This is a genomic window from Chelativorans multitrophicus (genome assembly GCF_011317445.1).
GTDB classification, from domain to species: Bacteria; Pseudomonadota; Alphaproteobacteria; order Rhizobiales; family Rhizobiaceae; genus Chelativorans; species Chelativorans multitrophicus.
The window spans coordinates 281,214-333,658 of sequence record NZ_JAAAPL010000001.1 but is presented as its reverse complement, the minus strand read 5'-3'; the positions used below and the strand labels follow the sequence as shown (position 1 = coordinate 333,658).

The following is a 52,445-nucleotide window of genomic DNA, read 5'->3' as shown; positions in this document are numbered from 1 at the left end:
GCTAAGGTCTGAATACATTGAGATGGCAGCGGTCATGAAGCCTGCTCTGGATGGAATGAGGGAGCGATTCGGCAATGGCGATTGGCGTGCTTACGCCGAAGTGAACCACGATACGTCTTGGCCAAGGTCCAACTTTTCGAAATTCAGGGGCGAGTTGTTGTCGCAATTGCCTCGCTAGTGGTCCTGCATGATATCACCAGCCAGGCCAGGTGGAATCCACCATTGCTAGGTGGCTGCACTGATAATCAGGAACGAACTGACCATTAGCCCGATCGCGGCAACGCCATGTCGTTTGGTAATATTCGTTTTGAAACTGATCCCAGGCGACGCCATAGGCGCGATATCGCGGCGTGTAGTACCCGCCATTATTCGCGGCAGCTCCAACCGCTACTGCGGCTCCGGCAACTGCGATCCCAGTTATCATGGCGTTGTCGGCTTGGATTAATCGTACACACCTTTCAGGAGTAGCGCCGCGTTTCGCGAGAAGTTTGACCGCTTCGGCCTTGTATTCCTGGTTAGGATGTTCAGCGACGATTCGGCAAAGGGCGCGAGTGTCCTTTGTTGGTAGTTCGTCAACATTGTAGCTTGTGGTTGCGCAGCCGGCGAGCCCAAGCGCCAGAACCGCAGTAATGGTCAATTTTTGCATCATTTCATTGCCCCCAATGCAAGTTATGGGGGAAAAGCAAGCGCCCTGTCTAGTAGAGCGGGCGCGAGTATCACCAGTATTGGTGTAGAAATGCGCCTGCAACCAAATCGGTACAGCGACGGATGGAGCTAAGGCGCGGGTGAGGCGCAAACTGCAGCCCAAGCTTGCACAACTGTCGCAGCAACGCCAATTGAGGCGATCAGCAGGCCGGCAATAGCAATTCGACGTTCAGTGGTGCTCCACCGCTTTTCGGTGACAAGCGGCTGGCCCTGCCAGTAAAGCCCGCCGTTTGTCGGATCTAAGCCAAGCCCATCATCGTCCAAGGAAACACGACGGATACTGCGGGGCCAGTGATCGGGTGTTTCCCATGCCCATTCGGTGGCAGTCCCTTTGGCTGCTTCCCGCGTCTTCGGAAAATCTGGCATGCCTATGCTCCCCAACCCACGTCACGAGAGCTTCACGCAGGAGCGCGCAAAGGGCAAGTTTTTGGTGAGAGGCGACCAAGGCGGCAGGCTTGGTCAGGTGGTGCTTTGGGGCGCCTTGAACTCGAAGATCGGCGTCGCATCATCCCGTTGCATGTCATCCGCAGAAGCCCAAATGCGCCATATTGGAAACGCAGCGTCGCGATGATCGACATCGTCCCAATCGAACGTATTAAGATTGACCGTCAGAGGTTCGTCCTCGGCTGTTGAGGCGCTTAGGTTGAGTAGTGGGCCGTTCTTTCCGATGTGTATAACGCCAGCTGTTGACGCGAGTTTGTCTGCGGAAAACTCGGCACCATCCTGCGGCAATTCGAGAACCCAACCGGCAGTGTAGCGGAAGCACGGGAAGTCTCTTTTGTAAGCGATGTGGTACGGCGGACGGGTTTCGGCATCTTGCAGCACTGCCACGACGCGTTGTCCCTGGTAGCTATGGACAATTAGCCCGAACGGCGATGGCGAATGGATAATACGGATCAAGTCCCCCACCTTGGTTTCATTGAGATTTGTGGCCTCGAACGGCGCCAGAATTTTCACGATGCACCCCCTGTGGTTGAATTAAATCAAAGGTAATCAAACGTGGCGCGCGGTGGCAAGAGAATAGGCGCGGGGAGACCGAAGGGAGCAACCACACGGCGAACTCGGGCGATTGCGGACAAGGCAACTGCCGAAGGACTGACGCCGCTGGAGGTCATGCTTACCGCAATGCGTGAGCACGCTAAGCACATGCGGTGGGATGAGGCGGCTTCGATTGCGAAGGATGCGGCTCCGTACATGCATCCGCGCCTTGCCTCCATGCAGCACACTGGCCGTAACGGCGGTCCCATCCAAACCATGGACGTCACCAAGCTCAAGGGCATGACCGACGAGGAGCTCGAACTTCTTGAACGTGCACTTGTCCAGATCGGAATTGTTGACGGCGATCAGGGCCGAGAGGGAGGCGAGGAGGTCTGAGGCCGATCGTCAAGCTGAGCGGAATGAACTGCTCGGCTCGCATCTGGCCTTCACGATGAAATTCTTCCGGGAGAAGGAAGGGCAGCCATTCTCGGTTGCGCCGTTTCATCCCGTCATGTGCGGGACCCTTGATCAGGTATTCACGGGCGAGATCAAGCGCCTGATCATCTGCATTCCGCCTGGCTATGGTAAGACCGAGCTGGCGGTGGTGAACTTCATTGCCCGTGGATTTGCAATCAATCCGCGGTCGCGCTTCATCCATGCCAGCTATGCCGAGCCGCTGGCACTCGATAACTCGACCAAGGTCAAGGACGTCATCAGCCTGCCGGGCTATCAGGCCCACTGGCCGGTGACGATGAGGCCGGACCAAAACGCCAAGGGTTTGTGGCGGACAACCGCCGGTGGGCACCTGCGTGCCGCTGCTGCCGGTCAGCCCATTACCGGGTTTCGTGCGGGTATACTAGCTGAGCCAGGTTTTACCGGTGCGCTGGTCATTGACGACCCTCTGAAGCCGGACGATGCCTCGTCCGACACGACCCGGAAGTTCATCAACGAGCGGTGGGAGAACACCTTTCGATCCCGCCTGGCGCATGAGGACGTGCCGGTCATCGTGATCATGCAGCGCCTGCACATCGATGACTTCGTGGCACACCTCTTGGAGAACTCCGGCGAGCACTGGCATCTGCTCAAGCTTCCGGTGCTTATCGAGGGCGAGGGTAAGGCTCCGCCCGGCAATGTCACTCTCATCCCGCACGGGCTGCATGACGGGCCGCTGTGGGAGGAGAAGCACACCCGCGAGCAGATCAAGGTTCTGCAAGGCGCTCCGCACGTCTACGCGGGCCAGTACGCACAGGAACCTACGGTTGCGGGTGGCAACCTGTTCAAGCCGGGTTTGCTGCCCCGATACGATGATGTGCCCCGGCTCTCATGGCGCGCGATCTACGTCGATACGGCGCAGAAGACAAAAGAGCGCAACGATTACACCGTATTCGAGCACTGGGGCGCCGGGGTGGATGGCAAGGCCTATCTACTCGAGGTGGTGCGCGGGCGGTTTGAGGCGCCCGAGCTAGAGAAGACCGCCTTTGCATTGTGGACGCGCCTTCGCGGTGATGATTGGCCTGCCGACCGATACGGCCACCTTCGCAAGATGGCAATCGAGGATAAGGTATCCGGTACCGGCCTAATCCAGTCGCTCACCCGCAAGGCGATACCGGTGATCGCGATGCAGCGCGAGAAGGATAAATACACTCGCGCCCTCGACGTGGTGCCGGCGGCTGCGGCGGGATTGATCGTGCTGCCCAAGTCGGCCCTGTGGCTGAAAGACTTTGAGAATGAACTGGCGGCGTTCCCCGATGGCGGGTTCGATGACCAGGTGGACCCCTTCATTGATGCCGCGCTCGATATCTGTGGCTTCCTCGGCATGAACCTGGACAACCTGTGAGGCTCGGATGGGCAACATTCTGACCTTCGTCCGCGATGGCCTCGCCAGCGCCATTGCCGGACTGGGAACCGAGCGGGACAAGGCGGCGACGGTCTATTACACCGAGCCGACAGTGGACCTGCAGCAGTTGGTTGCGGCCTATCGTACGTCCTGGCTGCCGAGAAAGATTATCGACATCCCGGCGCTGGACTCCTGCCGCGCATGGCGCGCATGGCAGGCCAAGAACCCTCAGATCGAGAAGCTGGAGGCGGAGGAAACCCGCCTTGGCGTTCAGGGCAAGGTTCTGGAGGTGCGGAAGAAGGCGAGGCTGTTTGGCGGGGCTGCGATCTATTTCGATCTGGGCGATGATGCCTCGCAGCCGTTGAATGTGGAGAAGGTGAAAGCCGGTGGTATCCGCTTCTTGACCGTACTCACGCCGCGCCAGCTTCAGCCGTGCGAGATCGAGAGTGATCCGCTTTCGCCTCTCTATGGTCGGCCGAAGGATTACACCGTTGTCAGCGGCACGACCGCCCGGGTCAAAATCCACCCCTCTCGGCTCGCCATCTTTATCGGCAATGAGCTTCCCGATCGGGATATCACTTCTAGCGCCAGCTATGCCTGGGGCGATAGCGTCCTCACCTCAGTCTTGGAGGCGGTGAAGCAGGCGGACAGCACGTCAGCAAACATCGCCAGCCTGATCTTCGAGGCCAATGTCGATGTGGTGACGATGGAAGGCCTCATGGCCTATGTCGGCACGCCCGACGGCGAGCGGAAGGTCACGGATCGCTATCGCATCGCCGCCACCGGCAAGAGCATCAACCGCATGCTCATCCTCGACGGTAAGGAGAAGTACGAGCGCAAGTCGGCGAGCTTCACCAACTTGCATGAGTTGATGGATCGGTTCTTCCAGAATGTCAGCGGCGCGGCCGATATTCCGATGACGCGCCTGTTTGGAATGTCGCCGGGCGGACTGAATTCGACGGGCGAGGCTGATCTCAGGAATTATTACGACCGCATTGCCTCGGGCCAGACGCTGGAAATGCAGCCGGCGCTGGCAAACCTGGACGAATGCCTGATCCGCTCAGCTCTCGGCAGTCGCGATCCGGATATTCACTACGTCTGGAACCCGCTCTGGCAGATGAGCGAGAAGGAAAAGGCGGAAATATTCAAGGCCAAATCCGATGCTGCTCGCACCATCGCCGGCAAGGGGCAGGAAAGTCCACTGATGCCGGTAGAGGCGCTGTCGGATGCGTTCGTTTCCGAGCTAGTGGAAGACGGAACGCTGGCTGGCCTCGAGGCCGCGATCAAGAAGTACGGCACGCTCGCCGACCAGGAGGAGGATGAAGAGGATCTTGCGGCAGCGATGCCGGCAGAGGGCAAGAATCAGCGAGCCGGAGATCTTCCAAGAGATCCTTGAAGATCGAAGCGCCAATTTTAAGGAAGCTAGTCAATCGTTCTGAGTATCTGTAGACCGCTGATTAATCGCGCCTAGAGCTTGCACGGGAACAATTGTTACATCAGCGCTGTCGAGTGCTCTTTCAAAGTCAGCCAATTGAGAGGCCGTTGGGTCGGTGTTCGAAAGCTGTCTATAATTGGCGAGTAGAGCATCTAGGGACTGTTTCTTGCCCTCTGGTGAAGTAGCCACCTTAATTGCGGTAAGAGCAGATTGGGCCATGCGGGCTTCGTTCTCCGCCTCGGCCAATTTTACCTCAAGCCCACTTATTTTGAGCGCGACTTCGGTCCACTTGAAGGTGGTCATTAGAACCACGCCGCAAATGAGAAAGAGCCCGCCGGCAGCGCCTATATTGGCCGGCATCAGATAACGTCTGGCCGGTAAGAAGCATAGCAGCAGTCCTACGGCCAAGCACACGCAGCTGGCTGCGAAAACAAACCATTCGTTCATTGTTGTCCCCCTCTCGCCCAGTCTCGTGAGAGTAGGCCTACCGTCAACTGAAAGTCGAGTCTCATGCAATTCACAGACGCTGTAACCGTCGCGGGAACGCGGCGGACCGGTGACGGCTATCTTGTCGCCACCGCCAAATGCGTGCGCGCTGGCATTCAGCTCTACACGGGCGACGAGCTCGGCAAGCCAGAGATGAAGATCGTTCGGGTCTATCGGCCGGCCGAGGAGGTATTCGCCAAGGACAGCCTGCAGAGCTTCAGCCACGCCCCGATCACGATCGATCATCCGACAGAACAGGTCACGGCTGACAACTGGAAGGCGCTGTCCGTCGGCGAGGTCAGCACGGCCGCCAAGCAGGTTGGCGATTGGGTAGAACTGCCCCTGATCTTCAAGGATGCCGCAGCGATCGGCCAAATCGAGGGCGGCAAGCGGGAACTTTCGGCAGGCTACATTGCCGACTTTGATTTCACCGCCGGCGTGACGCCAGACGGCCAACCATACGACGCAGTTCAGCGGTCCATCCGCATCAATCACCTCGCACTGGTCGATAAGGCCCGAGCGGGTTCACAGGCTCGCGTTGGCGACAGCGCGGGAAAGTGGGGCGCCGCCCCGATCACTCCCACCCCAGAAAAGGAGACGCGCGCGATGAGCGACGCACTCAGGACTGTGGTCGTGGACGGACTGTCGGTGCAGACCACCGATCAGGGCGCCCAGGCCATCGAGAAGCTGCAGAAGGCGCTGGCCGACTCCGCAGCGAACATCGCCAAGCTGACGGCCGACCATGCCGATGCCGTCGCCAAGAAGGACGAGGAGATTGGCACCCTCAAGGCGGACAAGAAGAAGCTCGAGGACGCTGCTCCGAAGCCGGCCGATATCGACCGCATGGTTGCGGATCGTGTAGCGCTGGTGACCGCTGCTAAGGCTGTGGACGAGAAGATCGTCACCGATGGCAAGTCGGATGCGGAAATCCGCAAGGCGGTTGTCACGGCCCGTCTTGGCGACGAGGCGGTCAAGGACGTCTCCGAAGCCGAGATCACCGGCATGTTCAAGGCCCTGACCAAGGATGCCAAGCCGAACGACAGCGTTCGCGATGCGCTCCGCACCCAGGACCATTCCATCGTAGCCAACGACGCGTGGGCCGAGGGTGTTTTTGCCGCCGCCGGCGTCAGCGTGAAGAAGGGAGCCTGATTCAATGGCACAGCTCAATGAACACCGCGGCACTGCCAATTTCCTCGTCTCCGAGGCGAACGGCATGTATCGCAGCCGCGATGACGGCACGGTTGCCGCTGGGGCTACACCTGGCCTTCAGGCCGGCACGATCCTCGGCAAACATACGTCGACGGGCCACTTCGTGCGCTATGACCCGGCCGCTGCAACGGGAGCCGAGACTATTGCCGGCATCCTGTTCGAGGCTGCGGTCGGTACGGTCAAGCGCACCGTCGTCGTTCGCGACTGCGAGGTGAACGGTGCGCATCTCATCTACCAGGCTGGCGCTGATGATGCTGCGAAGGCTACGGCCAACGCGGCTCTGGCGGCGCTCGGCATTATCGTTCGCTAAAGGAGGCCGAAACCATGGCATCTATGGACGTCTTCAACAACTCGGCCTTCTCGATGACCTCGCTCACCGGCGCGGTTCAGAAGGTCGGGTACAAACCCCAGCTTCTTGGCCAGCTCGGAATTTTCGAGCCGATGCCTGTGCGTACGCGCTCGATCTTCGTTGATCGTCGCGAGAACAAGCTGACGCTCATTCCCGCGAGCCCGGTTGGCTCTCCGCCCAAGGAATTGGAGGTTGATCCTCGTAACGCGGTTCCGCTCAAGACCGTGCGGCTTGCCAAGGGCTTCACGCTCTATGCGGAAGAGATCCAGGGCATTCGCGCATTCGGGTCTGAAACCGAGTTCGCCCAGGTGCAAGCGGAGTACCTGCGCCGAATGGCGATGGTCCGCGACGACCTGGAGCTTACGCACGAGTACCATCGACTGGGCGCCCTTCAGGGTCTCCTGCTCGATGCCGATGGCACGACGGTGATCTACAACTACTTCACCGAGTTCGGCGTGCCTGAGCCTGCCGCGATCGACTTCGATCTCGACAACCCGAGCCCGGCGCCTGGTGCGGTCCGTCTGAAGTGCGCCGAGGTGATCCGGTCCATGCAGCGTTCTGCTGGCGGTGCCTTCACACCGTCGACTACGGTCCACTCCCTGGTCGGGGATGCCTTCTTCGACGCTCTGATCACGCATCCGGAGGTGGAGAAGACCTACATCAACTGGCAGGCCGCCGCCGACCTGCGACAGGACCGGTCGTTCCAGTCCTTCACCTACGGGAGCATCACCTGGCACAACTACCGGGGCACCGACGACAACTCGACCGTGGCGATCGACACGGACGAGGCGAAGTTCTTCCCCGTGGGCGCGCGTGACGTGTTCAAGAAGGCGATGGCACCGGCCGAGTTCGGCCCGTACATTAATACGCTTGGGCAGGACACCTACGCCATCAACATCCCGGATCGCGATCGGCAGGCATGGACCCGCGGCGAGCTCTACAGCTATCCGCTGTATTTCGTGCAGCGTCCCGACGTCCTGAGGAAGGGAGTGAGGACCTGATCATGGCGCAGTATCACGTCAAGAACGGCAGCCATGTTGCCAAGGCCTTCAAGGTGAGGGGCGGCCATCGGGTCGTCCCTGCCGGCAAGGAGGCGGATATCGTTGATGCAAAGGAACTCACCGAGGCGCAGATCGAGGCTTTCGAGCGCGAAGGCGTCAAGGTGAAGGCCAAGGGCGGCAAGGCGAAAACGGGGCAACCCGAACTGGATCCGACTGCCCTCAGGGCGGTTCACCATGGCGGCGGCAGGTTTGATATCGTTCAGGGCGACGAAGTCCTGGCGTCTGGCTTGTCGAAAGCCGATGCAGATGCGTTCAGCGCCATGTCCGAAGAGGAAAAGGCAGAATACGTCAAGGCTACAAAGACGTAGGCGAATGGGCCGCGGTTGTGCGGCCCATTACCTCAATGCTTGAGGGCGTCGCGAACGGTGTCTTTAGCCTTGCCGACGCCTTTCTGAATGCTGCCCTCTGCTTTGTCGGCCTTCCCCTCGGCGCGCATCTTATCGTCGCCGGTGGCTTTACCGACCTCGTCCTTGACTGTTCCGCGCATTTTCTTTGCGGAACCCTTCAATTCATCTTTGTGCATGATTGTTCTCCGTGACGGGGAACCTTCAAACCGCACGAATGATCGGAAGTTCCCGAGCGGGAGAAAACACCATGGCCGGCTACGGAGACGACAGCGGGTTCAATGCCTGGCTGGCAGAGAATGGCTATACACTGCCCGATGGCGCTCCGTCGCCGGCCGTGCTTCGCCAGCGAGGGTCCGTCTATGTCGACGGGATCTACGGCATGAATTTCGTCGGCGAGAAGACAGGTGGTTGGGAGCAGGAGCGGGCATGGCCACGCACTGGCGCATATGCCGGCGGCTCTGCCATCCCTGATGACGTCGTGCCTCTCCCTGTCATCCATGCCAGCTATGAGGCTGCGCTTCAGGAGGCGAGGGAGCCGGAAAGCTTGTCGGTCATCGGATCGGCGGCCGAGCGCGTTAAGCGCGAGAAGGTCGACGGCGCGGTCGAGGTCGAATACCAGCAGGCCAGCTCGGCGGATTTCGCCGGAACTTTGATACCAGTCATGACCGTCATCGAGGGGCTGCTGGCGCCGTTCCTGCGGCCTCTCGGCGGGTTCCCGTCGATCATGGTGGTCTGATGGCCCGGCGCTTCGACTACGGCCGCATGCAGGGCACGGCGACGCGCTTGCTCGATCGTTTCCAGCAAGGCACCGTCCTGCTTAAGCGCGTTACACTGTCGCCGGGCCAGAACGAATGGGACCCGCCTGTTGAGACGCCGGCGACCTATCCGCTCAAGGCCAGTGTCCGCAGGCTCCACCAGCGCTACGAAAATGGCGTATTGATTGTCGAGACCGGCGACTTGGTGACGTTCGCTGTCCCTGCTGTCGTGCCCGAGCTCACTGACACGCTCATCATCGACGGCGTGGAGAGGGCGATCACGAATCTGACGCCGATACCGGCTGCTGGGACGACGGTAGCGTGGAAGGCGTGGTGTGAGGCTTAGTCAACGGAGGTTATTTCTTGTGATAAGCTTACTCGGCTTGGATCGGAAGGAATTTTTCGAGTGACCGCATCCGAAGGCCGGCCATGTCGTGGAACTTGTCTGCGCGAAAGCCGAGTCCGGCTTCATTGGCCCAAGTTTCGCATTAGAGTTAGCGAAGGTACTGCAGAGGGTCAGTTGAAGCGGACTGAAGAGCATTCAGTTGAAAGTGCGTAAAGCAAATCATCGCCCAGAGTGCCGCGACTCCACCGGCACGCCAATTTCCGGTTCCTGTTGAAGATGCGAACAGACCGCTTTCCACTACAAGTGCGGCCTCAACACCTGGCGTATCATCGACGTGCCGCGCGAGCGTTTCGATACTAGACCATCCCTTGAACCCGACAGCGATCAGCGGAACATGATTTGAAGGCGGATTTCCCATGATCATTGCCGCGCCAAATCTTCGGGTTATCGGGGCAAGTTGGGAAGCTGTCCTACGCACCTCCGACCATTGATTGGCTAAGTCCGACTTTACCTCGACGACGGCCGCGACCGATTCCGCTAGGTATAGCCTCACTTGATCGGACCCTACCGATGGCAATGAGGGGCCGAAGGGAAACTCGATTACTACGTCGAGCTGGCCGCTCTTGTGCCCTGCAGCGTCCGTTACGTCTCCAGACCCGAAACGGTAGATCGGAGGGTAAACGCTCTTCAAGAATAGATCGACGAAAGCCTCTCGTTCCCGTCCCTTAGAACTAGTGGAAAGCCCAGCTCCAGCCAAATGCGCCGATTTCAATTGGGCCCAGATGCCTTCAAGGCGACGAAGCACGTGATCGTTTGGCATTTCCCCCTCCCGTTCCCTGAGATGAGATTACCGCGCCGCACAGGAGAGTCCATTGCTCAAACGCATATCACCTCGCGAACGGTTCACCTAGCCCATGGCACGCCCAACCCGTGACCTCATCGAGCAACTACTCGCGACCTATGACGGGCGGCTGCGCTTGGCATTCCTCTCGGCTGTGGACGATATCCGCAATGCGGTCGTCCTGCGCGTCGTCGTCGAGAGGCTGGAGCGCGGTGATGTGGCCGGCGCAATCGAGGCGATGCACCTCGACGCCGATGCCTTTGCCAAGCTCGAACTCGCTATAGCAGAGGCATACAACGCCGGTGGTGCGGCCTCGGTCGAGAACATGCCCAGGATGAGCGATCCCGAGGGCAACCGGGTGGTGTTCCGGTTCGGCATCCGCAATCCAGAGGCCGAGGCGTGGTTGCGCGAGCATTCCTCGACGCTAGTGACGCGGATTGTAGAGGATCAGCGAGAGGCGATCCGTAACGCGCTGACCGAAGGGCTGGCGGTCGGCCAGAACCCGCGCCAGACGGCCTTAAATGTCGTCGGAAGAGTGTCGAGGGCAACGAACCGCAGGGAAGGCGGGGTGATCGGGCTCACCACAGCCCAGAGCGAGTATGTTGCCCGAGCGCGCCATGAGCTGCTTTCTGGTGAGCCCGACCAGCTACACCACTACCTGAGCCGCGGCAGGCGGGATAAGCGCTTCGATCGGGTAGTCACAGCAGCCATCAAAGAGGGTAAACCGATCCCTGCCGAGACCGTTAATAGGATAGTCGGCAGGTACTCGGACCGCCTCCTCGAACTTCGCGGCGAGATGCTGGCCCGCACCGAGACCATGACTGCGCTTGGCAAGAGCCGGGATGACGCGATCCGGCAGCAGATCGCGGCGGGCAAGATCATGGTCGAGGATGTAACAAAGTTGTGGCGCTCGGCCGGTGATAGCCGTGTGAGGCACACGCACAGGATCCTGAGCGGGAAGTCTGCACCGATGGACGGCTTCTTCCAGAGCCCGAGCGGCGCAATGCTGCGTTATCCCGGTGACCCGCAGGCACCTGCTTCTGAAATCGTCGGTTGCCGCTGCTGGGTGGAATACAAGATCGACCACTTTGCCAATGTCGCGCGCCGGCAGAGGGCGGCGTAGTGGCCCAATCCTTCTCGGCCCAGATCGATGCCTGGGTTCACAAGGTCGAGGGTGCGATCGAGGCCGTTTTTCGCGAGAGCGTGCAGGAGCTCGTTTCGCAGATGCAGGCGCTCGTTCCAGTCGACACCGGCTTTCTTCGCGCCTCGCTTCGGGCCTCGACTACTGCCATGCCGGTGCTTTCGCTCGACAATCCGGGCGGCACGTTCACGCCCGACTATGGACAGATCGAACTCGTCATCATGGCTGCAGATGTCGGGGAGACGATCTATCTCGGCTACACAGCCAAGTACGGCGCCTACGTTCATTACGGGGCAGGGGGAAGGCCGCCGCGGCCATGGGTCGATATGGTCGCCCAGCGGTGGCAAGCAATCGTTGCAGAGAAGGTTGCGGAGCTTAAGGCGCGTCTTGGTCTTTGACGCCGGCCAGCCGATCGCTTTCCTGCTCACCTGCAAGGAGCAGGGCGAGGGAGAGGCCGGAAAGCACACGCCGGGCTGCCTCAAGAGCCGTATCGCCGCGAACGGTTTCCGCCGTCTCGTCGCCAATAAGCTGGCGGGCAGCGGTCAGTCTTTCGTGGATCTCGTTGTCGCTGAGCGGCTTCATCCAAGTTGGCTAGCATGAAACGTCCGAGATCGGAACCGGATCAGCTAACAGGCGGCGCCGAAACGGACAACCCAAGCGTCGACAATTCGCTTAGCCCAATGAGAATTGCCACCCCAGCAATCACGAACATAAGGCGACGGCAGAAAGCTCTTGGGGGTGCCAATATCACGACGGAAAGGCCGGAAACGACGGCAAAGCCCAATGCAAGCGCCGCGGATAAACCTTCAGATATGTTGGGTTCTATTGCGTCTCGCATAGGTCCGTAGGTGAAGACATGACTTAGAGCAGCAAATGAAAGGGCTACAAAGATAGAGAGCTTCGTCGGCCAGCCTTGGAGGCCTATGACAATCGCAGTGATGTAAATCGTTTTAGCGACAGCGGAGATAAATATTGGGTCATGGATGTAGGCGTCGGCGAGCCAAGGTATGAAATAGAGATAGTAGGTCGTGAGGCTGAGAAGTAGATAAATTGCCGTCGCCGCTGCAACTCGCCAATTTGCTGCTCGGCGAAATGATATTGGCCATTCTTCCCGGTCGGAGGTCAAAACATCATTTTCGACCCGTGCTCCCAAGGCGATCATCGTGACAAACGCCGCCATGCAAATCATCATCGTAGCGTCGGCATCAGTGCGAATTCCAAATACACCGAAGATTGCTCGCCAAAACCCTACCGCATAGGTGGTCCAAACACCCGCGAGCCAATGGGCCCATCTTGCAAGATCAAGAATTCCTTGCAGATTAGAAAAAATAGTGAGCACCCCACCTAAAATGCCAAACCAGGACATGAGCGACGATCTGGCGACCGTAATGATCTGGGACGGGGTCTCGGTGGCGCAGTTCGTCTGAACCGATGCCACAACGCTGGCGGCGTCCTTCACCTCGCGCTGTTCCTGCTGGTTCATGTGTCTCCCCCGGAGCATTAGCAGCTCATTCCTAGCACAGCGAGCGCGCATAGGAGTAGGCACGGGCGGCTCTTCTGAGGCGCCCATTTTTATGAGCGAAGTATGGCCTATCCATCAATAGAAACGTCGATCTGGCTCGCACTAAAGGCGAGGGTGCAGTCGCTCGTCTTGTCGCCGGCCCTGCCGGTCGCATGGCCGAATGAGAGCTTCAATGCTTCGCTGTCGAGCTATTTGCGCGTGACCTGGATACCCAACATCAATAGACGGCTCTTTTTGAGCGGTTCCGATCCTCACCAGCGCCTTTCGCGGCTTCAGATCGATGTGTTTGAGCGGAAGAACCAGAATGCTGCCGTTGCGATCGAGATTGCGGGGCAGGTGGCGGCGCACTTCCCGGCAGACCTTCGCATGACCGCCTATGGTGTTACGGCGCGCGTCACCAAGGCGCCGGAGATCGCCCAACCCATTCCCGACGATACGCACCTCCTGGTGCCGGTCACCGTCTCAATCGAAGCCATCATCTAGGAGAAGCAAAGATGAAGCTTGTCTACTCCGGCACGCGAGTGCCCGGACTGAAGAAGGCTGACGACATCACAATCGTCAACCCGGTCCACTTCACCGGCGTCAAGAAGGAGGCCAAGACGGTCTACCTGAACGGCGACTATCCCAACATCAAGGCGGCATATGAAGATGTCGGGGTGAAGGTGCATTCCGTATCCGATCTGCTGCCGAAGGCCAAGCAGGAGGGCTGACCCATGGCCAACACAAACAAGGGACGCAAGTTCTACATCGCTTGCACGGTCGCAGGCGGCCCGATCCCGCTCGCTCAGCCGACCGACCTGACGCAGACGCAATACGAGGCCCTGACCTGGACCGAGGTCAAGAATGTCGCCTCGATTGGTGAGAGCGGCACGAACACGAATATCGTCAGCTACGACGAGCTCTCGACCGAAGTGACCCAGAAGCAAAAGGGCATTTCCAATGCCGGCGATCCTGCGGTGGAATGCGCACGCAATCCCTCTGATCCCGGCCAGCAGGCGATGCGGGCGGCGGCAAAGACCAAATACTATTATGCTTACAAAACAGAGGACGCCGACGCGCCGGACGAGGATACGACCAACTCGGTCTATTACAACCGCGGCCTTGTCACCGGTCCAACGCGTCCGAACGGCCGGAATGAGGACTTCATCCTCGAGATTTTCACGCTCGGTCTCGTTCAGACCGAGATCGTCGTTGATCCGCAGCCGATTACACCCTGAGGTGACACATGGATATCGCCGGCATCTACAACTATGAGACGCTGTTTCCCCTCGATCTCGTCAGGCCGGACACGGAGGAGAAGATCGGCATCATCTTTCAGATCCGTTCGGCATCGTCTGCGGAGGCCAAGAAAGTGCTTCGCAAGCATGTCGATGAGGTGACCGAGCGGCAGCAGCGCGGCAAGCTGGTCAAGGGCGAAATGCGTTTGCGCCAGGAGCTCGAAAAAGCCGCGTCTTGGATCGCCTCATGGGATTGGGGCGAGCACACATACGCCGGTGAGAAGCCTGAGTTTTCCTTTAAGAAGGCCGTTGAAATCCTTGATAAGGAAGACTGGATCTATGCCCAGGTCAGCGAGGCGGCAAACAACCTCGCAAATTTTACGAAGGAATCGCCGAGGCCTGCTGCGAAGCCGTAAGGCTGGCGGTCAGGTACGATACTCCGGACGAAACTGGCGAGACGAGGCGGGATAGGAATGCCCGCTTCGGAATGGAGCATCTTAATCCCGAGTTCACCGTTGCCGAGCATTGGGCGCATCTATGGGAATGGTTCTGGGAACTCAGCGCGGCGCGTAGCCAGGGCTTCTCAGGACCCAATCCCATTTCTTACTCGGAAATCGCCGATTGGGCCGAACTCACCGGCAACCTGATCCGCCGCGTCGAGATCGCGATCATTCGCAAAATGGATGCTGCTTTCCTCTCTGCCAATGCGGTGGAACAGGCGGAAGCAGCTGAGCGGGCCAAGCAGAAGAAGGACTGAGTTATGGACATCGCCACGCTTGGCATTGCCGTCGATAGCTCTCAAGCCGACAAGGGCGCCGTTTCCCTTACGAAACTGTCGGCTGCGGCAAAGCGGGCCGAGGCGGCGACGAAGGGCACGGCCGCCGGCGCTCGCTCTGCCAGTGCGGCATCCGCTGCCGTATCTGGGTCAGCCAATAGCGCCGCTGCTGCGCTGAACTCAGAGGCCGCTGCAGCCACAAAAGCCGCGTCAGCGATGCGCATGCATGCCGCCGCCGTCAATGACAACGCTCGCCGCATGAGTGGCAGCTTCTCCGGCCTTGCCGCCCAGGTCCAGGACATCGGCGTCACTGCGGCGATGGGCATGAATCCCATGATCATCGCGCTTCAGCAGGGCACGCAGATCGCCGGCCAGATGGAATACGCAATGCAGAACGGAGGATCGGCCGCGAGCGTCTTCAGGGATGCGCTTGGCTCGCTGATCTCTCCCGTCTCGCTGATCTCAATTCTTCTCACCGCCCTGCTCGCTGCTGGTTTGCAATTTGTCGATTGGGCTGCTGTCGCTGCCGGCGCGCTAAACGGCCTCGCCTCCATCCTGCAGGCGATTGCACCCTATGCCGCTATGGCTGCGGCTGGACTGGCCCTCTTATACGCGCCAGCCATTATCGGCGGCATCGTTCAGGTGATTGCTCTGTTGGGTCGCCTGACTGTTTCTGCGGTCACCGCTGCCGCAGCAATGGCCGCTGCCAATCCCGGTGCCGCATTCGTTCTCGGCATCACGGCCGCCGTAGCCGCTGCGAACATCTTCCGCGATGAACTCACCCGGATTCTTGGAGTTGATCTCGTTGCGGTAGCAAAGACCGGTGCCAACTTTATCATTGGATCCTTTGTAGCCGCATTCGAAGACCTGAAATTCGTCTGGAACCAGTTCCCCAACATCATTGGCGCGGCAGCCGTGGGGGCGGCCAACGCGGCTATTCGGGCCATGGAGAGCATGATCAATTCGGCATCGGGAATGCTGAACGAACTAATCGGCAGCGTGAATAGCGCACTTGCCGTGTTGCCTGGCGGGTTTCAGATCGGAGAGATCGGCACCGTTGATTTCGGGCAGATTGCCAATCCGTTTGCTGGCGAGCTGTCGGGTGCGCTCGGCGAAAGGAATGCAGCCGTTCAATCGGCCCTGAGCCAGGACTATATCGGCAATTTTGGTTCGGCAGTTGTCTCTGCCGCATCAGGCGCCGCCGAAAAGCTTCGGGAGTTCGCTGGGAGTTTTAACGCAGTTGAGGAGGCTGCCGGAAAAGCAGGTGGCGGCGCGGAGAGCGCGGCTAAGAGGGCAACGGATGCATGGGAAGGCCTCCGGGAGACCACCAATGATGCGGCAAGCGCATTTCTGGAAGCCGGCAAGTCTACTGGCGGAATCCTGAAGGGTCTCATTGACGGTACACTCACGTGGCGCGAAGCGCTGTCTCAGGCGCTTTCTGTGGCGCTGCGGCTGATGCAATCGCTGAACCCAAACTTCCTCGGAGGTGGCTTCTTGCAGGGGCTGCTCGGTGGATTGCTCGGTTTCGCTTCTGGCGGTTACACCGGCGATGGTTCTGCAAACGCTGCAGCGGGCATCGTCCATGGCAAGGAGTATGTCTTCAACGCCAAAGCCACTGCGCGTATCGGCAAAGCCAATCTCGACGCCCTCCACAAGGCTGCCAATGGCTACAAGTCGGGCGGGTATGTGGCTCCAGTAATCCCGCGCGTACAGTCTCCAGCTAATGAACAACCTCTGACGATCGAACTGGTCTCCCGGTTCGATGCAGATGGCGGTTTCGACACGGCCGTTGAGCGTACGTCGCGCCCCATCGCGCAGCAGGTGAGCGCGGAAACCACTGCCCGCCTCGCGCGTTCTGTGCCGGCAATGGTAGATGCGCGAAACGATGAGCGAGACTTCCGCCGCATTCGCCCGATGAGTGCAGCCTAAATGGGTCGCCTCCTAACTTGGAATGATGGCCTTGGGCTGAATGCGCTCGAGGTTGTTCAGGGCCCCAATGTTCGCAATTCGGGCAGCAATACTGCGGCCGACGGCTCAGAGCAGACATTTGAGGGCATTGGTTCTGTCTGGGCCTTTCGCCTTGGTCTAACAATCAAGCAGGGCAGGGCGGCCCGCGCGCAGCGAGGTATCCTCGACGCTCTTATGGGCGGCGCCAACGCCATGCGCTTCACCGTAATCGACCCCGACATGATGACGCCCGCAGAAGCTGGGATGAGTGTCCCGGACTGGCTCGGCTGGAATGATGTGCCGGCGCAGCCGTGGTCGAACGGAATGCCATGGGAGAACGGTCAGTTCTGGAAAGTGTCTCCGCCTGTCGTGCGGGTAGCGGCAAGCGCTGGCGTTGATAGCAGTGTTATCAGACTTCGGGACGAATTTTGGGGTCATGCCCTCGGAATAGGGGATCGGATCGGCTTCTTTCCTTTCCATTTTGGAGTGTACCAGATCACCGAAGTTCTGGAGCCGGGTACCTATCGCGTGAAGTACCGGCTCAGGAAAGCAATCGCCGCGGGCGATTTTTGCACACTCCGCCCTGTTATCGTGCTGCGCCCTACCAGCAAAACCTCAGCAATGCCTCCGGCGCGAGTTCCAGCACACACTGAGACCACGAGCGTGACCTTGGTTGAAGTCATTGACCCTTATGTCAGGCAGTATTTCACGGGCTGATCATGGCAACAGCGGAAGCGATCCTCGACAAACTGTCGCGGCCGCATGTACAGCGCGCGATTTTCGCGTACGTCGATCTTCCTAGCGGCGAGCGCCGTCTGCACACGGGCATGGGGCAGCAGGAAATCGGCGGCCATGTCTGGGAGGGCGTGTCTGATCCCTTCGGAGGGCAGATCGTCAGCATCGGCTCAATCGAGGAACCTTGGTTCGGTCATGCACCGGTGGTCGACGTGGTCGTTTCCGGCGCCAACCGGCAATGGCTCAAGCAAATGTGGGATGAACGCGAACCACTTGATGGCGCGAGGTGCGACATCTTTTTCGCGACCTTCGATGCTGAGACCGGCGAGGTGCTGCTTGACCTGGAAGAACTGGTGCCTGGCAGGATTACCGCACCGCGCTTTTCGTTCATGGGGGCGGCCATCCGCTTCATCCAGCTCAAGATCGCATCCGTGTTCGAGGGACTGAACTTTCCTGCTGTCGATTCGGCGTGGTCGCCGTCTGGCCAGAGGGCACGCTATCCTGGCGACAAGGGCATGGATTACATCAACGCGAAGATCATCGAATTCTACAAGGGCGGCGAAGACTGATGATCGATCGTGTTCTTCGCGAAAGGGGCGAGCGCCTGCGCGCCTATGTCGATGCCGTGAAAGGCAAGCCGATGACCTGGGGCGTTGACGACTGCTCTCTTTGGCCTGCGCAATGGTTCGCCAACGAGACGGGCCGGGAGTTCGATTGGCCGCTGTATTCCTCAGAGGCGGAGGCGCACAGGATCATCGACGCCGAGGGCGGTCTTGTGAGTGTATGGAACCGGATTGCCCGCCAGGCTGGCGTCATGCCGCGGTACGGAGAAATGCCGGTTGTCGGCGATGTCGGCATCATCGAGACGACGCGCGGGCGCGTAGGCGGCATATTCACCTTCGGGGGAGGAATGTGCGTTCGCACCTTGGATGGGGCCGCAGCCATTGGTGTGGTTGGGCGCGCATTCCCGGTACGAAACGCAGACGGAACGTGGGAGCGCCGCCCTGTTGTCGTGAAGGTGTGGGCGCTAGGCTGAAATGCACTACAAGAAGATATTTCTGTCGGGGGCATCGCTCCTGGCGATGACGGCGCATGCGTCCGCCGATCCGATCTTCACGCCGCTGACGTTCCTGCTGTTTTCCGCAGCCCCTGTCTGGATAGCGCCAGGAGCTATCTATGCTGGGCTTCAGCTTGCCGCGGTAGGCGCGCTTGCCGCTGTCCAGAGCGCCCTCGCACCTTCACGGCCGCGCGTCGACCCGCAGGACATCAAGAACACCAGAACGGGCACGGAAGGACCCGGCCGTTATGCGACCGGGCGCGTCCGGCTGGCAGGCAGAATTGGGTTCGGCAATACAACCGGGTACGACATCTATCGCCTGATCTTTCACTGTTTCGGGCCCATCGATGCGATCGAAGAGTACTACTATGACGGCCGCTCTATCACGGTAGAATCCGACGGGACGGTTAGCTCGCCACCTTGGGCCAAACCCAATGGCTCCAACATGTTCGTGCAGAGCAAAATGGGAACCGGGGGCGAGACGGTTTGGCCGCAGCTAAAGGCAGGCTTCCCGGCGCTCGTCGATGACGATTTTCGCAATCGAGGCATTGGTCAAACACTTTTGCACGTCAGGAACCCTGGCACTGCGAGCGAGCGGTTTCAGACACTCCTTCAGGGAGGGATCAAAGAACTCGAGGTGCAGGCCCGCGTGGGTAAGTTCTTCGACCCGCGCGACGGGCAGACCAGGTGGACACTGAACGGTGTGCTGCAGTGCCTCCACTGGTATCGCCTTCTGCCCGACATGCGGGACGACCTGATCGACTTCAACTCCATCGCCGCCCTCGCGGATGATGCCGACCAGATGGTTCCGACACTTACGGGTACTGCGCCGCGCTGCACGATCTCTGGCGGGTGGGAAGGCAATCTCACCACAGATGTCGTTCTGGACATGCTCGAAAGTGCTGGGCTGGAATGGCGACGGCCGCCGGCGAAGCTGCACACATTCAAGTTCACCGAGGACGACCCGGTATCTGAGCTCACGCTGCTTGACCGCCACATCATCGATCGCGAATTCGCGCCGGAGGAGGCTGCCAAGCGCCCGAACGTCTGCCGCGTCAGCTATTACAGCCATGAGCGGCAAGGCGATCTGGCGGAAATCGATCTTACGAATGCCTCCTGGGCTCGCGTGCAATCCGACATCAGCAAATACGGCGAGAAGGAAAAGCATTACAAGCTTCCGTTCTGCGACAATGCAAGCCAGGCTCAGCGCATTGCGAGGCGCCTCTTCTGGATGGATCGAGCCCAGAAGGGCCTGGTGCGAACCACCTTTGCCGGCCGAGCAGCGTGGGGATTACGCACCATCACCGTGGAAGTGCCTGACGTGGGCGAGGGCGGAGAAAGCGCTTTTGTGAAATGCCGTGTCGTCGCGCCAATGAGGATGCTCGACAGCGAGGGCGTCTGCGAAATTCCGGTCGCAATAATACCCGACGAACTGAAGGTGCCGTGGAACCCGGCGGTGGATGAAATGCCGGCGCCACCGGTGCTGCCAGAACTCCAATACGAGACCGACATTCCCACGCCTGCGCCGCCAAACCAGGCAACCGTGGTGCAGTATCCCAACGGAACCTGGGAAACGCGCATCCGCTTCACAGGTGGGGACGCCGGCACGGCCGAAGCGAACTATCGCTACTATCCGGACGAAAACCCCACCCAATGGGCAGCGATGACGGAGTACCAGGCCGGCTCGACCTATTACGCCTATGTCGGGACCAACACCAACGGCCTGAAAGCTGAATTCCGCGTCCGCCTCGTGGACGGCGATGATGTCGGCTATTTCTCGGACCCGCTTATTGTCGATCCGATGAGCGTCAGCAACACCGCGACAGGCGCTCCGAGCGTGACGACGAGTGAGGAAATCGGCGATCCCATTGTCGTGGCGACCTGGGACATAACCGTACCGGAATTGCGAGCGGTCAAAGTTGTGGTCGAGGAAGAGACCGGCTTTGGCGGCAGCGAGTGGACCGTGATCGCCACGCTGGACGACATCCGTCCCGGCATAACGCGGCAGGTCCATAAAGATTACAACCGCTCCGGCGGCGGCTCGACCGTCAACTGGCGCGTGGCCTCCTACACCAGCAATGGCACCAGGGGCGCATACGCAACCGGCAGCTTCAACATTCCGGGCAATTAAGCCCCCGCTCATTCTTGAAATCTGGAGATCTTGATGACCGGCTTTACCGAGACGGCTGTGGATGTCTTTGCGCCTACTGATGCGGCGGGATATCCGCGAAGTGTCCAGAACGACGCCGTTCAGCGGTGGGGAACAGAGGTTGAGCGCTTAATCATCGCGCTTATCGCAGACCAGGGCGGGGATATTGATCTACCTAATCTCCTCGTGCGTGCGACGGTCACGGGCGGAACCGGCAACAACATTGTCGCGGTGCCGAATTTGCCCCTAACCGGGCCCGGTATGCAGCTGATCTCGTTACAGACGGTCGCCGAAAACTCGGGCCCAATCACGCTCGACCTTGGCGATGGAGCGAAGCCACTCCTCACCAATGGTGGACAGCAGATCGCAGCCGGGGAGGTTAAGGCGAATGACATGTTCCTGCTGGCGGATGCAGGTGTTCACTATCGCCTGTACGCTGATCCGTCCTCGCTCCGAAACAAGGAAGCGGCCGAGCTCGCGCAGCATCTCGCGGAAGCGGCGCAATTCGCAGCACAGGCGGCTCAGGCTGCTGCTGAAGCGGCGCGTGACATCGCCGCCGGATATGCTTCGGATGCGGTTTCCCAAGGCAATGTGCCGATATACTCGACTGTCGCGGGCATGCCTTCGCTTGAGGTGCCAGTAGGAATCCAGACGATACGCGTTAACGGATACGCTTCATCCGGAGATGGCGGAGGCGGCCTGTTCGTTGACCAAAATAATGGTTCAACGGATACCTTCCAGTCTGGGGGTACCACTGCAAGGACTTGGTACCGCGCTTATGAATATGAGAATTCCGTAGCGGTTCCTGATGACATCGGGAAACTAAATCCTGGGGTAAGCGCGCCATCCATAAATGTCCTAGGGTATCCCAATTCTCCTGGCGCTCGTAACGATTGGGTTCGGTCGGACAGCAATCCATCCCATGGAATCTACCGGACCGATGAGAATGGCCAGGTTTGGGTTCCTAGCGCATTCACCGTAAAGGCACAGGATTTCGGGCCTTGGCAGCAAAACCAGATTGCGAATCAGGCTCTACAGAACGCCGTCGATTTCAGTGTTGCCCGTGGATATGGGCAGATCATTCTGCCCCCCGGTAACGTCTATCTCGAAAATCTAGTCTCCGGCGATAGCTCCAGCAAAATCATTTCCATCATTGGGGCTGGGATGCAGAGCACGACCCTTACGCTGGATGCTATCTCATCGGCCAACGGTATCGCTCTTACATCCGCTGATCGTTTAGCCGCAACGCACTTCCGGGATTTCAGTATTGTTATTGACGGTCAAGCTTCCGGCGGAACGGCTCTAAAATCCACAATGCCGCCCGGGGGCGTTCAAGATCGACCATCCGCGATCCTACAAAATGTCAGGGTCAATGGTCTGGCTATCGCAACTGACTATGTAACATTCGGGATCGATGTGACGGGGCACTGGCGTCCTCGCCTTATAGACTGCTTTGCGACGGGCTGCTGGGGACCTGAGGTGGTGGCTCCGGATGGTCTATATTCGGATACCGATCCACGTTTTTTGATGAACAAGGGATTTATCCTCGACGGTTGCTATTCACCCTATGTTGTTCGATGCCGTGCATCTTCCGCCCATTGGGGGTTTTTCTCTCAAGGAACGGCAGAGGAAGCATGGTATTTCCATGAGTGTATCGCCAATGAGGTGCGCAAAGGCTATTACATCGAGCGAACTGATCCAGAGCCCCTTGGTTACATGTACAATTGCCACGCCTCCTATCGGGACAATGGCATCTGGATCAAAGGCGGTAAGTTTTTGGAAATTTACCGGAACCTTATCTATCAGATAGACCCCAACAACCACTCTTTGTCGGCACCGGTTGATATTTTGCTCAGCAATGTCACTGACACAACGCTTGCGGCAAACACCCACCACTATGACGGAGATACCCGGCGCATCGCCAACCAAATTGATACGAGCGCCCTTGCTCGGGACATAGACATATTCGACTACAACGTCACTGGCACAGTGGCAGAGGTCGTTAGGATTGGCCTTGGAGCGTCCGGAGTGCAGCTTAGACCGGGGAGGCTGACCGGTACAATCGGGCAGCATTTGGCGGGGACGTTCGGGCAGGCCAACATCACCGTCTTGCGGCGCGTCACGCCTACCACGGAGGTTGTTCGCACGGGATCACCTCAAGGCATCCCGAATAATGTGTTCACAGCCGTCCAGTGGAACACCAAAACACGGGACGACCTCGGCATGTTTGATGCGGGCGCAAGCTCAACGAACTTTGTCGTGCCTGCCCATGAGGGGATCCGGTTTGTCCGGGTCAGTGTCAACGTAGAGTTTGCAGCGAACGATACTGGAGTGCGAGCGATCCGGCTGCGCCGCAACGGAGCTGCGGCGCAAGGTGGTTTCAATGAGCTTCAGCCCGCAGGTTCAGGGGCGTATGGCATGGCGGTGACATCCGGGAAAGTAGCTGTGGCGGCCGGCGACGTCCTAACCGTTGAGGTTTTCCAGACCAGCGGGGCTGATTTGGATCTAAACGCGGGGCTTTACTCGTGGTGCAGTCTGGAGGTGGTCAATTGACCACCTCCTCCACATCTCCCTTCGCAGACCGCCATTCGTACGGCGTGAACTCTGAAAAGTAAGGCTCCGGGTCATTGAGGTGGGCCGCAATCCTGGCATTCACCTCTTTTTCAATCTCAAGATTGAGCAGTTCACGGCGCGCGTCCTTGAATATCCCGGGATTTGCTTTTGCGCCAAAGAACTGCAGCAGACGGCGCTCCTCAAGGCTTGCCCAGTCCGGAGAGGCATTCTCGCGCCGGTCCGTTATGGGAATGCCTTTTATGCCGGCGGCGTTGCAGAACGCCTCTATCGAGGATCCGCCCATCCGGGCGGCATCGTCATAGTCAACGATCGTGACGTTACCGAAGACCTCCCGCCAGATTCGAATCTGCGTCTCGTAATTTTCGAGGTGTCCCTCGCTGTTGAGGAATGCATCGAGAGCGGCTGCTAAGGTCGGGCTCGGCCGCTGCACCACCCGAAGGTACTGACGAAAGAGAGAAACGAGGAACCTCTGTTTGTCGCGGAGGAAAAAGATGATCTCGAAGTCGCGCGTTTGAAAAGCGCTTCTGATCTCTTCAAGCATCATCTTCTTACGGATCCAATAGCCCGTGTTGTCTTCAAAAATATGCTTGGCGGGAAAGCTGAACAGGCTTTCAGCCGAGATGATGACAGTGCCCGAAGAGCTATTCACCTTCTCAACGAACTTGGCGGTATGATCCATTTCCTCAGGGCTTTTTGAAAAGAAACCCCGGATGCTATTGTAATGACTGGTGATGTTCGGGTCGCCGAAACATGTTTCGGCATATGTAAAGCCAATTCCTTGCAGTGCAGTCCTGCTTTCATGCAGGAACGACTGAATCGACGTGGTGCCCGTCTTTTGCGAGCCAGCGTGGATGATTAGCTTTTCCACCTTTGATACCCCTTCCAGTTGCCCAATTGCTCTTAATAAGAGCAGGCCGTATCCGTGGCAAGGCCGACAGAGCGCGTCAGCCCGCAATTCGCGACAAGCTTATCGACAACTACTCTCCCCAAGTCATCCCCTTAGAAAAATTATGCGTATCCATTTAGCGAAGCTCAAATCGCCACCCGTAACGGCCCTGATCTCTCGAGTGAGAACGTAGAAAAAGACGAGCGTTGCCGCGTACGCCAGCAAGATCCATAGAAGGATGATCAACTCGCTTCGTCTAAGCATGTATCCACTAAAGATTTTGACCGCCAACACCTGAACTGCCGTCTACCCAGACCACAACCTTTAGTAAATACCCTCATCTATGCGGTTGCATCATCCCGGAAGCCGTCGGCACGAGTATTACTGCCGCGGCCCCAACGGAGTATGCTCCAAAGCACTCCTCGCTTCCTTCTCATCTCGGTATTTTGTCTGCAATTCACGCGCGAGAGTTGGTACGTGAATGTCGTCCGGAACCGATTTCGCGTATTCGCGGGCGAGCTTGAAGGCCCATTCATTAATCATGGTGAGTCCTGAAAAGAGGGCGAGGCAGCGTTGATACGGCGGCGACGCTGCCCCGCCAGAGACTGGAGATTAGTTACCGCCTTTTATGGGTCAGAAGCGCACGTTCAACAGCGCCTTGACGCTATGAAACGCCACATCCTCGTCGACGAAAACGCCGGCGTCTTCAAAGACGCGCTCCTCGCCCAGGTCCACGTAGGAATATTCCGTGCCAACTGAAATGCGGTTGGTTACAGCAAATTCAACGCCGGCGCCTGCTGTCCAGCCTGTGCGCCCCTGGCTTTCATTGAAGAGTTCGGTGCCTCCAAGATCGATCTTTTGCTCGGTCTCGCCATAGGCGAAGCCACCGTGGCCATAAACCAGTGTGCGATCAAAGGAGTAACCGGCTCGGGCGCGGACAGTGCCGAGATACTTCAGTTTCGACTCCGCTTCCGCAGATCCAAACCCGTCGATATCAGCGGAAATGTCGGCGTCGTGATTGGTCGCAGCGATGTCAGCAACGCCGCCGATGACCCAATTGCCAATTTGCCAGTCATAACCGACTTGTGCGCCGCCGATGAAGCCCCCGCCTGAAATGTCGATACCGCCCAGCGGATCACCACCGGTTGGACCGGCTTCATATTTGAAGTCGCCGGTCGAAACGCCACCGAACGCGCCGAGGTATAGTCCGGTCCAATCAAAGCTCTCGGCTGCGACTTCTGCCACCGGCGCTGCTGGAACATCGCCATAAACGGCATCGGCTGCGAATGCGGATCCGCTAATGAGGAGCGCAGTTGTAGTTAAAACGAGTAACTTCATTATTTCCTCTTTGTGTGCCTGAATTGGGGTAGGCGCACGAGAGGCGTCGAAATCCTCGCATTACGAATGTCTCTGAACATCATCCCCACCCCTGACTGCAGTCGGGGAGTTGAGAAGCCACCGGTGAGCGACCGCCGCTGTCTTTAGGCTTTCGCCCTGGACATGCACAACGGCCTCCCCGACCTGATATCAGGATGGGTCCACGCCCTCTGACACGAGGGTCAGAGGACGCTTACGGCTCTCCTGCCGCCACCGGTGGGGTTCTCACGCCCCAGCTCGCCCATTCCTGACGAGCCGGCTCCCTTAATACGCACACTCCGAACCGCATGCAACTCTGCATCGGCTCCAGTGCATCTCCAACCAAAATTCGACATTGAAAGGAAAGAACGATGCCGTTCGATGAGAACGCGCGCCGAGAGATCGAGCGCGTCGCAAAGGACCGCGGCTGGCCTGCCGCCGCCCTGCTCGCCATTGCCGAGGTGGAGAGCGGCGGCCGGACACATGCCATCGTGAGTGGCCGCCCCGAACCGCTCATCCGGTTCGAGGGGCATTATTTCGACCGCCGCCTGCCGTCGGAAAAACGGGCGATCGCACGCCGCGAAGGATTGGCTGCTCCATCAGCCGGCGCGGTCAAAAATCCTCCCGCTCAAGCCGCGCGTTGGCGGATGCTGGAGCGTGCCGCGGCAATCGATAAGCAGGCGGCATATGAGAGCGTCTCTTGGGGCATCGGCCAAGTGATGGGCGCCCACTGGGAATGGCTCGGCTACAACTCGGTCGAGGACCTGGTGAAAGATGCCCGCAACGGCGTCTATGGCCAGGTCCGCCTCATGGCAAATTACATCGAGAAAGCAGGGCTCGCAGATGCGCTGAAACGGCAGGACTGGCACACCCTTGCCCGCGGCTATAACGGCCCCGGCTACGCCAGGAATGGCTATCACACGAAGATGGCGGCGGCCTATGAGCGCTGGTCGAAGGCAAAGCCGCTTCCGAGCGGTGCCACACCCACGCCGCGGCCCAATCCCTCTCCAGCGCCCAAACCCGCGCCAGCGGCCCCGCAACCGGGCAATGCGGGCATTCTGGCCGCGATCCTCGCCGCGCTGGCGGCGGCCGGAGCGTGGATCGTGAACCTTCCCTGCAGTCTTTTCGGCATTTTCTGTGGAGGCTGACCATGTGGCAGCGCATTCGTGACTTCTTCCGCGATTCGGAAACACTTGCTTGGGCGCGGCTCCAAATGATCCTCGGCGTTCTGCTCGAGGTGATCACCACCGTCGACCCGTACCTCTTCGCGCCGGTATTCGGCGATTACTTTCCTTGGTTCCTGGTCGCGAATGGCCTGATCACCGAATACCTGCGCCGGCGGCGGGCTGACGATCTGAAGCCGCGCCATCGGGAGCCCGACTATAGCGGGGCGTCCTGATGTTCGGGCTCGCCACATGGATCAAGCTCGGCGCTGCGCTGGCGGTTCTGGCGGCGCTCGCAATCTCTCATGGCGCGGCTTTCCGCGCCGGCAAGTCCGCGGTCCTCAGCAAGCTCGCATCTGACCGCATCACCGTGCTCCAAGACGGGAGAAAGATCGATGAGGATGTGCTTGGCGCTGACGATGGCGCTCTCTGTGCCCTTCTTGGCGGCTGCCTGCCAGACGAAGGCGATCACTGAGCCCTGCGACGTGCTGGTGCCGATCAACCCGGCCCCGGCCACCAACTCATACCTGATCGCGAATGACCGGCCGACGGCAGTTGCCATCGCCCAGCATCGCGGTCGGTTCCAACTCTACCACTGTGGCGGCTCATAGAGGAGCGGGGGAATTGAACTGGACAGACGTTAAGCTCATCGCGGCGATCGCGGGTGGCCTCCTGATCGCATTCCTTCTCTCAACCGCAAACACGGTAAAGGCGCGCCTCACCAGCGTTGCTACGGGCCTGTTCTTCGCTGTCTTCCTCACCGAGCCGCTTATCAGTTGGGCGGGCTTGGAATTCTCGGTCTGGCAATATGCGGTGGCAGGCCTTCTCGCCATGTCGGGCGACCGTTTGGCTCGCCGCATCATGCAGATCATCGACACGAGCAAAATCCAGATCACTGGAGGCCGGTCATGAGGCAGATGAAATCGCCGAAGGCTCAAAAGCGGCTGGACGTGGCGCTCCTGATCGCGTGGGGGGTGTTCTTCCTTGCCGTCCTTGTCTCGAAAGGTCTCGCCCACGCTGGGAGCGGAACTGCGGGAGCGGCCTGGGTTCAAGCTCCTTCAAGCAACCCCAACTGGAGGATTGTTGCCATCGGAGGCTCCTGATCGGCCGTCACCGAAGCAACCGATGTCACACCAGGCATCAACCTGGCTCGCGTGGCCTTTCCAGGCCATGGAGCCTATCGATAACTCGATCGGCCATCCGCTCGCACCGCGCCCCGTCGAACGGGAACAGTTCGGAAAACGTCCCCGCGAGTTGCTTCTCGACGGCAAGGCGCATCAGCCGCCGCGCTCGGTGGAGGCGCGTCTTCACGGTTTCCGGCTTCAGCGACAATTGGTGCGCCGTCTCCTCGATGCTCATCTCCTCCACGTCGCGGAGGATGAAGACGAGCCGGAACGGATCGGGCAACTCGTCGACGGCAGTCTCGAGAAGGTCGCGCACCTGCTTGCGGGCGAGCTCGGCATCCGCGCCCGGCGGCTTCAGCGAAGTCGGAAACATGATCACCGACCCTCCATTGCAGCCCTCCGCCATATCCAGTTCAGCAAGTTCGGCCGCCGGCCACCGCTTTCGCGCCCTCCCGAGTGCCTCGTTGAGGGCGATCCGGGTGAGCCAGGTCGAGAACCGGGAATGGCCGCGAAACGAGTCGAGCTTCGTGAAGGCGCTGACATAAGTTTCCTGCACGATGTCCTCGGCCTCTGCGTCGTCACGCACGACCGCACGTGCGACCCGGAAGAGAGACCGGTTGTTGCGTTTGATGAGCAGGCGAATGGCGCTTTCGCCACCCTGTCTGGCGAGATGAACAAGCTCTTCATCGCTCAACCGTTCAAGATCAAGCTTGGGATGAGCCATCGTCATTTCTATGTCGAGACCTCTCATTCCCTATCACTCCCGCCGCACAATGCCGTTGTCGATGATCTCCTCGACCTGCGGAAAGCCATTTAGCGCCGCTTCCGGCAAAGGCGTCAAACCCGCGGTTTCCGCAGCTGCTTCCACGGCAGGCGGCTTTCCGACCACGATCCGGCCCACCATGCCTGCATGCTCGTGCGGAACGCAATAATAGTCGTAGACGCCTTCTTCGTCGAAACGGACGGAAAAAGTCTCCTCCGGCAGAAGATAACCCGAATCCCATGCCTTGGCTTTGGCTGGGATGCGCCGGGGGCGATCGAATATTTCCGGGTGGTAGGACGTGACCGTATGTGAATTGCCCCGGTCGCGATTGATCCAGCGTACCGTCTGGCCGGGCTCGATGTGCAGGCCGATGGGATCGAACCAGACATGCGAGCCGTCGGGCCTCCCCTGCATGGCGATCTCGACCGAAGCGCTCCAGGCCGCCGCTGGCCTGGCCAGGAGGGCGGCGAGGATACCCCCGCCAACCTCCAGCACGCGCCTGCGCGTCAGGATCATTGCGCCACCTTCGCTTCGTCTGCCACGGGGACGTGCCACAGCACAACGTGGACATGAGGTTTTTCGACGCCCGGATGGCCGGCATTATAGTAGACGTCGACATGGTCGACATTCCCGCCGGGCGCGGTCAGATCCTCGAAGCGCTTGTCCGGGTTGAGATCCTTGGTCGGCAGCATGTAGATGGTGCTGACAAGCGCGCCGTCATGGTCATAGGCCAGGAACGGACCGGCAGGCAGGCTCGCCGGATCGACGAACAGCTGGCCCATTCCAGGCAGGAAGTCCGGCAGCTTGACCAGGTTGCTCACTGCCTTGAACGCGCCGGCGGGCGGCGGCTTGGCGAATTCGGCGGGAACCTCATGCGCGAGGGCAGTGAGCGAACCGGTGAGCAGCAGGGCGAGCGCGGCGGGAATGAATCTCATTTGACCTTCTCCTTAGGCATGCGCCGCCGCTTCATGCGGCGACCTCGAACCATTGGATGGAGGTTTTCTGAAAAGGTTCCCGGAAAACCGTAGGCCGCCTTAGCGAACCTCAAATCTGGCCTAGAAAATCACGCCCCGTTGGCTTCAGCCGGCGGGGCTTTTTTTGCGGCGGCAGTTTGTTGCGACTTGGCGGCTGGAATTTACCCAAGAACGCCGGCTGCGATTGCCCTATGAATGCCCCGCACGTCAGTACCTTTTTTTAGCGATTTCTCAATGGGCTTGGGATCGCCGGAAACCCAGATCTTGAGTTCGGAGTCTAAGTCGAACGTCCCTGACGTCTCTACTGAGAACCGTGTTACCGCCCGATATGGGATGCTGAGATAGTCGACTTTGCTTCCCCTGATCCCTTGGATGTCTACGATTATCATTCGCTTGCTTGTGAACACGAAGAAATCGCGGATGACACGGAACGCCAAATCGACCGTCTCACCATCGATCAATACGCCATCCAATCGCTGCGCCAGCTTGGAGGCGTCAACCTCGCTACCGTGCCCGAGAAGACCATTTAGGATGCCCATGCGTGCCCCTAGCCATGTGGTGTTCTGGATGCTTTAGGATCACTTCCCACAGTTCTTTGTGATCATCGCCTTGCGTACGGCTTCTTGCTCACCTTTCAGTCGAGCTATCTCTGGAGCGATGTTATCGCCTGACAATGACGAGACAGGTAGACCGATCAAGATTACACCCGCGATGTCGTTGGAGCGCGCCTGCTGCTGCTGCTTGGCTGCGGTAGCGTAGGCAGAGGATAGCCTAAGCTGCTCCTCGCCCAGTTGCGTGCAACTCCAAGAGTGGTAACCAACTTCACTGACATACGCCGCCGAAATGCTCTCCGGTGTCTTTGCGCATGCAGAAAGTACCGCGGCAAATGCCACGGCTACAAAAGCCGATCGTTTCACGAAATCCCCCAAATGCCCAAACCGCTATCCGCAATAGTGGCGCAACCGGAAGACGATGGCAAGAGGACCGAAGCACCCCACGCTCAACTCCAGAGAGAATCACGGTGGGATCAAGCAGCTCTTGAGGAAGTGCCTGGCTTCCATGGCCGTGCTGCGTGATGTGAAGTCGCGAGTTTCCGGTGAGTCAGGATAGGGCTTCAGTCGAAGGGTGCCCTAAGCCGTAGTTTTCCAGAGGCTGAAGACCTGCTCCGCATTTCCTCCAGCGCTGCCAATTGAGGGCGCTGCGAAACAGTCGTTAGTGCCTAATCTTTCCAGGCAGGTGAGTAGGCCAGGGCGCGACTAGGATAGCCCTTAGCTCAGCAAGAGTATCCCGCTGCTTCTGCCTTTCCTCCTCGGTTGCGTCTTCCCAATTCTTGCCGGTTCTGTCCTCGAACATCACCCGCAGGATTGTATCGTCTGCTTCATTCATTAAAACCTCCCCAGTTGTTTCATCACTTGCCCTACAGTGATTGGAAGGGGGAGAATCATTCTCCCATGTCATCTGGGGAGTCATTCCCCAGGCAGTTTGCTCAGCATTCGCGGCTGTTTTCAGCCCGCATCTTCTTAAGCTCTAAAACAATTTCATCGTATTGGGTTTGCATTTTTCGATTGTTCTTGTGGAGAGCTTCCGCCAACGCCTCCAGGCCGGTTGATACTGCACAGATCAACTCATCTGTTTCTCCGTGAGCGATATGTTTTCGCCGAATATCGGCGACTTTCCGTTTTGCACTTAAGTACATGACCCCCTCACAATTGAGTGAACATAAGAAATCTTGCGTGTAAACGTTAACTAACGACTAAAAACTCATGAGGTGCCAGTTAAAATCAAAATCATCCCAGATACTTATAATCATCTCACCTTAGATTCAGCCGCGTCGCCACACTAGAGCGGGTTAACCGGAGCAATGCACTGCTCGCCTTGGAACTTCGTCGCATTCACTTCGCGTCCAACGCGGTAGAACTGAAGCTGACCATCCAGATTGTGTTCGCGGACGAGAGGTTTCAGACGTTCTGATGGCGTAACGGGATCAAGCCACTGGTCATAGACCGCTGGGTGCAGTATGGCCGGTTGGCGGTCGTGGATCTGCGTCACGGGTTCTTCCGCGGGCATCGTGATAATGGTGCAGCTCGTCACGCCCAGCTTTTCATTGTACGCCCACAATCCAGCAAAGCTGAAAGGCTGATGGTCCGGCAAATGGATGTGCCACGGGTCCTTGCCGCCATCGGCCGGGCTCTTTGTCCACTCGTAAAAGCCGTCGGCTGGGATCAGGCAGCGTTTTGACTTCCAAGCATCCTTGAACGCGCCGGAGGTGTCGGCGGTCTCAATGCGTGCATTGAACATCGCTGCCTTGGGCATTTCCTTGGCCCACCACGGGACCAGCCACCATCGGCCGGTCTTTAGACGATGCGAACCGTTTTCGCCGGCGGTCACGAAATCAACGTCCTCAGTCGGGCAGATGTTGTAGCGCGGCTCGTCGTTCTTCTGCTTTTCCCAATCGAGCGTCAGCCGGTAGAGCCGATGGATCTCCGACCAAGTTAGATATCGGGTGAAGCGCCCGCACATACGATTGCCTCCGTAGCAGGATGGTCACAGTGAACGGAATGAGAACAAAAGAGTCAAGAGGAGCCTTGACGGAAGAGGAAATCATTCCTCTTTCATAGGGCATGCCTGAACCATATTGGCCGAAAAAGAAGGGATCGTACACGCTCGCGGACGCGGCCAAGGTTAGTCGCTATGCGAAGCTCCGTTGTCGCTTCTGCAAGACGGAACGGTACTATCTTGTCGAGGAATTGAAGGTCGCCTTCGGCAATGTCGAATGCGACGACGTTCCTTACCGCAACAATTGGCGATGCACGTCCTGCGGCAATAGGAACATGATCGACCTTACGATTGTGAACCCTTCCGCGGCCGATCTGCAGAAGATCAAGCTGCGGCGCATTGACCGGATCCTATATATTCGGCGGGTGATCTGGCGGGACGAATGACCGTCCGGCCTGAGCCGGTCAGTCGCACCAACTTATGGCGTGCCCAGGCCGCCAGGGCAGGGCGTATCCTTCTTCGAGAAGGACCTCGCCGACATCCTTGCCGTTTGGCATCCGAACCCAGACGAGCGGCCGACCGTAGCGATCCTTGACCCCAGACAACTCGATTCGGACATCCTCGCGCAACAGCTCTTCCAGCCGGCGCTTGGCCTGCTGCCCCAGGAACTTCTCGGCCGTGCATTTGGCATGTCCGATCTCTGGCGCGTCAACGCCAGATTTGTTCGGCTGGCCTGGTCCGAGCAACCGCATGTTTTGCCCGTCGCATTTGATCGTGTCGCCGTCGACAGCGGAGAGGTGAAGGCAGGTGGAGATAGCGGCGGCAACGAGTGTCAGCATGAAGATATCCACAACACGCGATAAACGTGGAAAGGAACTTGGGGAGAGGGGAACGAAAAGGGTTGAAAGTTGGAATTGCCGGTCTGGAGTTCCAACTTTTTTCGGAAGATCGTTCGTCTAAGTCATTGAAAAATGGCGCGAGTGACGGGGCTCGAACCCGCGACCTCCGGCGTGACAGGCCGGCACTCTAACCAACTGAGCTACACCCGCGCATTTCGACACGGCGTTAGCGCGTGTCGTGGCGGTCAATTAGGCGGTTCCCAGTGGACTGTCAAGCGGTGTGAACCATTTGTCGATTGATTTCACAATGGAACTGGGGATGAGGTCTGAACCGGCGATTTTCCCTTGCGATCACGCGCCGAACCGCCTAAACGGACGGGCCGGGCCGGTTAGCGGCGGGCGATTAGCTCAGTTGGTAGAGCGCTTCGTTTACACCGAAGATGTCGGGAGTTCGAGTCTCTCATCGCCCACCATTCACAGCGCGCCGCAAAGGCAGGTAAGCGCGATTTGACCGTTGGGCGCTATCCGCTCGCGGCCTACCAAGTCGCGCTTCGCGAATACCAATCCCGGCTTGCCTCAATGAAGAGCTTGGGGACACCGAGCCGCGCTGTGTCAGGCATCGACGATGCCCCTCATGACCAAGATCAGCGATGGTATCGCTGCCGTGATGAAGCCGTTAGCTGCGCACGTTCGAAATGGGACGGCCTTTGGCAACGTCACTGCGATGGTGAAAGCGCCGGCCGCAACACCATCATTCGCTATGGGGAGCGCGAGGGGCTGCCGCAGGCCATTGACTCGGACGTGGTGAACGAGACTGTCGACCGTGACATCGTGCGCGGATGCATTGCGGAGACCATGAGGGACGAATAGCGGACCCACCTGGCAAGAGTTCCGGCGCTGCCGCTCGCCCGGTGGGCTTTATGTTATCGTACGATTCCGTTCAAAGAATGCGGGATGAATCGATGGATTCGAATGAGCTAAGAACGCTTCTGATATACAAAGACATGATGAAGGAAGTTCGGCAAAGGCTCGATACGATTGAGGCGCTAGTTAATAAAGAAACCAGCCTGAGAGCTCGGTTTGCAAGAGAGTTGTCGTATCTTCAATTGCGAATGATCTGCGAAATAATTGCACTCGGGTGCATCATCTCGCACGAAGGCTTCTCTGAGTTATCCGCCAGGAAATTTCGCAACTCGTATGCGGCTGATGAGATTGTGAACTTTCTATCGAAGCTGCATGACCGCTTCTATCCGCAACCGATCAAAGTGGAGCGGAAGCAAAGCGGGCGTATTTCGGTCGAGGACAACGAGATCGAACATCTATCAAAGGAGAACCTGAAGACGCTGTATCGGAAGTGTGGCGCGGTGCTGCATCGGGGGACCCCTGCCACTATAATTTCGGGCGAGAAAATCGAAACAGACTGGATTGCCTACGTAATGCGCCAATCCCAACTTGCGGTGAATTTGCTGGCGAGCCATGCACTCGTCTTGCATGGCGACCAGCGCGCCATCTTTTGTAACTTTATTACAGGTGAGGCTTGGGTTGGAAATGCCCGGTGACCGACCGGTTCCCCACACTATGAATGCCCATTTCAGCTCGTCACAATGTTACAAAAGAATTTTATTCCTGCCAAATTTTAGTTTGTTGAATGGCGCAGAAGCGATTATCGGCCGCCGGCCACATCGATGAAGCTGCCGGTGACATACGATGAGGCGTCGCTCAGAAGCCAGACAATCGCCTCGGCCACTTCCCGCGCCTCGCCTGCGCGTCCGAGCGGGGAAGCAGCGCCAAGCCGCTGTGCGCGATCCGGCTGGCCGCCGCTCGCGTGGATCTCCGTTTCGATCAGCCCTGGCCTGACGGCATTCACCCGCACACCTTCGCCGCCCATCTCCTTGGCCAGTCCGATGGTGAGAGTGTCCACCGCTCCCTTCGAGCCGGCATAGTCCACATATTCGAAAGGGGAGCCGAGACGCGACGCCATTGAAGAGACCAGGACGATCGAGCCTCCCGTTCCGCCGCGGCTCCGGGCAAGCCGGCGCGCGGCTTCCCGCGCGCAAAGATAGGCGCCGATTGTGTTGACCTCGAAGATGCGGCGGATCCGGTTTAGCTCGATATCCACCAGGGGGCGGGACGGCCCGACAATGCCGGCATTGATAACGACGCCGGTAAGCCCACCCAGCTCCCGCTCCGCAACTTCGTGCATTGCGATGACGTCATTTTCTGCCGCCACGTTTCCCTGCACCGCGCAGGCTCGACCGCCTCCGGCTTTGATCTCGGCGACGACCTCCTCCGCAGCGGCAGCGTTGCCGAGATAATTGATTGCCACGGCCCAGCCGCTTTGCGCCGCCAGCAGAGCGGTTGCGCGTCCGATGCCTCGGCTGCCGCCGGTAATGAGAATGGATGTCATTGGGGTGCTCCTCCTGCCTCCTGACCGTTTGTCAGGATGCCGCCCCATTGGCTCTGCTACAATATGCGAACCTGCATCGCAGCTATGCGCTGCCGACGCCATGCGTCAGGGGGGAGCGTGCTTTGGCGCATCAATAAGCGGGGCCATGAGCTTTTGGGTGGAGCAAAGCGGCGGAATGGATCCTCCCATTCCGCCGCTTCGGGTGCGCTTAGTCGCTGATGATGTGGACGATTTTACGCGTATCCGGCTCGACGAGCACAGTGCGGCCGTCGACAACCACATATTGATATTCGACTTCGAGATCGGGTGCTTCGAGGGGACGCAGCTCAACTGTATCCGGCAGCGTCGCGCCGACTTCGATCGTCACATCGGCTGGGGGTTGGATTGGCTGTACCTGCTGCTGGACCACATATTCGCGGATGACGGTCTCCTGCTCCGGCGAAATCACGACGGTGGCCTGCTGAGCAAAGGCGGCGCCCGACAGGAACAGGAAGGCAGTCAAAGTCGCGGGAAATCTGGCTTTCATAATATCCTCCAAAAAGGGGTTCTGACGCGGGAAGAATTCGCGAGCGGCCAACTCGTTCCCCGCATAGCCGCCAAGCGGTCGTCCAGCATGCTTGCCCCGCAGGACCAAGGAGCGCTACATGCATGTCATCGGCCACACGAATCCTCGGGAAAATTGACCATGGCGGGCGATCGGACGTCGCGTGATCCTCTCGTGAAGGAAGCTGCGCGCCGCCAGGGGCGGCCGGAGCGCAACTTTATCCATCTGCGCGTGCACTCGGCCTATTCCCTGCTTGAAGGCGCTCTGCCGCTCGGAAAGATCATCGGGCACGCGCTGAAGGACGAGGCGCCCGCAATCGCCACCGCGGACACCAACAATCTCTTCGGAGCCCTTGAATTCGCGCAGAAGGCCGTAAAGGACGGCATCCAGCCCATCATCGGTTGCCAGCTCGACGTGGCTTTCGATGATGCCTTTGCCGAGGCCCGTCGCGCGGCAAGCCGCAAGTCCTTTGCGGACTACGATCCGCTGGTGCTGATTGCGGCCACCGAGGCCGGCTATGCCAATCTCGTGCGGCTGATGAGCCGCGCTTATCTCGACAACGAGGCGGGTGAGCCACCCCATGTGGCGGCCGACTGGCTCCAGGAGCATTCGGAAGGCATCATCTGTCTAACCGGCGGCCCACGCGGGCCGATCGGCGCGCCCTTGAAAGCCGATCGTGCGGAACTGGCCGAAGCGCGTCTCCTCCTTCTGAGGGAAACCTATGGCGACCGGCTTTATGTGGAATTGGAGCGGCTCCAGGGCTATGACCGAAACCTGGAGGCGGCGGCGGTCAACCTCGCCTATAGGCACGACCTGCCGCTGGTTGCCACCAACGAGGCGTTCTTCCCGACGCGCGACGACTTCGATGCCCATGACGCGCTGATCGCGATCGCGGAGGGCTCCGTCATCGCCTCGGATGACCGGCGCCGGCTCACGCCCGACAATTATTTGAAGACCCAGGCCGAGATGGCTGCGCTCTTCGCCGACCTGCCGGAAGCGCTCGACAATACGCTGGAGGTCGCGCGGCGCTGCTCCTATTACCCGAAGACCCGCAAGCCCATTCTGCCGCGCTTCACCGGCGACGAGGCAGGGGACGAAGCCGCCGCGCTCCAGGCGGAGGCAGACGAGCTGAGGCGTCAGGCCCGCGAAGGTTTAGACAAGCGGCTGGCCATACAAGGCATCGCCGAGGGGCACAGCGAAGAGGAATATGCCGCGCGGCTGGAATACGAGCTCGGGGTCATCGAACGGATGAAGTTTCCCGGCTACTTCCTCATCGTGGCGGATTTCATCAAATGGGCCAAGGCGCATGATATTCCAGTCGGCCCCGGCCGCGGTTCCGGCGCAGGCTCGCTGGTGGCCTATGCGCTCACCATCACCGATATCGATCCGCTGCGTTTTTCGCTGCTGTTCGAGCGCTTCCTAAACCCCGACCGCGTATCAATGCCGGATTTCGACATCGACTTCTGTCAGGACCGCCGCGAGGAGGTGATCCGCTACGTCCAGCAGAAATACGGCCGCGACCAGGTCGGGCAGATCATCACCTTCGGAACGCTGCAGGCCCGCGCCGTGCTGCGCGATGTCGGCCGCGTCCTGCAGATGCCCTACGGCCAGGTGGACCGGCTCTGCAAGATGGTGCCGTCCAACCCCGCCAATCCCACGCCGCTCGGCAAGGCCATCGAGGACGAACCGCGCTTCGCCGAAGAGGTTGAGAAGGAGCCGATCGTCGGCACGCTGCTTGAGATCGCGCAGAAGCTGGAAGGTCTCTACCGTCACGCCTCCACGCACGCTGCAGGCATTGTGATCGGTGACCGGCCGCTCTCCGAACTCGTGCCGATGTATCGCGATCCGCGTTCGGACATGCCCGTTACCCAATTCAACATGAAATGGGTGGAGCAGGCGGGGCTGGTTAAATTCGACTTCCTGGGCCTGAAGACGCTGACCGTGCTGGAAAAGGCGGTCCACCTCATCCGCCGCCGTGGCATAGAGATCGACCTGTCCAAGATCCCGCTGGACGACAAGAAGACATACGAGATGCTCTCGCGCGGCGAAACGGTCGGCGTGTTCCAGGTGGAAAGCGCGGGCATGCGCAAGGCGCTGATCGGCATGAAACCGGACCGAGTTGAGGACATCATCGCGCTTGTCGCCCTCTACCGCCCCGGCCCGATGGAGAACATTCCCACCTACAATGCCCGCAAGCATGGTGAGGAGGAGATGGCCTCGATCCACCCCAAGATCGATCACCTGGTGAAGGAGACGCAGGGCGTCATCGTCTATCAGGAGCAGGTGATGCAGATCGCGCAGGAACTGGCTGGCTATACGCTCGGCGAAGCCGATCTGCTCCGCCGTGCCATGGGCAAGAAGATCCGCGCCGAGATGGACAAGCAGCGCGTCCGCTTCGTGGAGGGCGCGGTGGAACGCGGGGTGACGAAGCAGCAGGCAGATTTCATCTTCGACCTGCTCGCAAAATTCGCCGATTACGGCTTCAACAAGTCGCACGCGGCCGCCTATGCGGTGGTTTCCTATCAGACCGCCTATCTCAAGGCGCATTATCCCGTGGAATTCCTGGCCGCGTCCATGACCTACGACATGGCCAACACGGACAAGCTCAATGATTTCCGCCGCGACGCAATCCGGCTCGGGATAGAGGTGGTGCCGCCATCGGTGCTGACCAGCTATCGCGACTTCGAGGTTGGCGAGAACCGGATTTTCTACTCGCTTGCCGCCATCAAAGGCGCGGGCGACGCCGCGGTGGAGCACATTGTTGCGAAGCGGAAGGAAAAGCCGTTCGAGAGCATTGAGGATTTCTGCGCCCGGGTCGATCCAAAGATCGTCGGCAAGCGCGTGCTCGAAAGCCTTATCTGTGCCGGCGCTTTCGATTGCTTCGGGCTTGACCGCGCCGCGCTCTTTGCAGGCGTCGACCGCCTGATGGGCATGGCCTCTCGCGCGGCCGAAGACGCCGCAATCGGTCAGGCGGACATCTTCGGCTCCGCCGCGATCGAGCCGCAAAAGCTTCAGCTGCCCGCCACCGCTCCCTGGCTTGCGGCGGAAAAGCTTCATCGGGAATTCCAGGTGGTTGGGTGCTATCTGTCGGCCCATCCGCTCGATGATTATTTGCCTACGCTTGAAAAGCTGCGCGTACAGAGTTGGGCTGATTTTCAGGCCGCGGTGAAGCGCGGGGCCACGGCCGGCAGGCTCGCCGGCACCGTCACGGCCAAGCAAGAGCGCAAGACGCGCACCGGCAACAAGATGGGCATCGTGCAGTTTTCGGACGCAACGGGCCAGTATGAAGCCGTGCTCTTTTCAGAGGCGCTGGCCCAATATCGCGACCTGTTGGAGCCCGGTCGCTCGGTCGTCATCATGGTTTCGGCCGAGGATCGCCCCGAGGGCATCAATCTGCGTATTCAAACGGTGCAATCGCTCGAAGCCGAGGCAAGCTGCATGCAGAAGGCGCTGCGCATCTATCTGCGTGACCCGCAGCCGATCGCGGCGATTTCCTCCCAGCTCACCACGCGCGGGGAAGGGCAGGTCAGCCTTATCGTCATCAAAGACGGCGGCCGGGGGGAAATCGAGATCGGCCTGCCCGAACGCTACCGCATCTCCCCCCAGGTTGCCGCCGCCATGCGTGCCGTCTCCGGCGTGGTGGATGTGGAGTTAGTTTGAAGTGGCTGGGGCACCCTCCAAAGATTCGAGCAGTGAATAGCCGAAGGTATGACACTCTCCGACGCCGCATTGCAGCACGACCGACCCGAAATTTACCAGTCCGATGAGGATGACATAAAGGCTGAGCGCCGTCGCAAGACCCCGGATCACTGGCAGGCCGGTGAGACGCGCTTCGTGCATATGGTTCTTGCCGCTCCAGAAGATCAGCTCGAATGTGAAGGCGATGAGCAGCGCAAGCGCGATCAGCACTGACCAGACCGGCATGTGGAGCCCGAAAACGGCGCTGCCGATATATTCGTGGCCTGGCCGCGGATAGATGTCGAGCAATGTCTGCCGCACCGAAACCACCAGCAGGAAGACCGTGAACAGGAGGCTGAAGCCGGTGTTCCGAACGGAGAAGCCGTTGCGGAACTGCTGCATGATGCCGAAACAGACGCCGAACAGCGCCACGCGCTGCAGCAGGCAAAGCGGGCAGGGCAATTCACCCCGGGCATATTGCATTACCATCGCCGCGGTGAGGATCGCGGCGATCACCGTCATCATCGCCAGCAGATAGAGATAGTTGAGCGTCGACGGCAGCGTACGCACGCTGGGCTGCTTAAGGCTTTCCATGCCGGCAATCATGGTGTTCTCGCTCATGATAGTTCTCCCCGTGTCAGTGCCAGAACCGCGAAGGTATTATCCGGGACAGGTGGGTTCTCGATGATCCGGGTCTGGATCCAGGGCATACGGAAGCCGTATTCGGGGCTGTAGACCTCCCAAAGAAATTCCCCGACCGCCACGCAGAGGGTTAAAATCATGAAGCCTACCGCAATGGGCCGGCGGCCAAACCATGCCAAGACAAGCGCAAGTGATAGGAGTGCAAATACAAGGGCCATCATGTTGGAATACCTCTCGACCAAAGAGTACGTGAAAAAAAGAAACCAAAAGACTAAGTGAGTCGCTTGCATTATAGCAATGGGAGCGATTTCTGGTTGGTTTCTGCAGTACCGCGCCAAAAACAAGCGCGGCTTTCTTCCTGCCAGACGCTTTTGCCCGAGAACCGGCTAGCTTCCTTCCGGTGCTGGGAACAGCTCGGTTCCCTTGGCGAAATAATATGCTGCGAGCCCCAGCCACTCATGAGCGGCGATGTCCGTCAGATAAAGTCCTGCGGCGACAGAAGGGGCGAGGCTGCTCAGGGCGGAGCGTCGGGCCAGGTAGTCGACGGGATAGGGGAGGACGGGGAAGCCGGCGGCGCGAAAGCAGCCAACCGCCCTCGGCATATGAAACGCGGACGTGACGAGCAGCCATGTCTCGCCGGGTTTCGGAGCCGCTACCGCCTTGCTCTCGATTGCATTCTCGCACGTGTTTCGGGAGCGCTCCTCAAGCTCGATCCTGTCGGCCGGCACGCCGATCTTCACGAGAAGTTCACGCGCAAGCGCCGCTTCGGTCCTGTCATGGGTGATCAGCAGGTCGTTGATGCCGCCCGAGAGAAGAATTCTGGCATTCGGGTAAAGGCGGCTGAACTCAGCCGTCTTGGTAAGCCGCTCCGCCGCATCGGTCAGGGCGATGGTCTTACGTTCGGCTGAAACATCGGTGTCTATTTCTCCGCCAAGAACGACAATTCCGGCGATCGGGCCGCTGATTGCTGGCCTCGGAAACCGGTTCTCCAGCGCCAGCAGCGCCGCGCTGCCGAGCGGCGACCAGCCGATGACGGCGAGCAGAATGGCCGCGGTGCCCACGAAGAGTGTGCCGGCAACTTTCCGCCGGAAAAGAAGAAGGACGAGACCAAGAAGCGCGACGAATCCGACCAGGTTCGAAGGAACCGCGAAAATCGAAAACAGCTTGGAAAGAAAGAAGAACACGGCCGGCACCCCTGCTTATCCCCACCGCGGATTTTAAAAGGTGTTTTCGAGGGGAACGAGTTGACCGTCCGGAGGAGGTTCCATCATCTCAACAGTGCGCCGCTGCTTCCATAAGCTACAAAGCAGGGAGCGGTTAAAGCAGTCGAGATCGGTACTTCGATGACGCTCGTGCGCCCACTCATAGCTTGGTGAGAGGAAGCGATCGGATCGCGTGAATTGACTTTTACGTAATCCAGTGACAGTGACACTTTCCCCAGATGCTGCAAGCCGGGTGACCTATGCGGGAATATTATACGATAACGGAGCTCACGCGGGAGTTCGGCATTTCCACGCGCACGCTGCGCTTCTATGAGGACGAAGAGCTCATCAACCCGGTACGCCGCGGCCGCACGCGCCTCTATCGCCCATCAGACCGCCACCTGATCCGTCAGATCCTGCGCGGGCGCCGGCTCGGCTTTTCCATCAATGAGATTCGCGAGATCATCCAGGTTTACAAGGCTCCGCCGGGCGAGGTCGGGCAGCTGCGGCTTCTCCTTGGGAAGATCGAGGAAAAGCGCCAAGTGCTTCGCCAGAAACGCCGCGACCTCGAAGACACCTTGCAGGAATTGGATCAGGCCGAAGAGGCTTGTGTGGAACGGCTGGCCGAACTTGGCGTAACGACCTGACCGCGGTCAGAACCAGCGGCGCACTTTCTTCTGGTAATCCCGATAGCGCTTTCCGAAATGTTGGGCGAGATGGCGCTCCTCGGGCTCGATCGCAAGCTTCTGAGTGGCGAATGCAGCAAGAAGGGCAAACAGCAGAAACCACGCATTGCCGACGATGAGGCCGATGGCGATAACGATCAATGTCCCGCCGAGATAAATGGGGTTGCGGCTGAAGGAAAAGGGGCCGTCGGTTACGAGCTGCGTCGCGCTTCGGGTCGGCATTACCGTGGTTTTAGCCAGGCGCAGCCGGCGAAGCGCGGCAATATTGATGGAAAGCCCGGCGAGGCCGATCAGCCAGCCCGCCGCAAAGAGGATATCGGAAAGGGGCGATCCGAACCAGACGGAGGGGACCATTTGATCCGCAATAATCGCCAGAGCGACCGCCGCGACGTAAAGCATTGGCGGCCACGGGATGCGGCTTGGCGCATCGTCAAGCGGCTGGCTCATTTTCCCGTTCCTCCCAATTAGCCGGCGAGACTATTCTTCCTTCTCCATTGAGCATTGCAAGACCAGATTTTCGAGCCAGGCCCGCGTTTCCTCATCCGGATTAGCGGCAAAGAGCGCGTCGCTTCTGCCTTGCGCTGCCACTTCCTCCAGCACGCAGCCGCAATAGGCGCGGCAAAAGGCTTCGTCGCGCTGGGTCGAGCATTGCGCGGTGCACGCCTGCATGAATGCGGGACCCCGGTCCGGGGGCATCACCTGCATGAAAAGCCAAACGCAGGAGAAGAGCACCGGCTGATGCAGGAGATAGAAGAGAAGGCTGTGCCTTCCCGCGACTGCGAGCACTGGCATCACTCCGCCCGGCCGGATCTCCGAAAGCCGTGCAAGGAGGCCGAAACGTTCCGCCGTCTTCGCTCCGGCAATGCCCAGAAGGACGGCGCCGAACCAGGGAAAGAAGGGAATGTAGTCGTTGGTCGTCGGTACATTGCTCGAAAGTCCGGTCCACCAGAAGGCTGGATGGTCGAGAAAGGGCGCCTGGATGTAATGCGGCGCGGCGATGACGGCGGCCGCAAGGAGCAGAAGGACCGGTACGGGCAGCCGCAGGACGGCTGCGCCGACAATAGTGGCAAGCGCGATATGATGCAGGATGCCGAAGAAGATGAAGGAATCGGGAAAAAGGATGTAGGTCGCGGCCGTGATCGCCACGGCGGCGGCGGCAATCATTCCGAGTCGCTTCAAAAACGGCCGGGCCCGGAAACGGTGACCGTGGGCAAGGTAGAGGCTGAAGCCGACAAGAAAAAGGAAAGAGCAGGCGATCGACCGCGCAAAGAATTTCCACGCGCCGGTAATCGACATTCCCGGCTCCACATAGCCGAAGAAGTCGAGATCCCAGGTGAAGTGATAGATCGCCATTGCCACCAGCGCGACGCCGCGGGCGATATCGATGAGTTCAATTCTGGATCGCGCAGCCTGCATCCTATTCCTCGATTTGGTCCGGGCGGCCGAGGACGACTCTGGCAGGGTCGGCCCGACGAACCAACGCATATTATTCCCGTCCTATCAATGCCGTCGAAGCGAGCGGTGCGCGTTCCCGCCGTTCTAATGGGGATAAGGTGCCGCCGGGAAACAGCCGGCTCCGCGCCTGCCCGATTTTCGAACATTTTATGCTAAAGCTGAGGCGCATAACTGATTCTCCGCTGGCGGGGCGGAGGAAACCGATCAGGAGAGGATGCCGATGCTGAAAAGAGTGATTGCTGCCGCCATTGCGGGAGCGCTGGTCACAGGGTGCACCACCGACCCCTATACGGGACAACAAAAGATGTCCAACGCGGCCGGAGGGGCTGCGCTCGGAGCGTTGGCGGGCGCTGGCCTTGGGCTTCTTGCAGGGGGCAATGATCGCCGCAACGCGCTTTTGGGCGCGGGCATCGGCGCGCTCGCGGGAGGCGGCATCGGCCTTTATATGGATCAGCAGGAGGCGCAGCTGCGTGCCCAGCTCCAGGGGACAGGCGTCAGCGTCACGCGTCAGGGCGACTACATCATCCTGAACATGCCGTCCAACATCACCTTTGCCACCGATTCCGCCGATATCCAGCCGGCCTTCTACCAGACGCTGAATTCGGTGGCGCTCGTTTTGAAGCGCTATAACCAGACACTTGTCGACGTCTACGGTCACACGGATTCGACCGGCAGCCTGCAGCACAATATGCAGCTGTCGCAGCGCCGCGCCGCATCGGTGGCGGATTATCTGATCGCCCAGGGAACGGACAGCCGGCGCTTTGCCGTCATCGGCCAGGGGCCCTCACAGCCGATCGCCTCGAATGCGACGCCAGAAGGCAGGGCACAGAACCGTCGCGTGGAGATTCGTCTCGCTCCGCTTACCGCGGGCTAGAGCCGTTCAGTAATTTTTTTGATTTTGACATGAAAGCCGGGTGGAACACCCCGGCTTTCATTTTGCCTGGAACGTCCCGGCGGCAGGACAGCAGCTCCACCAATCTCGCGCAGATCGCCTGACCAGGAAACGAAAGGCGCCGCACATTGGCGGCGCCCTTTTCAACCCTTAGGGGATTCCCGCTCAGCTTTCGGCGGCGTCGTCCAGCGAACCGTCCTTGTCTGCCTCAAGGAAGCGCTCGGCGATAAGGCCGGCATTCTGCCTGAGGGCCAACTCGATCTCGCGCGCGACCTCCGGATTGTCGCGCAGGAAAAGCTTCGCGTTCTCCCGCCCCTGGCCGAGGCGCTGGGAGTTATAGGAGAACCAGGCGCCGGCCTTCTCCACCACGCCCGCTTTCACTCCGAGATCGACAAGCTCGCCGGTCTTCGAAACGCCTTCGCCATACATGATGTCGAATTCGACCTGCTTGAAGGGTGGCGCCATCTTGTTTTTGACCACCTTCACGCGCGTCTGGTTGCCGACCGTCTCTTCCCGGTCCTTGACCGAGCCGATGCGGCGGATGTCGAGACGAACCGATGCATAGAATTTCAGCGCGTTGCCGCCGGTCGTCGTCTCCGGCGAACCGAACATGACGCCGATCTTCATGCGGATCTGGTTGATGAAGATCACCATCGTATTGGAGCGCGAAATGGATGCGGTGAGCTTCCTCAGCGCTTGGCTCATCAGGCGGGCCTGCATGCCTGGAAGCGACTCGCCCATCTCGCCTTCGATCTCGGCGCGGGGGGTAAGGGCCGCCACGGAGTCCACCACGATCACATCCACTGCGCCCGAACGAACCAGCGTGTCGCAAATCTCCAAGGCCTGCTCGCCCGTATCCGGCTGGGAAATGAGCAGGTTCTCCAGATCCACGCCCAGCTTACGGGCATAAACGGGATCGAGTGCATGCTCGGCATCGATGAAACCGCAGATGCCGCCCTTCTTCTGCGCTTCGGCAACCGTATGCAGGGCCAGCGTCGTCTTGCCCGAGCTTTCCGGCCCATAGATCTCGATAATGCGGCCGCGCGGCAGGCCGCCCACGCCCAACGCAATGTCCAGCCCGAGCGAGCCGGTCGATATCGTCTCGATTTCAACGACCTTGTCGTTGGCGCCAAGCCGCATGATCGAGCCCTTGCCGAAAGCCCGCTCGATTTGCGACAGCGCTGCATCCAATGCCTTGGACTTGTCCACCCCGTTTTCCTCTACAAGCCGCAATGTGTTCTGAGCCATGATACAATACCCCTTGTCCTCAATGGAGGCCGCGCTGGCCAATCTCCCGATCTTTTATGTACCCGTTTTGTTCGCATTTTGCAATAGTGCATATCCTCCTGAAAAATAAGGGAAAATCTTCTGGTGTTCGTTTTTTGTTTTTCCATGGCAGCCGGCTTTCCGCGGCAATGCGCTGCATGCTGCCGGGAACCATTTGGGGCAAAACCGCGGCAACGGCGATTCGGAGGAAATGATGGCGGGTGATCGGCTGTTCGCGATAGGAGGGGCGCATATCGATCGCCGCGGACGCGTGGAAGGGCCCTATGTGCCTCAGGCCTCCAATCCTGGAACCATGCGCGAGGAAGTGGGTGGCGGGGCTTTCAACGCGGCGCGAATGGCCATGCAACGCGGCCTGTCGGTGACTTTGATGTCGCTTCGGGGCGGTGATGCGGCGGGCCAGCAGGTTGCCGAGGCAATCGAGGAAAGCGGGATCGAGGACTGTTCCGCCGTCTTTCTCGACCGCGCCACCCCGAGCTACACGGCGATCCTGACGGAGGACGGCGACCTGGTGGCGGGCCTGGCCGATATGGGCCTCTACGAAATCGGTTTCGCCAAGCAGCTCCGGCGGCGCAAGATCCGCGACGCGCTTGATGAGGCCGGCGCGGTTCTCTGCGATGCCAATCTGCCTGTGGAGGCGCTGAGGCTGGTTGCCGAACGCGCGGCAGAAAAGCCCATTTTCGCGATCGGCATCTCCCCTGCCAAGGTGGAGCGCCTGGCGCCTATTCTCGGGCAACTCTCATGTCTTTTCATGAACCGGCGCGAGGCATGCCGGCTGGCGGGCCTGCCGGCGGACGCATTCACACCGCAAGCGGCTGAGGCGCTGGCCGCGCGCGGCCTGAAGGCGAGCCTCATCAGCGGGGGCGGTGAGCCGTTGCTCGTCATGGAAGGAGGCAATTTGTACCAGATTGCGCCGCCTGCGCCCGACCGGCTCGCCGATGTGACCGGGGCGGGCGATGCGCTTGCCGGTGCAGCCATCGCCGCGCTCATGCGCGGAATGCCCCTGGCCGACGCCGCCCGCGAAGGTGTCGCAGCGGCCAAGCTTGCGCTGGAAAGCGAGACGGCTGCTCCTAGAATCGACGAAACGAGCTTCCGCGCGGCGCTTGCCCTGGTGCCGCAGCCGCGCCCGGCGGGATAAGGAGAGTAGAGATGAACCTTGCGCGAGAGATCGACATATACGGCCCCGTGGCTGAGGCGCTCTCGGCCGGAAAGCCTGTCGTGGCGCTCGAAAGCACGATCATCACGCATGGCATGCCCTGGCCCCAGAACAGTTCGATGGCGGCCGAGGTGGAGGCCATCGTCGCGGCGGAGGGCGCCGTGCCGGCGACGATTGCCGTCATGGCCGGCCGTCTCAAGATCGGCCTTTCCGGTGAGGAGCGCGAAAAGCTCGCGCGGGCTGAAGATGCCATGAAGCTGTCGCGCGCCGATCTGGCCTTTGCCATTGCCGAAGGGCGCACTGGCGGCACGACGGTGGCTGCGACGATGATTGGCGCGCATCTGGCCGGAATTGGCGTCTTCGCCACCGGCGGCATCGGTGGAGTACACCAGGGGGCGGAGAAGAGTTTCGATATCTCCTCGGATCTCGATGAACTGGCGCGCACCCCGGTCATCGTCGTGTCGGCCGGGCCGAAGGCTATTCTCGATATTCCGAAGACGCTCGAAGTGCTGGAAACGCGCGGCGTACCGGTGGTTGGTTTCGGTACTGACGCCATGCCCGCATTCTGGTCTAGGACATCCAAATGCCCGGCGCCGCTGAGGCTCGACACGGCGCAGGAGATCGCGCGTTTCCAGAAGACCCGCTCTCGGCTCGGCATCGTCGGCGGCATGCTGATCGCCAACCCGGTGCCGGAGGAGGCCGAAATCCCGGCGGAGGAGATGGCGGCCTATATCGTCGAGGCGCAGGCGGACGCGGAAAGTGCCGGGATCGGCGGCAAGGCGGTCACGCCCTTTCTGCTCGCCCGCATTCTGGAGATCACCGGCGGCAGAAGCCTGAAGACCAATATCGCGCTCGTTAAGAACAATGCGCGCCTTGCCGCAAGGATCGCGATCGCTCTGGCTGCCTAGCGTAGCGGTTTCCACCTGCCTTTGAGCCGCAAAGGAAGGGACGCGCCAGCCAGTCCGCTGGTGGACAGGTTCCAATGCGGGCGCTAAAAGGCTGCAACCCTTTTCCGCCAAGGCGGCGGACTTCTCGCAAAGGCAATTACATGAGTGGCGTCAACGACATCCGGTCGGCTTTTCTCGACTTTTTCAAGAAGAACGGGCATGAGGTGGTGGCCTCCGGCCCGCTCGTGCCGCGCAACGACCCCACCCTCATGTTCACCAATGCGGGGATGGTGCAGTTCAAGAACGTCTTCACCGGCATGGAAACGCGCCCCTATAACCGCGCGACCACGGCACAGAAATGCGTTCGCGCCGGCGGCAAGCACAACGACCTCGACAATGTCGGCTATACGGCGCGCCACCACACCTTTTTCGAGATGCTGGGCAATTTCTCTTTCGGCGACTACTTCAAGGATGTCGCCATCGAGCTTGCCTGGAATCTCGTGACGAAGGAGTTCGGCCTTGACCCCAAGCGCCTGCTGGTGACCGTCTACCACACGGACGACGAGGCGGCCGGGCATTGGCGCAAGATCGCGGGCCTGCCCGAGGAGCGCATTATCCGCATTCCGACCAGCGACAATTTTTGGGCAATGGGCGATACCGGCCCGTGCGGTCCATGCTCCGAAATCTTCTTCGATCACGGCGAGGGCATTCCTGGCGGACCGCCCGGCAGTCCCGATGAGGATGGTGACCGCTTCATCGAGATCTGGAATCTCGTCTTCATGCAATACGAGCAGGTAAGCCCGGATGAGCGGATCAACCTGCCCCGGCCTTCGATCGATACGGGCATGGGGCTGGAGCGCGTTGCCGCCGTGCTGCAGGGCGTGCACGACAATTACGAGATCGATCTCTTCAAGGCGCTGATCCATGCCACGGAGGAGGCGGTGGGTGTGCGCGCCGAAGGAGAGCGGCGCCCGAGCTACAAGGTGATCGCCGACCACCTGCGCGCTTCAAGCTTCCTGATCGCCGACGGCGTCCTGCCGTCCAATGAAGGGCGCGGCTATGTGCTGCGCCGCATCATGCGCCGCGCCATGCGCCACGCGCAGCTCCTTGGCGCCGAGGAGCCGTTGATGTGGCGGCTCGTTCCCGCACTCGTCCGCGAGATGGGCCAGGCTTATCCGGAACTGGTGCGCGGCGAGGCGCTGATCACAGAGACGCTGAAGCTGGAGGAGACGCGCTTCCGAAAGACGCTGGCGCGCGGCCTTAACCTGCTTTCCGACGCCACCGGGGGCATGGGCGAGGGTGACCGGCTGGACGGTGAAACGGCTTTCAAGCTCTACGATACTTACGGCTTTCCGCTCGATCTCACGCAGGATGCACTGCGCCAACGCGGTGTCACCGTAGACCTCGAAGGCTTCAATGCTGCCATGGAGCGCCAGAAGGCCGAGGCTCGCGCCAGCTGGGCAGGCTCCGGCGAAGCGGCGACGGAGGCGGTCTGGTTCTCCGTCAAGGACAGGACCGGCGCAACCGATTTCCTCGGTTACGAGACCGAGGAGGCGGAGGGCATCATCGCTGCTCTTGTCAAGGACGGCGCGATGGTCGAAACCGCGGCCGAGGGCGAGGAGGTGGCGGTCGTCACCAACCAGACACCGTTTTACGGCGAGTCCGGTGGCCAGGTGGGCGACACCGGCACAATTGAGGGTGAAGGCTTCGCCATCGAGATCAAGAATACGCAGAAGAAGGGCGAAGGCCTCTTCGTCCATTTCGGTCAGGTTAAGAAGGGCACCGTGAGAATAAGCGAGCCGGTCTCGCTGCGTGTCGATCACGAGCGCCGCACGCGCATCCGCGCCAACCATTCCGCGACCCATCTCCTGCATGAAGCCTTGCGCGAGGTGCTGGGCACCCACGTCGCCCAGAAAGGATCGCTCGTGGCGCCCGACCGCCTGCGCTTCGACTTCTCGCATCCCAAACCGATCGCGGAAGAGGAGCTGCAGCAGATCGAGGATCTCGCCAACGAGGTCGTGCTGCAGAATGCGCCCGTGGTCACCCGGCTGATGGCGGTGGATGACGCCATTGCGGAAGGCGCCATGGCGCTCTTTGGCGAGAAATACGGCGACGAGGTGCGCGTCGTCTCCATGGGCAAGGGCACGCAGGGCGAAAAGAGCGGCAAAACCTATTCGCTTGAGCTTTGCGGCGGCACGCATGTGAATGCCACCGGCGATATCGGCCTCGTGCACATCATTGGGGAAGGCGCGGTCGCCGCGGGCGTCCGCCGCGTCGAGGCCCTTACCGGGGCTGCCGCGCGCCGTTATCTCGACGAACAGGAGCGCCGGCTCAAGGCGGCGGCTTCTGTGCTGAAGGTGTCTCCCGGCGATCTCCTGCCGCGTCTCGAAACGCTCGTGGAAGAGCGGCGCAAGCTGGAGCGCGAGCTTTCCGAGGCGCGCAAGAAGCTCGCCCTCGGTGGCGGCGCGGGCGCGAAGGCGGGCGAGGAGAGGGAAGAAGTGGGTGGCGTCGGCTTCATTGGCCGCGTGGTTGAAGGCATCTCGCCGAAGGACCTGAAGCCGCTCGCCGATGAGGGCAAGAAGTCCCTCGGCTCCGGCGTGGTGGTCTTCGTCGGCACCTCGGAAGAGGGGAAGGCGAGTGTCGTCGTCGGCGTTACTGATGATCTAACGGGACGCTTCAGCGCCGTCGACCTCGTGCGCAAAGCCTCCGCAGCGATCGGCGGGCAGGGCGGCGGCGGCCGGCCCGACATGGCCCAGGCCGGCGGTCCGGACGCAGCCAATGCCGCAGCCGCGGTGGAGGCTGTGCGGGCGGCGCTCGCCGGCTGATCCAAGCGGAAAGCGAGATCAAATAAAAAGGGCGGCTGGGCCGCCCTTTTTCATGCTTGTCAGGCCGCCATGGCCTTCTGCAAATTCTCGTCGATCTTGTCCAGGAAGCCAGTCGTAGAAAGCCAAGGCTGATCCGGCCCGATGAGGAGCGCGAGGTCCTTGGTCATGTGGCCTGCTTCCACGGTATCCACGCAGACACGCTCCAGCGTTTCGGCGAACTTCTTGAGTTCCGCATTGCCGTCGAGCTTCGCGCGATGGGCAAGCCCGCGCGTCCAGGCGAAGATGGAGGCGATGGAGTTCGTGGAGGTCTCTTCGCCCTTCTGGTGCTGGCGGTAGTGACGCGTCACCGTGCCGTGGGCGGCCTCGGCTTCCACGGTCTTGCCGTCCGGCGTCATGAGCACGGAGGTCATCAGGCCGAGGGAGCCGAAGCCCTGGGCCACGATGTCCGACTGCACGTCGCCGTCATAGTTTTTGCACGCCCAGACATAGCCGCCGGACCATTTGAGGCTCGCCGCCACCATGTCGTCGATCAGCCGGTGCTCGTACCAGAGCTTCCTTTCCTTGAAGGCGGCCTCGAACTCCGTCTCGTAGATTTCCTGGAAGATGTCCTTGAAGCGCCCGTCATAGGCCTTGAGGATCGTGTTCTTGGTGGAAAGATAGACCGGGAACCCGCGCTGCAGGCCGTAATTGAAGGAGGCGCGCGCAAAGTCGCGGATCGAGTCGTCCAGATTGTACATGGCCATGGCCACGCCCGAGCCCGGCGCGTCAAACACCTCGTGCTCGATTACCTCTCCGTCCTCGCCGACAAACTTGATGGACAGCTTGCCCTTGCCGGGGAACTTGAAATCCGTCGCGCGGTACTGATCGCCAAAGGCATGGCGGCCGACCACGATCGGCTTCGTCCAGCCTGGCACCAGGCGCGGCACGTTGCGGCAGATGATCGGCTCGCGGAAGATGACGCCGCCCAGGATGTTGCGGATCGTGCCGTTGGGCGACTTCCACATCTTCTTGAGCTTGAATTCCTCCACCCGCGCTTCGTCCGGTGTGATGGTGGCGCATTTCACGCCGACGCCGTATTTCTTGATAGCTTTGGCCGCATCGATGGTGATCTGATCGTCGGTTTCGTCGCGCTTCTGGATGCCGAGGTCGTAATATTTGAGATCGATATCGAGATAAGGGTGGATCAGCTTGTCCTTGATGAGCTGCCAGATGATGCGCGTCATCTCGTCGCCATCCAGTTCGACGACAGGATTGTCCACCTTGATCTTCGCCATAAGCCTCTCTCCGGAAAAGGCGGACCGCGCCGCCAACAGATATACTTGAAGGTGGCGCCCCTATAGCATCGTTGCGCCGCTTGGCAAAGACGGCGGATGCCAGGCTTTACCCCGGTGCGATAAGGCGCTAACAGCCGCTGCATGGCAGGCACGGATAGACAGCGCGATCTGCTCGCCGAAGGACCCGCAATCGTCCTCGTCGAGCCTCAGTTGGGTGAGAATATCGGCATGGTGGCACGCGCCATGGCCAATTTCGGCTTGGGCGAGCTGCGCCTCGTCAAACCGCGGGACGGCTGGCCGAATGAAAAGGCCCGCGCTGCCGCAAGCCGGGCCGATCATGTCATCGACGCGACCAAGGTCTTCGACGATCTTGCGGGGGCGGTCGCGGACCTGAACTTCCTATATGCGACCACGGCCCGGCCGCGCGACAATTTCAAGCCGGTGCG

The 52,445-nt window shown here is 59.9% G+C and carries 66 protein-coding genes and 2 tRNA genes (2 of these 68 cut by a window edge); 38 read left to right on the top strand and 30 right to left on the bottom strand.

What is annotated here, in order from left to right; genetic code table 11:
• Positions 1 to 178: the end of a tyrosine-type recombinase/integrase gene (locus GNP00_RS01685; protein ID WP_246259330.1), read on the top strand. It extends 815 nt beyond the left edge of the window; 178 of the gene's 993 nt are visible here — the last part of the coding sequence; its start codon lies off the left edge, out of view; its stop codon occupies positions 176 to 178.
• Positions 179 to 193: 15 nt separating this feature from the next.
• Here GNP00_RS01685 and GNP00_RS01680 read toward each other — a convergent pair whose 3' ends face one another.
• From GNP00_RS01680 to GNP00_RS01670, 3 genes are all read right to left on the bottom strand, one after another.
• Positions 194 to 649: a hypothetical protein gene (locus GNP00_RS01680; protein ID WP_157038040.1), complete on the bottom strand. Its 456-nt coding sequence runs from the start codon at positions 647 to 649 to the stop codon at positions 194 to 196.
• Positions 650 to 774: 125 nt separating this feature from the next.
• The gene (locus GNP00_RS01675) at positions 775 to 1,071 is read right to left on the bottom strand and encodes a hypothetical protein (RefSeq protein ID WP_041544616.1); all 297 of its coding nucleotides are present in this window, start codon (positions 1,069 to 1,071) and stop codon (positions 775 to 777) included.
• A 93-nt stretch (positions 1,072 to 1,164) separates the two neighbouring features.
• Positions 1,165 to 1,662: a hypothetical protein gene (locus GNP00_RS01670; protein ID WP_011580549.1), complete on the bottom strand. Its 498-nt coding sequence runs from the start codon at positions 1,660 to 1,662 to the stop codon at positions 1,165 to 1,167.
• Positions 1,663 to 1,830: 168 nt separating this feature from the next.
• Between GNP00_RS01670 and GNP00_RS01665 the strand changes: the two genes are divergently transcribed.
• The 3 genes from GNP00_RS01665 to GNP00_RS01655 are packed head-to-tail and all read left to right on the top strand — an operon-like array spanning position 1,831 to position 4,916.
• Positions 1,831 to 2,079 carry a hypothetical protein gene (locus GNP00_RS01665; RefSeq protein ID WP_157038041.1) on the top strand — a complete coding sequence of 83 codons (249 nt, stop codon included), beginning with the start codon at positions 1,831 to 1,833 and terminating at the stop codon, positions 2,077 to 2,079.
• A gap of 55 nt (positions 2,080 to 2,134) precedes the next feature.
• On the top strand, positions 2,135 to 3,520 hold the full coding sequence (gene terL, locus GNP00_RS01660) for a phage terminase large subunit (protein WP_011580551.1): 1,386 nt from the start codon (positions 2,135 to 2,137) through the stop codon (positions 3,518 to 3,520).
• A 7-nt stretch (positions 3,521 to 3,527) separates the two neighbouring features.
• Complete coding sequence (locus tag GNP00_RS01655) at positions 3,528 to 4,916, top strand: DUF1073 domain-containing protein (RefSeq protein WP_011580552.1); 1,389 nt, start codon at positions 3,528 to 3,530, stop codon at positions 4,914 to 4,916.
• 30 nt (positions 4,917 to 4,946) lie between these two features.
• On the opposite strand, the gene GNP00_RS01650 is transcribed toward GNP00_RS01655, so the two are convergent.
• On the bottom strand, positions 4,947 to 5,402 hold the full coding sequence (locus GNP00_RS01650; protein ID WP_011580553.1) for a hypothetical protein: 456 nt from the start codon (positions 5,400 to 5,402) through the stop codon (positions 4,947 to 4,949).
• 63 nt (positions 5,403 to 5,465) lie between these two features.
• Here GNP00_RS01650 and GNP00_RS01645 point away from each other — a divergent pair, with 63 nt between their 5' ends.
• The 4 genes from GNP00_RS01645 to GNP00_RS01630 are packed head-to-tail and all read left to right on the top strand — an operon-like array spanning position 5,466 to position 8,368.
• Entirely contained in the window at positions 5,466 to 6,590 is a 1,125-nt protein-coding gene (locus tag GNP00_RS01645; protein WP_011580554.1) for a DUF2213 domain-containing protein, read from the top strand.
• Positions 6,591 to 6,594: 4 nt separating this feature from the next.
• The gene (locus tag GNP00_RS01640) at positions 6,595 to 6,960 is read left to right on the top strand and encodes a head decoration protein (RefSeq protein WP_011580555.1); all 366 of its coding nucleotides are present in this window, start codon (positions 6,595 to 6,597) and stop codon (positions 6,958 to 6,960) included.
• Between the two features lie 14 nt (positions 6,961 to 6,974).
• Positions 6,975 to 8,000, top strand: coding sequence for a major capsid protein (locus GNP00_RS01635; protein ID WP_011580556.1), 1,026 nt, complete (start codon positions 6,975 to 6,977; stop codon positions 7,998 to 8,000).
• A 2-nt stretch (positions 8,001 to 8,002) separates the two neighbouring features.
• Positions 8,003 to 8,368 (top strand): hypothetical protein, encoded by a 366-nt coding sequence (locus GNP00_RS01630; protein ID WP_011580557.1) that lies wholly within the window; start codon positions 8,003 to 8,005, stop codon positions 8,366 to 8,368.
• Positions 8,369 to 8,400: 32 nt separating this feature from the next.
• On the opposite strand, the gene GNP00_RS01625 is transcribed toward GNP00_RS01630, so the two are convergent.
• The gene (locus GNP00_RS01625; protein ID WP_041544619.1) at positions 8,401 to 8,583 is read right to left on the bottom strand and encodes a CsbD family protein; all 183 of its coding nucleotides are present in this window, start codon (positions 8,581 to 8,583) and stop codon (positions 8,401 to 8,403) included.
• A gap of 71 nt (positions 8,584 to 8,654) precedes the next feature.
• Between GNP00_RS01625 and GNP00_RS01620 the strand changes: the two genes are divergently transcribed.
• Positions 8,655 to 9,143 (top strand): DnaT-like ssDNA-binding protein, encoded by a 489-nt coding sequence (locus tag GNP00_RS01620; RefSeq protein ID WP_011580559.1) that lies wholly within the window; start codon positions 8,655 to 8,657, stop codon positions 9,141 to 9,143.
• A gap of 47 nt (positions 9,144 to 9,190) precedes the next feature.
• The gene (locus GNP00_RS01615; protein WP_246263700.1) at positions 9,191 to 9,508 is read left to right on the top strand and encodes a hypothetical protein; all 318 of its coding nucleotides are present in this window, start codon (positions 9,191 to 9,193) and stop codon (positions 9,506 to 9,508) included.
• Between the two features lie 148 nt (positions 9,509 to 9,656).
• Here GNP00_RS01615 and GNP00_RS23785 read toward each other — a convergent pair whose 3' ends face one another.
• Positions 9,657 to 10,328, bottom strand: coding sequence for a DUF6602 domain-containing protein (locus GNP00_RS23785; protein WP_011580561.1), 672 nt, complete (start codon positions 10,326 to 10,328; stop codon positions 9,657 to 9,659).
• A gap of 94 nt (positions 10,329 to 10,422) precedes the next feature.
• On the opposite strand from GNP00_RS23785, the gene GNP00_RS01610 reads away from it, so the two are divergent.
• Both GNP00_RS01610 and GNP00_RS01605 read left to right on the top strand, forming a co-directional pair.
• Complete coding sequence (locus GNP00_RS01610) at positions 10,423 to 11,472, top strand: structural protein (protein WP_011580562.1); 1,050 nt, start codon at positions 10,423 to 10,425, stop codon at positions 11,470 to 11,472.
• Entirely contained in the window at positions 11,472 to 11,888 is a 417-nt protein-coding gene (locus tag GNP00_RS01605) for an HK97 gp10 family phage protein (RefSeq protein WP_011580563.1), read from the top strand. The genes GNP00_RS01610 and GNP00_RS01605 overlap by 1 nt, the downstream gene beginning before the upstream one ends.
• Here GNP00_RS01605 and GNP00_RS01600 read toward each other — a convergent pair.
• Both GNP00_RS01600 and GNP00_RS01595 read right to left on the bottom strand, forming a co-directional pair.
• On the bottom strand, positions 11,866 to 12,072 hold the full coding sequence (locus GNP00_RS01600) for a hypothetical protein (protein ID WP_041544621.1): 207 nt from the start codon (positions 12,070 to 12,072) through the stop codon (positions 11,866 to 11,868). The two genes, GNP00_RS01605 and GNP00_RS01600, sit on opposite strands and share 23 nt — an antisense overlap.
• Before the next feature lie 40 nt (positions 12,073 to 12,112).
• A complete protein-coding gene (locus tag GNP00_RS01595; protein WP_049764710.1) occupies positions 12,113 to 12,973 on the bottom strand; it encodes a hypothetical protein in 861 nt (286 codons plus the stop codon).
• A 102-nt stretch (positions 12,974 to 13,075) separates the two neighbouring features.
• Between GNP00_RS01595 and GNP00_RS01590 the strand changes: the two genes are divergently transcribed.
• From GNP00_RS01590 to GNP00_RS01540, 11 genes are all read left to right on the top strand, one after another.
• The gene (locus tag GNP00_RS01590; RefSeq protein ID WP_011580565.1) at positions 13,076 to 13,495 is read left to right on the top strand and encodes a phage tail terminator-like protein; all 420 of its coding nucleotides are present in this window, start codon (positions 13,076 to 13,078) and stop codon (positions 13,493 to 13,495) included.
• An 11-nt stretch (positions 13,496 to 13,506) separates the two neighbouring features.
• Positions 13,507 to 13,722, top strand: coding sequence for a hypothetical protein (locus GNP00_RS01585; protein WP_011580566.1), 216 nt, complete (start codon positions 13,507 to 13,509; stop codon positions 13,720 to 13,722).
• A gap of 3 nt (positions 13,723 to 13,725) precedes the next feature.
• Positions 13,726 to 14,229 (top strand): hypothetical protein, encoded by a 504-nt coding sequence (locus GNP00_RS01580; RefSeq protein WP_011580567.1) that lies wholly within the window; start codon positions 13,726 to 13,728, stop codon positions 14,227 to 14,229.
• Positions 14,230 to 14,237: 8 nt separating this feature from the next.
• Entirely contained in the window at positions 14,238 to 14,645 is a 408-nt protein-coding gene (locus tag GNP00_RS01575; RefSeq protein ID WP_011580568.1) for a hypothetical protein, read from the top strand.
• A 71-nt stretch (positions 14,646 to 14,716) separates the two neighbouring features.
• Positions 14,717 to 14,986 carry a phage tail assembly chaperone gene (locus GNP00_RS01570; RefSeq protein ID WP_011580569.1) on the top strand — a complete coding sequence of 90 codons (270 nt, stop codon included), beginning with the start codon at positions 14,717 to 14,719 and terminating at the stop codon, positions 14,984 to 14,986.
• Between the two features lie 3 nt (positions 14,987 to 14,989).
• Positions 14,990 to 16,933, top strand: coding sequence for a phage tail length tape measure family protein (locus tag GNP00_RS01565; protein WP_011580570.1), 1,944 nt, complete (start codon positions 14,990 to 14,992; stop codon positions 16,931 to 16,933).
• Positions 16,934 to 17,668, top strand: coding sequence for a hypothetical protein (locus tag GNP00_RS01560; protein ID WP_011580571.1), 735 nt, complete (start codon positions 16,934 to 16,936; stop codon positions 17,666 to 17,668).
• 2 nt (positions 17,669 to 17,670) lie between these two features.
• Entirely contained in the window at positions 17,671 to 18,255 is a 585-nt protein-coding gene (locus GNP00_RS01555; RefSeq protein ID WP_011580572.1) for a hypothetical protein, read from the top strand.
• Positions 18,255 to 18,722 (top strand): DUF6950 family protein, encoded by a 468-nt coding sequence (locus GNP00_RS01550; protein ID WP_011580573.1) that lies wholly within the window; start codon positions 18,255 to 18,257, stop codon positions 18,720 to 18,722. Before GNP00_RS01555 ends, GNP00_RS01550 begins: the two co-directional genes overlap by 1 nt.
• Before the next feature lies 1 nt (position 18,723).
• Positions 18,724 to 20,874 (top strand): hypothetical protein, encoded by a 2,151-nt coding sequence (locus GNP00_RS01545; protein WP_011580574.1) that lies wholly within the window; start codon positions 18,724 to 18,726, stop codon positions 20,872 to 20,874.
• Positions 20,875 to 20,907: 33 nt separating this feature from the next.
• Positions 20,908 to 23,445, top strand: a complete 2,538-nt coding sequence (locus GNP00_RS01540) for a hypothetical protein (RefSeq protein ID WP_011580575.1) — start codon at positions 20,908 to 20,910, stop codon at positions 23,443 to 23,445.
• Here GNP00_RS01540 and GNP00_RS01535 read toward each other — a convergent pair.
• Together GNP00_RS01535 and GNP00_RS01530 are read right to left on the bottom strand one after the other, a co-directional pair.
• Entirely contained in the window at positions 23,438 to 24,421 is a 984-nt protein-coding gene (locus GNP00_RS01535) for a hypothetical protein (protein ID WP_166015693.1), read from the bottom strand. The genes GNP00_RS01540 and GNP00_RS01535 overlap by 8 nt on opposite strands.
• A 564-nt stretch (positions 24,422 to 24,985) precedes the next feature.
• On the bottom strand, positions 24,986 to 25,690 hold the full coding sequence (locus GNP00_RS01530) for an outer membrane protein (protein ID WP_011580577.1): 705 nt from the start codon (positions 25,688 to 25,690) through the stop codon (positions 24,986 to 24,988).
• A 389-nt stretch (positions 25,691 to 26,079) separates the two neighbouring features.
• On the opposite strand from GNP00_RS01530, the gene GNP00_RS01525 reads away from it, so the two are divergent.
• A complete protein-coding gene (locus GNP00_RS01525) occupies positions 26,080 to 26,856 on the top strand; it encodes an N-acetylmuramidase family protein (RefSeq protein ID WP_011580578.1) in 777 nt (258 codons plus the stop codon).
• A 2-nt stretch (positions 26,857 to 26,858) separates the two neighbouring features.
• Complete coding sequence (locus GNP00_RS01520; RefSeq protein WP_011580579.1) at positions 26,859 to 27,107, top strand: hypothetical protein; 249 nt, start codon at positions 26,859 to 26,861, stop codon at positions 27,105 to 27,107.
• On the opposite strand, the gene GNP00_RS01515 is transcribed toward GNP00_RS01520, so the two are convergent.
• Positions 27,089 to 27,433 (bottom strand): hypothetical protein, encoded by a 345-nt coding sequence (locus GNP00_RS01515; protein WP_157038042.1) that lies wholly within the window; start codon positions 27,431 to 27,433, stop codon positions 27,089 to 27,091. The genes GNP00_RS01520 and GNP00_RS01515 overlap by 19 nt on opposite strands.
• A 62-nt stretch (positions 27,434 to 27,495) precedes the next feature.
• On the opposite strand from GNP00_RS01515, the gene GNP00_RS01510 reads away from it, so the two are divergent.
• Together GNP00_RS01510 and GNP00_RS01505 are read left to right on the top strand one after the other, a co-directional pair.
• Positions 27,496 to 27,783 carry a hypothetical protein gene (locus tag GNP00_RS01510; protein ID WP_041544628.1) on the top strand — a complete coding sequence of 96 codons (288 nt, stop codon included), beginning with the start codon at positions 27,496 to 27,498 and terminating at the stop codon, positions 27,781 to 27,783.
• Positions 27,780 to 27,974 carry a hypothetical protein gene (locus tag GNP00_RS01505; RefSeq protein ID WP_041544630.1) on the top strand — a complete coding sequence of 65 codons (195 nt, stop codon included), beginning with the start codon at positions 27,780 to 27,782 and terminating at the stop codon, positions 27,972 to 27,974. Before GNP00_RS01510 ends, GNP00_RS01505 begins: the two co-directional genes overlap by 4 nt.
• Positions 27,975 to 28,011: 37 nt before the next feature.
• Here the strand turns inward: GNP00_RS01505 and GNP00_RS01500 are convergent, their stop codons facing one another.
• The 8 genes from GNP00_RS01500 to GNP00_RS01465 all read right to left on the bottom strand — a co-directional run bounded on the left by GNP00_RS01500 (position 28,012) and on the right by GNP00_RS01465 (position 32,252).
• Positions 28,012 to 28,746: an RNA polymerase sigma factor gene (locus GNP00_RS01500; RefSeq protein WP_011580582.1), complete on the bottom strand. Its 735-nt coding sequence runs from the start codon at positions 28,744 to 28,746 to the stop codon at positions 28,012 to 28,014.
• A 6-nt stretch (positions 28,747 to 28,752) separates the two neighbouring features.
• Positions 28,753 to 29,274 carry a plastocyanin/azurin family copper-binding protein gene (locus GNP00_RS01495; RefSeq protein ID WP_011580583.1) on the bottom strand — a complete coding sequence of 174 codons (522 nt, stop codon included), beginning with the start codon at positions 29,272 to 29,274 and terminating at the stop codon, positions 28,753 to 28,755.
• On the bottom strand, positions 29,271 to 29,693 hold the full coding sequence (locus tag GNP00_RS01490; RefSeq protein ID WP_011580584.1) for a DUF5602 domain-containing protein: 423 nt from the start codon (positions 29,691 to 29,693) through the stop codon (positions 29,271 to 29,273). The genes GNP00_RS01495 and GNP00_RS01490 overlap by 4 nt, the downstream gene beginning before the upstream one ends.
• A gap of 200 nt (positions 29,694 to 29,893) precedes the next feature.
• Positions 29,894 to 30,271, bottom strand: a complete 378-nt coding sequence (locus GNP00_RS01485; RefSeq protein ID WP_011580585.1) for a PH domain-containing protein — start codon at positions 30,269 to 30,271, stop codon at positions 29,894 to 29,896.
• Positions 30,272 to 30,310: 39 nt separating this feature from the next.
• Positions 30,311 to 30,649: a hypothetical protein gene (locus tag GNP00_RS01480; protein WP_157038043.1), complete on the bottom strand. Its 339-nt coding sequence runs from the start codon at positions 30,647 to 30,649 to the stop codon at positions 30,311 to 30,313.
• A 295-nt stretch (positions 30,650 to 30,944) separates the two neighbouring features.
• Positions 30,945 to 31,118 (bottom strand): hypothetical protein, encoded by a 174-nt coding sequence (locus tag GNP00_RS01475; protein ID WP_157038044.1) that lies wholly within the window; start codon positions 31,116 to 31,118, stop codon positions 30,945 to 30,947.
• 100 nt (positions 31,119 to 31,218) lie between these two features.
• Positions 31,219 to 31,428, bottom strand: coding sequence for a hypothetical protein (locus GNP00_RS01470; protein WP_041544631.1), 210 nt, complete (start codon positions 31,426 to 31,428; stop codon positions 31,219 to 31,221).
• A 143-nt stretch (positions 31,429 to 31,571) separates the two neighbouring features.
• Positions 31,572 to 32,252: an SOS response-associated peptidase gene (locus tag GNP00_RS01465; protein ID WP_011580587.1), complete on the bottom strand. Its 681-nt coding sequence runs from the start codon at positions 32,250 to 32,252 to the stop codon at positions 31,572 to 31,574.
• A 101-nt stretch (positions 32,253 to 32,353) separates the two neighbouring features.
• On the opposite strand from GNP00_RS01465, the gene GNP00_RS01460 reads away from it, so the two are divergent.
• Complete coding sequence (locus GNP00_RS01460; RefSeq protein ID WP_011580588.1) at positions 32,354 to 32,674, top strand: hypothetical protein; 321 nt, start codon at positions 32,354 to 32,356, stop codon at positions 32,672 to 32,674.
• An 18-nt stretch (positions 32,675 to 32,692) separates the two neighbouring features.
• Here the strand turns inward: GNP00_RS01460 and GNP00_RS01455 are convergent, their stop codons facing one another.
• Entirely contained in the window at positions 32,693 to 33,067 is a 375-nt protein-coding gene (locus tag GNP00_RS01455; RefSeq protein WP_011580589.1) for a thermonuclease family protein, read from the bottom strand.
• Between the two features lie 133 nt (positions 33,068 to 33,200).
• Positions 33,201 to 33,277: transfer RNA gene (locus tag GNP00_RS01450), tRNA-Asp, on the bottom strand.
• Positions 33,278 to 33,464: 187 nt separating this feature from the next.
• On the opposite strand from GNP00_RS01450, the gene GNP00_RS01445 reads away from it, so the two are divergent.
• The 3 genes from GNP00_RS01445 (at position 33,465) to GNP00_RS01435 (ending at position 34,626) form a co-directional block, all read left to right on the top strand.
• A tRNA-Val gene (locus GNP00_RS01445) sits at positions 33,465 to 33,540 on the top strand.
• 34 nt (positions 33,541 to 33,574) lie between these two features.
• Positions 33,575 to 33,937, top strand: coding sequence for a hypothetical protein (locus tag GNP00_RS01440; RefSeq protein ID WP_011580590.1), 363 nt, complete (start codon positions 33,575 to 33,577; stop codon positions 33,935 to 33,937).
• A 92-nt stretch (positions 33,938 to 34,029) separates the two neighbouring features.
• A complete protein-coding gene (locus GNP00_RS01435; protein ID WP_011580591.1) occupies positions 34,030 to 34,626 on the top strand; it encodes a hypothetical protein in 597 nt (198 codons plus the stop codon).
• A 104-nt stretch (positions 34,627 to 34,730) separates the two neighbouring features.
• Here GNP00_RS01435 and GNP00_RS01430 read toward each other — a convergent pair whose 3' ends face one another.
• Both GNP00_RS01430 and GNP00_RS01425 read right to left on the bottom strand, forming a co-directional pair.
• Positions 34,731 to 35,474 (bottom strand): SDR family oxidoreductase, encoded by a 744-nt coding sequence (locus GNP00_RS01430; RefSeq protein ID WP_011580592.1) that lies wholly within the window; start codon positions 35,472 to 35,474, stop codon positions 34,731 to 34,733.
• A 208-nt stretch (positions 35,475 to 35,682) separates the two neighbouring features.
• Positions 35,683 to 36,000 (bottom strand): DUF1236 domain-containing protein, encoded by a 318-nt coding sequence (locus GNP00_RS01425; protein WP_011580593.1) that lies wholly within the window; start codon positions 35,998 to 36,000, stop codon positions 35,683 to 35,685.
• A gap of 159 nt (positions 36,001 to 36,159) precedes the next feature.
• Between GNP00_RS01425 and dnaE the strand changes: the two genes are divergently transcribed.
• Positions 36,160 to 39,678: a DNA polymerase III subunit alpha gene (dnaE, locus tag GNP00_RS01420; protein WP_011580594.1), complete on the top strand. Its 3,519-nt coding sequence runs from the start codon at positions 36,160 to 36,162 to the stop codon at positions 39,676 to 39,678.
• On the opposite strand, the gene GNP00_RS01415 is transcribed toward dnaE, so the two are convergent.
• The 3 genes from GNP00_RS01415 to GNP00_RS01405 all read right to left on the bottom strand — a co-directional run bounded on the left by GNP00_RS01415 (position 39,670) and on the right by GNP00_RS01405 (position 41,522).
• Positions 39,670 to 40,320: a disulfide bond formation protein B gene (locus tag GNP00_RS01415; protein WP_425482941.1), complete on the bottom strand. Its 651-nt coding sequence runs from the start codon at positions 40,318 to 40,320 to the stop codon at positions 39,670 to 39,672. The genes dnaE and GNP00_RS01415 overlap by 9 nt on opposite strands.
• Positions 40,314 to 40,478 carry a hypothetical protein gene (locus tag GNP00_RS01410; protein WP_157038045.1) on the bottom strand — a complete coding sequence of 55 codons (165 nt, stop codon included), beginning with the start codon at positions 40,476 to 40,478 and terminating at the stop codon, positions 40,314 to 40,316. Before GNP00_RS01410 ends, GNP00_RS01415 begins: the two co-directional genes overlap by 7 nt.
• Before the next feature lie 246 nt (positions 40,479 to 40,724).
• On the bottom strand, positions 40,725 to 41,522 hold the full coding sequence (locus GNP00_RS01405) for an ElyC/SanA/YdcF family protein (protein WP_166015691.1): 798 nt from the start codon (positions 41,520 to 41,522) through the stop codon (positions 40,725 to 40,727).
• 278 nt (positions 41,523 to 41,800) lie between these two features.
• Here GNP00_RS01405 and GNP00_RS01400 point away from each other — a divergent pair, with 278 nt between their 5' ends.
• On the top strand, positions 41,801 to 42,187 hold the full coding sequence (locus GNP00_RS01400; RefSeq protein WP_011580598.1) for a MerR family transcriptional regulator: 387 nt from the start codon (positions 41,801 to 41,803) through the stop codon (positions 42,185 to 42,187).
• Positions 42,188 to 42,193: 6 nt separating this feature from the next.
• On the opposite strand, the gene GNP00_RS01395 is transcribed toward GNP00_RS01400, so the two are convergent.
• Together GNP00_RS01395 and GNP00_RS01390 are read right to left on the bottom strand one after the other, a co-directional pair.
• Complete coding sequence (locus GNP00_RS01395; RefSeq protein ID WP_011580599.1) at positions 42,194 to 42,673, bottom strand: methyltransferase family protein; 480 nt, start codon at positions 42,671 to 42,673, stop codon at positions 42,194 to 42,196.
• 30 nt (positions 42,674 to 42,703) lie between these two features.
• Entirely contained in the window at positions 42,704 to 43,642 is a 939-nt protein-coding gene (locus tag GNP00_RS01390) for a heparan-alpha-glucosaminide N-acetyltransferase (RefSeq protein WP_041544640.1), read from the bottom strand.
• Positions 43,643 to 43,901: 259 nt separating this feature from the next.
• Between GNP00_RS01390 and GNP00_RS01385 the strand changes: the two genes are divergently transcribed.
• Positions 43,902 to 44,555 carry a YiaD family glycine zipper/OmpA-like lipoprotein gene (locus GNP00_RS01385; protein ID WP_011580601.1) on the top strand — a complete coding sequence of 218 codons (654 nt, stop codon included), beginning with the start codon at positions 43,902 to 43,904 and terminating at the stop codon, positions 44,553 to 44,555.
• A 183-nt stretch (positions 44,556 to 44,738) separates the two neighbouring features.
• Here the strand turns inward: GNP00_RS01385 and recA are convergent, their stop codons facing one another.
• Positions 44,739 to 45,821, bottom strand: a complete 1,083-nt coding sequence (gene recA, locus GNP00_RS01380) for a recombinase RecA (RefSeq protein ID WP_011580602.1) — start codon at positions 45,819 to 45,821, stop codon at positions 44,739 to 44,741.
• 232 nt (positions 45,822 to 46,053) lie between these two features.
• On the opposite strand from recA, the gene GNP00_RS01375 reads away from it, so the two are divergent.
• The 3 genes from GNP00_RS01375 to alaS all read left to right on the top strand — a co-directional run bounded on the left by GNP00_RS01375 (position 46,054) and on the right by alaS (position 50,725).
• Entirely contained in the window at positions 46,054 to 46,995 is a 942-nt protein-coding gene (locus GNP00_RS01375) for a PfkB family carbohydrate kinase (RefSeq protein WP_011580603.1), read from the top strand.
• A gap of 11 nt (positions 46,996 to 47,006) precedes the next feature.
• Positions 47,007 to 47,921, top strand: a complete 915-nt coding sequence (locus tag GNP00_RS01370) for a pseudouridine-5'-phosphate glycosidase (RefSeq protein WP_011580604.1) — start codon at positions 47,007 to 47,009, stop codon at positions 47,919 to 47,921.
• Positions 47,922 to 48,061: 140 nt separating this feature from the next.
• Complete coding sequence (gene alaS / locus GNP00_RS01365) at positions 48,062 to 50,725, top strand: alanine--tRNA ligase (RefSeq protein WP_041544641.1); 2,664 nt, start codon at positions 48,062 to 48,064, stop codon at positions 50,723 to 50,725.
• A gap of 59 nt (positions 50,726 to 50,784) precedes the next feature.
• Here alaS and GNP00_RS01360 read toward each other — a convergent pair whose 3' ends face one another.
• Positions 50,785 to 51,999, bottom strand: a complete 1,215-nt coding sequence (locus GNP00_RS01360) for an NADP-dependent isocitrate dehydrogenase (protein WP_011580606.1) — start codon at positions 51,997 to 51,999, stop codon at positions 50,785 to 50,787.
• A 141-nt stretch (positions 52,000 to 52,140) separates the two neighbouring features.
• On the opposite strand from GNP00_RS01360, the gene GNP00_RS01355 reads away from it, so the two are divergent.
• Positions 52,141 to 52,445, top strand: the 5' portion of a protein-coding gene (locus GNP00_RS01355; protein ID WP_011580607.1) for an RNA methyltransferase. The gene runs 484 nt beyond the window's last position; only the first 305 of its 789 coding nucleotides appear in the window; its start codon is at positions 52,141 to 52,143; its stop codon lies off the right edge, out of view.

Excerpts from the sequence above, each read along its gene's own strand:
- GNP00_RS01680 (WP_157038040.1), bottom strand. The coding sequence starts at position 649 with ATGATGCAAAAATTGACCATTACTGCGGTTCTGGCGCTTGGGCTCGCC.
- GNP00_RS01675 (WP_041544616.1), bottom strand. The coding sequence starts at position 1,071 with ATGCCAGATTTTCCGAAGACGCGGGAAGCAGCCAAAGGGACTGCCACC.
- GNP00_RS01665 (WP_157038041.1), top strand. The coding sequence starts at position 1,831 with ATGCGTGAGCACGCTAAGCACATGCGGTGGGATGAGGCGGCTTCGATT.
- terL (WP_011580551.1), top strand. The coding sequence starts at position 2,135 with ATGAAATTCTTCCGGGAGAAGGAAGGGCAGCCATTCTCGGTTGCGCCG.
- GNP00_RS01655 (WP_011580552.1), top strand. The coding sequence starts at position 3,528 with ATGGGCAACATTCTGACCTTCGTCCGCGATGGCCTCGCCAGCGCCATT.
- GNP00_RS01650 (WP_011580553.1), bottom strand. The coding sequence starts at position 5,402 with ATGAACGAATGGTTTGTTTTCGCAGCCAGCTGCGTGTGCTTGGCCGTA.
- GNP00_RS01645 (WP_011580554.1), top strand. The coding sequence starts at position 5,466 with ATGCAATTCACAGACGCTGTAACCGTCGCGGGAACGCGGCGGACCGGT.
- GNP00_RS01640 (WP_011580555.1), top strand. The coding sequence starts at position 6,595 with ATGGCACAGCTCAATGAACACCGCGGCACTGCCAATTTCCTCGTCTCC.
- GNP00_RS01635 (WP_011580556.1), top strand. The coding sequence starts at position 6,975 with ATGGCATCTATGGACGTCTTCAACAACTCGGCCTTCTCGATGACCTCG.
- GNP00_RS01630 (WP_011580557.1), top strand. The coding sequence starts at position 8,003 with ATGGCGCAGTATCACGTCAAGAACGGCAGCCATGTTGCCAAGGCCTTC.
- GNP00_RS01625 (WP_041544619.1), bottom strand. The coding sequence starts at position 8,583 with ATGCACAAAGATGAATTGAAGGGTTCCGCAAAGAAAATGCGCGGAACA.
- GNP00_RS01620 (WP_011580559.1), top strand. The coding sequence starts at position 8,655 with ATGGCCGGCTACGGAGACGACAGCGGGTTCAATGCCTGGCTGGCAGAG.
- GNP00_RS23785 (WP_011580561.1), bottom strand. The coding sequence starts at position 10,328 with ATGCCAAACGATCACGTGCTTCGTCGCCTTGAAGGCATCTGGGCCCAA.
- GNP00_RS01610 (WP_011580562.1), top strand. The coding sequence starts at position 10,423 with ATGGCACGCCCAACCCGTGACCTCATCGAGCAACTACTCGCGACCTAT.
- GNP00_RS01600 (WP_041544621.1), bottom strand. The coding sequence starts at position 12,072 with ATGAAGCCGCTCAGCGACAACGAGATCCACGAAAGACTGACCGCTGCC.
- GNP00_RS01595 (WP_049764710.1), bottom strand. The coding sequence starts at position 12,973 with ATGAACCAGCAGGAACAGCGCGAGGTGAAGGACGCCGCCAGCGTTGTG.
- GNP00_RS01590 (WP_011580565.1), top strand. The coding sequence starts at position 13,076 with ATGGCCTATCCATCAATAGAAACGTCGATCTGGCTCGCACTAAAGGCG.
- GNP00_RS01585 (WP_011580566.1), top strand. The coding sequence starts at position 13,507 with ATGAAGCTTGTCTACTCCGGCACGCGAGTGCCCGGACTGAAGAAGGCT.
- GNP00_RS01580 (WP_011580567.1), top strand. The coding sequence starts at position 13,726 with ATGGCCAACACAAACAAGGGACGCAAGTTCTACATCGCTTGCACGGTC.
- GNP00_RS01575 (WP_011580568.1), top strand. The coding sequence starts at position 14,238 with ATGGATATCGCCGGCATCTACAACTATGAGACGCTGTTTCCCCTCGAT.
- GNP00_RS01570 (WP_011580569.1), top strand. The coding sequence starts at position 14,717 with ATGGAGCATCTTAATCCCGAGTTCACCGTTGCCGAGCATTGGGCGCAT.
- GNP00_RS01565 (WP_011580570.1), top strand. The coding sequence starts at position 14,990 with ATGGACATCGCCACGCTTGGCATTGCCGTCGATAGCTCTCAAGCCGAC.
- GNP00_RS01560 (WP_011580571.1), top strand. The coding sequence starts at position 16,934 with ATGGGTCGCCTCCTAACTTGGAATGATGGCCTTGGGCTGAATGCGCTC.
- GNP00_RS01555 (WP_011580572.1), top strand. The coding sequence starts at position 17,671 with ATGGCAACAGCGGAAGCGATCCTCGACAAACTGTCGCGGCCGCATGTA.
- GNP00_RS01550 (WP_011580573.1), top strand. The coding sequence starts at position 18,255 with ATGATCGATCGTGTTCTTCGCGAAAGGGGCGAGCGCCTGCGCGCCTAT.
- GNP00_RS01545 (WP_011580574.1), top strand. The coding sequence starts at position 18,724 with ATGCACTACAAGAAGATATTTCTGTCGGGGGCATCGCTCCTGGCGATG.
- GNP00_RS01540 (WP_011580575.1), top strand. The coding sequence starts at position 20,908 with ATGACCGGCTTTACCGAGACGGCTGTGGATGTCTTTGCGCCTACTGAT.
- GNP00_RS01530 (WP_011580577.1), bottom strand. The coding sequence starts at position 25,690 with ATGAAGTTACTCGTTTTAACTACAACTGCGCTCCTCATTAGCGGATCC.
- GNP00_RS01525 (WP_011580578.1), top strand. The coding sequence starts at position 26,080 with ATGCCGTTCGATGAGAACGCGCGCCGAGAGATCGAGCGCGTCGCAAAG.
- GNP00_RS01520 (WP_011580579.1), top strand. The coding sequence starts at position 26,859 with ATGTGGCAGCGCATTCGTGACTTCTTCCGCGATTCGGAAACACTTGCT.
- GNP00_RS01515 (WP_157038042.1), bottom strand. The coding sequence starts at position 27,433 with ATGGCAACTGCCGTCGGCCGGTCATTCGCGATCAGGTATGAGTTGGTG.
- GNP00_RS01505 (WP_041544630.1), top strand. The coding sequence starts at position 27,780 with ATGAGGCAGATGAAATCGCCGAAGGCTCAAAAGCGGCTGGACGTGGCG.
- GNP00_RS01500 (WP_011580582.1), bottom strand. The coding sequence starts at position 28,746 with ATGAGAGGTCTCGACATAGAAATGACGATGGCTCATCCCAAGCTTGAT.
- GNP00_RS01495 (WP_011580583.1), bottom strand. The coding sequence starts at position 29,274 with ATGATCCTGACGCGCAGGCGCGTGCTGGAGGTTGGCGGGGGTATCCTC.
- GNP00_RS01490 (WP_011580584.1), bottom strand. The coding sequence starts at position 29,693 with ATGAGATTCATTCCCGCCGCGCTCGCCCTGCTGCTCACCGGTTCGCTC.
- GNP00_RS01485 (WP_011580585.1), bottom strand. The coding sequence starts at position 30,271 with ATGGGCATCCTAAATGGTCTTCTCGGGCACGGTAGCGAGGTTGACGCC.
- GNP00_RS01475 (WP_157038044.1), bottom strand. The coding sequence starts at position 31,118 with ATGAATGAAGCAGACGATACAATCCTGCGGGTGATGTTCGAGGACAGA.
- GNP00_RS01470 (WP_041544631.1), bottom strand. The coding sequence starts at position 31,428 with ATGTACTTAAGTGCAAAACGGAAAGTCGCCGATATTCGGCGAAAACAT.
- GNP00_RS01465 (WP_011580587.1), bottom strand. The coding sequence starts at position 32,252 with ATGTGCGGGCGCTTCACCCGATATCTAACTTGGTCGGAGATCCATCGG.
- GNP00_RS01460 (WP_011580588.1), top strand. The coding sequence starts at position 32,354 with ATGCCTGAACCATATTGGCCGAAAAAGAAGGGATCGTACACGCTCGCG.
- GNP00_RS01455 (WP_011580589.1), bottom strand. The coding sequence starts at position 33,067 with ATGCTGACACTCGTTGCCGCCGCTATCTCCACCTGCCTTCACCTCTCC.
- GNP00_RS01435 (WP_011580591.1), top strand. The coding sequence starts at position 34,030 with ATGGATTCGAATGAGCTAAGAACGCTTCTGATATACAAAGACATGATG.
- GNP00_RS01430 (WP_011580592.1), bottom strand. The coding sequence starts at position 35,474 with ATGACATCCATTCTCATTACCGGCGGCAGCCGAGGCATCGGACGCGCA.
- GNP00_RS01425 (WP_011580593.1), bottom strand. The coding sequence starts at position 36,000 with ATGAAAGCCAGATTTCCCGCGACTTTGACTGCCTTCCTGTTCCTGTCG.
- dnaE (WP_011580594.1), top strand. The coding sequence starts at position 36,160 with ATGGCGGGCGATCGGACGTCGCGTGATCCTCTCGTGAAGGAAGCTGCG.
- GNP00_RS01410 (WP_157038045.1), bottom strand. The coding sequence starts at position 40,478 with ATGATTTTAACCCTCTGCGTGGCGGTCGGGGAATTTCTTTGGGAGGTC.
- GNP00_RS01400 (WP_011580598.1), top strand. The coding sequence starts at position 41,801 with ATGCGGGAATATTATACGATAACGGAGCTCACGCGGGAGTTCGGCATT.
- GNP00_RS01395 (WP_011580599.1), bottom strand. The coding sequence starts at position 42,673 with ATGAGCCAGCCGCTTGACGATGCGCCAAGCCGCATCCCGTGGCCGCCA.
- GNP00_RS01390 (WP_041544640.1), bottom strand. The coding sequence starts at position 43,642 with ATGCAGGCTGCGCGATCCAGAATTGAACTCATCGATATCGCCCGCGGC.
- GNP00_RS01385 (WP_011580601.1), top strand. The coding sequence starts at position 43,902 with ATGCTGAAAAGAGTGATTGCTGCCGCCATTGCGGGAGCGCTGGTCACA.
- recA (WP_011580602.1), bottom strand. The coding sequence starts at position 45,821 with ATGGCTCAGAACACATTGCGGCTTGTAGAGGAAAACGGGGTGGACAAG.
- GNP00_RS01375 (WP_011580603.1), top strand. The coding sequence starts at position 46,054 with ATGGCGGGTGATCGGCTGTTCGCGATAGGAGGGGCGCATATCGATCGC.
- GNP00_RS01370 (WP_011580604.1), top strand. The coding sequence starts at position 47,007 with ATGAACCTTGCGCGAGAGATCGACATATACGGCCCCGTGGCTGAGGCG.
- alaS (WP_041544641.1), top strand. The coding sequence starts at position 48,062 with ATGAGTGGCGTCAACGACATCCGGTCGGCTTTTCTCGACTTTTTCAAG.
- GNP00_RS01360 (WP_011580606.1), bottom strand. The coding sequence starts at position 51,999 with ATGGCGAAGATCAAGGTGGACAATCCTGTCGTCGAACTGGATGGCGAC.